General features: G+C 71.7%; 56 protein-coding genes and 1 riboswitch (2 of these 57 running past the window's edge). Of the genes, 33 read left to right on the top strand and 23 right to left on the bottom strand.

What is annotated here, in order from left to right; genetic code table 11:
• Together MRBLWH3_RS02400 and MRBLWH3_RS02395 are read right to left on the bottom strand one after the other, a co-directional pair.
• Positions 1-798 carry the 5' portion of a flotillin family protein gene (locus MRBLWH3_RS02400; protein ID WP_363428343.1) on the bottom strand. Its footprint begins 717 nt before the window's first position, so only the first 798 of its 1,515 coding nucleotides appear in the window; it begins with the start codon at positions 796-798; its stop codon lies beyond the left edge, outside the window.
• 60 nt (positions 799-858) lie between these two features.
• Complete coding sequence (locus MRBLWH3_RS02395; protein ID WP_159841222.1) at positions 859-1,326, bottom strand: NfeD family protein; 468 nt, start codon at positions 1,324-1,326, stop codon at positions 859-861.
• Positions 1,327-1,560: 234 nt separating this feature from the next.
• Here MRBLWH3_RS02395 and MRBLWH3_RS02390 point away from each other — a divergent pair, with 234 nt between their 5' ends.
• Together MRBLWH3_RS02390 and MRBLWH3_RS02385 are read left to right on the top strand one after the other, a co-directional pair.
• On the top strand, positions 1,561-2,577 hold the full coding sequence (locus MRBLWH3_RS02390) for an ATP-binding cassette domain-containing protein (RefSeq protein WP_363428341.1): 1,017 nt from the start codon (positions 1,561-1,563) through the stop codon (positions 2,575-2,577).
• Positions 2,574-3,395 carry an ABC transporter permease gene (locus MRBLWH3_RS02385; RefSeq protein ID WP_363428339.1) on the top strand — a complete coding sequence of 274 codons (822 nt, stop codon included), beginning with the start codon at positions 2,574-2,576 and terminating at the stop codon, positions 3,393-3,395. The genes MRBLWH3_RS02390 and MRBLWH3_RS02385 overlap by 4 nt, the downstream gene beginning before the upstream one ends.
• A gap of 230 nt (positions 3,396-3,625) precedes the next feature.
• Here the strand turns inward: MRBLWH3_RS02385 and MRBLWH3_RS02380 are convergent, their stop codons facing one another.
• Genes MRBLWH3_RS02380 through MRBLWH3_RS02370 form a run of 3 tightly spaced genes read right to left on the bottom strand, consistent with a single transcriptional unit; the run spans position 3,626 to position 7,673 of the window.
• A complete protein-coding gene (locus MRBLWH3_RS02380) occupies positions 3,626-6,625 on the bottom strand; it encodes an ATP-binding protein (RefSeq protein WP_363428337.1) in 3,000 nt (999 codons plus the stop codon).
• A gap of 44 nt (positions 6,626-6,669) precedes the next feature.
• Complete coding sequence (locus MRBLWH3_RS02375) at positions 6,670-7,092, bottom strand: DUF1801 domain-containing protein (RefSeq protein ID WP_363428335.1); 423 nt, start codon at positions 7,090-7,092, stop codon at positions 6,670-6,672.
• Positions 7,093-7,106: 14 nt separating this feature from the next.
• The gene (locus tag MRBLWH3_RS02370; protein WP_363428333.1) at positions 7,107-7,673 is read right to left on the bottom strand and encodes an HhH-GPD-type base excision DNA repair protein; all 567 of its coding nucleotides are present in this window, start codon (positions 7,671-7,673) and stop codon (positions 7,107-7,109) included.
• A gap of 52 nt (positions 7,674-7,725) precedes the next feature.
• Here MRBLWH3_RS02370 and MRBLWH3_RS02365 point away from each other — a divergent pair, with 52 nt between their 5' ends.
• From MRBLWH3_RS02365 to MRBLWH3_RS02335, 7 genes are all read left to right on the top strand, one after another.
• Positions 7,726-9,216 (top strand): protoporphyrinogen/coproporphyrinogen oxidase, encoded by a 1,491-nt coding sequence (locus MRBLWH3_RS02365; protein WP_363428331.1) that lies wholly within the window; start codon positions 7,726-7,728, stop codon positions 9,214-9,216.
• 99 nt (positions 9,217-9,315) lie between these two features.
• Positions 9,316-9,705, top strand: coding sequence for a hypothetical protein (locus MRBLWH3_RS02360; protein WP_363428329.1), 390 nt, complete (start codon positions 9,316-9,318; stop codon positions 9,703-9,705).
• Between the two features lie 4 nt (positions 9,706-9,709).
• Positions 9,710-10,111, top strand: a complete 402-nt coding sequence (locus tag MRBLWH3_RS02355; protein WP_363428327.1) for a phage holin family protein — start codon at positions 9,710-9,712, stop codon at positions 10,109-10,111.
• Positions 10,101-10,400, top strand: coding sequence for a hypothetical protein (locus MRBLWH3_RS02350; protein ID WP_341996073.1), 300 nt, complete (start codon positions 10,101-10,103; stop codon positions 10,398-10,400). Before MRBLWH3_RS02355 ends, MRBLWH3_RS02350 begins: the two co-directional genes overlap by 11 nt.
• A 182-nt stretch (positions 10,401-10,582) precedes the next feature.
• Positions 10,583-11,431 (top strand): uroporphyrinogen-III synthase, encoded by an 849-nt coding sequence (locus MRBLWH3_RS02345; RefSeq protein WP_363428325.1) that lies wholly within the window; start codon positions 10,583-10,585, stop codon positions 11,429-11,431.
• A gap of 7 nt (positions 11,432-11,438) precedes the next feature.
• Complete coding sequence (gene cofD, locus MRBLWH3_RS02340; protein WP_363428323.1) at positions 11,439-12,422, top strand: 2-phospho-L-lactate transferase; 984 nt, start codon at positions 11,439-11,441, stop codon at positions 12,420-12,422.
• A gap of 2 nt (positions 12,423-12,424) precedes the next feature.
• Entirely contained in the window at positions 12,425-13,168 is a 744-nt protein-coding gene (locus tag MRBLWH3_RS02335; RefSeq protein WP_363428321.1) for a sulfite exporter TauE/SafE family protein, read from the top strand.
• A gap of 204 nt (positions 13,169-13,372) precedes the next feature.
• On the opposite strand, the gene cofC is transcribed toward MRBLWH3_RS02335, so the two are convergent.
• The 4 genes from cofC to cofG are packed head-to-tail and all read right to left on the bottom strand — an operon-like array spanning position 13,373 to position 18,985.
• Positions 13,373-14,107, bottom strand: coding sequence for a 2-phospho-L-lactate guanylyltransferase (gene cofC, locus MRBLWH3_RS02330; RefSeq protein WP_363428319.1), 735 nt, complete (start codon positions 14,105-14,107; stop codon positions 13,373-13,375).
• Positions 14,104-15,114: a glucose-6-phosphate dehydrogenase (coenzyme-F420) gene (gene fgd, locus MRBLWH3_RS02325; RefSeq protein WP_363428317.1), complete on the bottom strand. Its 1,011-nt coding sequence runs from the start codon at positions 15,112-15,114 to the stop codon at positions 14,104-14,106. The genes cofC and fgd overlap by 4 nt, the downstream gene beginning before the upstream one ends.
• Positions 15,111-16,580 carry a flavin-containing monooxygenase gene (locus MRBLWH3_RS02320; protein ID WP_363428315.1) on the bottom strand — a complete coding sequence of 490 codons (1,470 nt, stop codon included), beginning with the start codon at positions 16,578-16,580 and terminating at the stop codon, positions 15,111-15,113. Before MRBLWH3_RS02320 ends, fgd begins: the two co-directional genes overlap by 4 nt.
• Entirely contained in the window at positions 16,577-18,985 is a 2,409-nt protein-coding gene (cofG, locus tag MRBLWH3_RS02315; RefSeq protein WP_363428313.1) for a 7,8-didemethyl-8-hydroxy-5-deazariboflavin synthase CofG, read from the bottom strand. Before cofG ends, MRBLWH3_RS02320 begins: the two co-directional genes overlap by 4 nt.
• Positions 18,986-19,089: 104 nt before the next feature.
• Between cofG and MRBLWH3_RS02310 the strand changes: the two genes are divergently transcribed.
• On the top strand, positions 19,090-19,554 hold the full coding sequence (locus MRBLWH3_RS02310; RefSeq protein WP_363428311.1) for a hypothetical protein: 465 nt from the start codon (positions 19,090-19,092) through the stop codon (positions 19,552-19,554).
• A gap of 24 nt (positions 19,555-19,578) precedes the next feature.
• Here MRBLWH3_RS02310 and MRBLWH3_RS02305 read toward each other — a convergent pair whose 3' ends face one another.
• Together MRBLWH3_RS02305 and MRBLWH3_RS02300 are read right to left on the bottom strand one after the other, a co-directional pair.
• Complete coding sequence (locus MRBLWH3_RS02305) at positions 19,579-20,397, bottom strand: ABC transporter permease (protein WP_363428309.1); 819 nt, start codon at positions 20,395-20,397, stop codon at positions 19,579-19,581.
• Entirely contained in the window at positions 20,394-22,220 is a 1,827-nt protein-coding gene (locus MRBLWH3_RS02300) for an ATP-binding cassette domain-containing protein (RefSeq protein ID WP_363428307.1), read from the bottom strand. The genes MRBLWH3_RS02305 and MRBLWH3_RS02300 overlap by 4 nt, the downstream gene beginning before the upstream one ends.
• 148 nt (positions 22,221-22,368) lie before the next feature.
• Between MRBLWH3_RS02300 and MRBLWH3_RS02295 the strand changes: the two genes are divergently transcribed.
• The 4 genes from MRBLWH3_RS02295 to MRBLWH3_RS02280 all read left to right on the top strand — a co-directional run bounded on the left by MRBLWH3_RS02295 (position 22,369) and on the right by MRBLWH3_RS02280 (position 25,849).
• A complete protein-coding gene (locus tag MRBLWH3_RS02295; RefSeq protein ID WP_363428305.1) occupies positions 22,369-23,442 on the top strand; it encodes an enoyl-CoA hydratase/isomerase family protein in 1,074 nt (357 codons plus the stop codon).
• Positions 23,443-23,468: 26 nt separating this feature from the next.
• Complete coding sequence (locus MRBLWH3_RS02290) at positions 23,469-24,314, top strand: LssY C-terminal domain-containing protein (RefSeq protein ID WP_414685259.1); 846 nt, start codon at positions 23,469-23,471, stop codon at positions 24,312-24,314.
• Positions 24,311-24,835 carry a hypothetical protein gene (locus tag MRBLWH3_RS02285; RefSeq protein ID WP_363428303.1) on the top strand — a complete coding sequence of 175 codons (525 nt, stop codon included), beginning with the start codon at positions 24,311-24,313 and terminating at the stop codon, positions 24,833-24,835. The genes MRBLWH3_RS02290 and MRBLWH3_RS02285 overlap by 4 nt, the downstream gene beginning before the upstream one ends.
• An 87-nt stretch (positions 24,836-24,922) precedes the next feature.
• Complete coding sequence (locus MRBLWH3_RS02280) at positions 24,923-25,849, top strand: J domain-containing protein (protein ID WP_363428301.1); 927 nt, start codon at positions 24,923-24,925, stop codon at positions 25,847-25,849.
• Between the two features lie 20 nt (positions 25,850-25,869).
• Here the strand turns inward: MRBLWH3_RS02280 and MRBLWH3_RS02275 are convergent, their stop codons facing one another.
• A complete protein-coding gene (locus tag MRBLWH3_RS02275) occupies positions 25,870-26,547 on the bottom strand; it encodes a FadR/GntR family transcriptional regulator (protein WP_363428299.1) in 678 nt (225 codons plus the stop codon).
• 75 nt (positions 26,548-26,622) lie between these two features.
• Between MRBLWH3_RS02275 and MRBLWH3_RS02270 the strand changes: the two genes are divergently transcribed.
• Entirely contained in the window at positions 26,623-27,471 is an 849-nt protein-coding gene (locus MRBLWH3_RS02270; protein WP_363428297.1) for an amidohydrolase family protein, read from the top strand.
• A gap of 4 nt (positions 27,472-27,475) precedes the next feature.
• Here the strand turns inward: MRBLWH3_RS02270 and MRBLWH3_RS02265 are convergent, their stop codons facing one another.
• Entirely contained in the window at positions 27,476-28,237 is a 762-nt protein-coding gene (locus MRBLWH3_RS02265; protein ID WP_363428295.1) for an SDR family NAD(P)-dependent oxidoreductase, read from the bottom strand.
• Positions 28,234-29,094 (bottom strand): fumarylacetoacetate hydrolase family protein, encoded by an 861-nt coding sequence (locus MRBLWH3_RS02260; protein ID WP_363428293.1) that lies wholly within the window; start codon positions 29,092-29,094, stop codon positions 28,234-28,236. Before MRBLWH3_RS02260 ends, MRBLWH3_RS02265 begins: the two co-directional genes overlap by 4 nt.
• Before the next feature lie 134 nt (positions 29,095-29,228).
• Here MRBLWH3_RS02260 and MRBLWH3_RS02255 point away from each other — a divergent pair, with 134 nt between their 5' ends.
• Genes MRBLWH3_RS02255 through MRBLWH3_RS02245 form a run of 3 tightly spaced genes read left to right on the top strand, consistent with a single transcriptional unit; the run spans position 29,229 to position 31,915 of the window.
• Positions 29,229-30,524, top strand: coding sequence for an L-fuconate dehydratase (locus MRBLWH3_RS02255; RefSeq protein ID WP_363428291.1), 1,296 nt, complete (start codon positions 29,229-29,231; stop codon positions 30,522-30,524).
• A complete protein-coding gene (locus MRBLWH3_RS02250; RefSeq protein WP_363428289.1) occupies positions 30,511-31,488 on the top strand; it encodes an aldo/keto reductase in 978 nt (325 codons plus the stop codon). Before MRBLWH3_RS02255 ends, MRBLWH3_RS02250 begins: the two co-directional genes overlap by 14 nt.
• Before the next feature lie 13 nt (positions 31,489-31,501).
• The gene (locus MRBLWH3_RS02245) at positions 31,502-31,915 is read left to right on the top strand and encodes an RbsD/FucU family protein (protein ID WP_363428287.1); all 414 of its coding nucleotides are present in this window, start codon (positions 31,502-31,504) and stop codon (positions 31,913-31,915) included.
• An 18-nt stretch (positions 31,916-31,933) separates the two neighbouring features.
• Here the strand turns inward: MRBLWH3_RS02245 and MRBLWH3_RS02240 are convergent, their stop codons facing one another.
• Positions 31,934-33,583, bottom strand: a complete 1,650-nt coding sequence (locus tag MRBLWH3_RS02240) for a D-alanyl-D-alanine carboxypeptidase family protein (protein ID WP_363428285.1) — start codon at positions 33,581-33,583, stop codon at positions 31,934-31,936.
• 37 nt (positions 33,584-33,620) lie between these two features.
• A riboswitch (TPP riboswitch) is annotated at positions 33,621-33,730 on the top strand.
• On the opposite strand from MRBLWH3_RS02240, the gene MRBLWH3_RS02235 reads away from it, so the two are divergent.
• The 3 genes from MRBLWH3_RS02235 to MRBLWH3_RS02225 all read left to right on the top strand — a co-directional run bounded on the left by MRBLWH3_RS02235 (position 33,723) and on the right by MRBLWH3_RS02225 (position 36,641).
• A complete protein-coding gene (locus MRBLWH3_RS02235) occupies positions 33,723-34,367 on the top strand; it encodes an ECF transporter S component (protein ID WP_363428283.1) in 645 nt (214 codons plus the stop codon). It overlaps the preceding riboswitch by 8 nt.
• A 1-nt stretch (position 34,368) precedes the next feature.
• Positions 34,369-35,844, top strand: a complete 1,476-nt coding sequence (locus MRBLWH3_RS02230) for an ABC transporter ATP-binding protein (protein ID WP_363428281.1) — start codon at positions 34,369-34,371, stop codon at positions 35,842-35,844.
• 5 nt (positions 35,845-35,849) lie between these two features.
• Positions 35,850-36,641 carry an energy-coupling factor transporter transmembrane component T family protein gene (locus MRBLWH3_RS02225; protein ID WP_414685392.1) on the top strand — a complete coding sequence of 264 codons (792 nt, stop codon included), beginning with the start codon at positions 35,850-35,852 and terminating at the stop codon, positions 36,639-36,641.
• A 47-nt stretch (positions 36,642-36,688) separates the two neighbouring features.
• Here the strand turns inward: MRBLWH3_RS02225 and MRBLWH3_RS02220 are convergent, their stop codons facing one another.
• Positions 36,689-37,195 (bottom strand): SRPBCC domain-containing protein, encoded by a 507-nt coding sequence (locus MRBLWH3_RS02220; RefSeq protein WP_363428277.1) that lies wholly within the window; start codon positions 37,193-37,195, stop codon positions 36,689-36,691.
• A complete protein-coding gene (locus MRBLWH3_RS02215; RefSeq protein WP_363428275.1) occupies positions 37,192-37,917 on the bottom strand; it encodes an aminoglycoside 3'-phosphotransferase in 726 nt (241 codons plus the stop codon). Before MRBLWH3_RS02215 ends, MRBLWH3_RS02220 begins: the two co-directional genes overlap by 4 nt.
• Before the next feature lie 208 nt (positions 37,918-38,125).
• Here MRBLWH3_RS02215 and MRBLWH3_RS02210 point away from each other — a divergent pair, with 208 nt between their 5' ends.
• From MRBLWH3_RS02210 to MRBLWH3_RS02190, 5 genes are all read left to right on the top strand, one after another.
• Complete coding sequence (locus MRBLWH3_RS02210; protein WP_363428273.1) at positions 38,126-38,641, top strand: hypothetical protein; 516 nt, start codon at positions 38,126-38,128, stop codon at positions 38,639-38,641.
• A 117-nt stretch (positions 38,642-38,758) separates the two neighbouring features.
• Positions 38,759-39,535, top strand: coding sequence for an SDR family NAD(P)-dependent oxidoreductase (locus MRBLWH3_RS02205; RefSeq protein WP_363428271.1), 777 nt, complete (start codon positions 38,759-38,761; stop codon positions 39,533-39,535).
• Positions 39,536-39,543: 8 nt separating this feature from the next.
• A complete protein-coding gene (locus MRBLWH3_RS02200; RefSeq protein WP_363428269.1) occupies positions 39,544-40,320 on the top strand; it encodes an enoyl-CoA hydratase/isomerase family protein in 777 nt (258 codons plus the stop codon).
• 28 nt (positions 40,321-40,348) lie between these two features.
• Complete coding sequence (locus MRBLWH3_RS02195; RefSeq protein WP_363428267.1) at positions 40,349-41,188, top strand: SDR family oxidoreductase; 840 nt, start codon at positions 40,349-40,351, stop codon at positions 41,186-41,188.
• Between the two features lie 137 nt (positions 41,189-41,325).
• The gene (locus MRBLWH3_RS02190) at positions 41,326-41,712 is read left to right on the top strand and encodes a VOC family protein (protein ID WP_363428265.1); all 387 of its coding nucleotides are present in this window, start codon (positions 41,326-41,328) and stop codon (positions 41,710-41,712) included.
• 22 nt (positions 41,713-41,734) lie between these two features.
• On the opposite strand, the gene MRBLWH3_RS02185 is transcribed toward MRBLWH3_RS02190, so the two are convergent.
• On the bottom strand, positions 41,735-42,616 hold the full coding sequence (locus MRBLWH3_RS02185; protein WP_363428263.1) for an HAD family hydrolase: 882 nt from the start codon (positions 42,614-42,616) through the stop codon (positions 41,735-41,737).
• Positions 42,616-43,254 carry a LysE family translocator gene (locus tag MRBLWH3_RS02180; protein ID WP_363428261.1) on the bottom strand — a complete coding sequence of 213 codons (639 nt, stop codon included), beginning with the start codon at positions 43,252-43,254 and terminating at the stop codon, positions 42,616-42,618. The genes MRBLWH3_RS02185 and MRBLWH3_RS02180 overlap by 1 nt, the downstream gene beginning before the upstream one ends.
• A 65-nt stretch (positions 43,255-43,319) precedes the next feature.
• On the opposite strand from MRBLWH3_RS02180, the gene rlmN reads away from it, so the two are divergent.
• The 6 genes from rlmN to MRBLWH3_RS02150 all read left to right on the top strand — a co-directional run bounded on the left by rlmN (position 43,320) and on the right by MRBLWH3_RS02150 (position 51,370).
• Entirely contained in the window at positions 43,320-44,561 is a 1,242-nt protein-coding gene (gene rlmN / locus MRBLWH3_RS02175; RefSeq protein ID WP_363428259.1) for a 23S rRNA (adenine(2503)-C(2))-methyltransferase RlmN, read from the top strand.
• Between the two features lie 105 nt (positions 44,562-44,666).
• Positions 44,667-46,286 carry a DUF4407 domain-containing protein gene (locus tag MRBLWH3_RS02170; protein ID WP_363428257.1) on the top strand — a complete coding sequence of 540 codons (1,620 nt, stop codon included), beginning with the start codon at positions 44,667-44,669 and terminating at the stop codon, positions 46,284-46,286.
• A 273-nt stretch (positions 46,287-46,559) separates the two neighbouring features.
• Positions 46,560-48,293 (top strand): ABC transporter ATP-binding protein, encoded by a 1,734-nt coding sequence (locus MRBLWH3_RS02165; protein ID WP_363428255.1) that lies wholly within the window; start codon positions 46,560-46,562, stop codon positions 48,291-48,293.
• Positions 48,290-50,416 (top strand): ABC transporter ATP-binding protein, encoded by a 2,127-nt coding sequence (locus MRBLWH3_RS02160; RefSeq protein ID WP_363428253.1) that lies wholly within the window; start codon positions 48,290-48,292, stop codon positions 50,414-50,416. The genes MRBLWH3_RS02165 and MRBLWH3_RS02160 overlap by 4 nt, the downstream gene beginning before the upstream one ends.
• Before the next feature lie 43 nt (positions 50,417-50,459).
• Positions 50,460-50,936 carry an NUDIX domain-containing protein gene (locus tag MRBLWH3_RS02155; RefSeq protein ID WP_363428251.1) on the top strand — a complete coding sequence of 159 codons (477 nt, stop codon included), beginning with the start codon at positions 50,460-50,462 and terminating at the stop codon, positions 50,934-50,936.
• Positions 50,937-51,007: 71 nt separating this feature from the next.
• Positions 51,008-51,370 carry a VOC family protein gene (locus MRBLWH3_RS02150; RefSeq protein ID WP_363428249.1) on the top strand — a complete coding sequence of 121 codons (363 nt, stop codon included), beginning with the start codon at positions 51,008-51,010 and terminating at the stop codon, positions 51,368-51,370.
• Between the two features lie 52 nt (positions 51,371-51,422).
• On the opposite strand, the gene MRBLWH3_RS02145 is transcribed toward MRBLWH3_RS02150, so the two are convergent.
• A complete protein-coding gene (locus tag MRBLWH3_RS02145; protein ID WP_363428247.1) occupies positions 51,423-51,809 on the bottom strand; it encodes a hypothetical protein in 387 nt (128 codons plus the stop codon).
• A gap of 52 nt (positions 51,810-51,861) precedes the next feature.
• On the opposite strand from MRBLWH3_RS02145, the gene MRBLWH3_RS02140 reads away from it, so the two are divergent.
• Positions 51,862-53,295: a PLP-dependent aminotransferase family protein gene (locus MRBLWH3_RS02140; protein WP_363428245.1), complete on the top strand. Its 1,434-nt coding sequence runs from the start codon at positions 51,862-51,864 to the stop codon at positions 53,293-53,295.
• A 3-nt stretch (positions 53,296-53,298) separates the two neighbouring features.
• Here MRBLWH3_RS02140 and MRBLWH3_RS02135 read toward each other — a convergent pair whose 3' ends face one another.
• The 3 genes in view from MRBLWH3_RS02135 to MRBLWH3_RS02125 are tightly spaced (at most 10 nt apart) and all read right to left on the bottom strand, a layout consistent with a single transcriptional unit that may run on beyond the window.
• The gene (locus tag MRBLWH3_RS02135; protein WP_363428243.1) at positions 53,299-53,829 is read right to left on the bottom strand and encodes a ribonuclease H family protein; all 531 of its coding nucleotides are present in this window, start codon (positions 53,827-53,829) and stop codon (positions 53,299-53,301) included.
• 10 nt (positions 53,830-53,839) lie between these two features.
• The gene (locus tag MRBLWH3_RS02130) at positions 53,840-54,355 is read right to left on the bottom strand and encodes a GbsR/MarR family transcriptional regulator (protein ID WP_363428241.1); all 516 of its coding nucleotides are present in this window, start codon (positions 54,353-54,355) and stop codon (positions 53,840-53,842) included.
• 8 nt (positions 54,356-54,363) lie between these two features.
• On the bottom strand, positions 54,364-55,448 hold the 3' portion of the coding sequence (locus MRBLWH3_RS02125; RefSeq protein ID WP_363428239.1) for an ABC transporter permease. 535 nt of this gene lie beyond the right edge of the window; the window shows 1,085 of its 1,620 coding nt (coding positions 536-1,620); the start codon falls outside the window, past its right edge; the stop codon is at positions 54,364-54,366.

The following is a 55,448-nucleotide window of genomic DNA, read 5'->3' as shown; positions in this document are numbered from 1 at the left end:
GGCGGTGGCCAGCTGGCCCGCGGCCTGCGCCTCGGCGTTCGCCCGGTCGGTCTCGGCCTTGATCGTGGCCTGCTTGAGGGCGAGGGCCTTCTGCCGCTCGGCGATCTGCTCCGACGCCTCGATGCGTGCGAACTCGCTGGCTCGCGACGCCTCGGCCTCGCTGATCTCGGCGACCTGGCGCGCGCGGGCGGCCTCGGCGCGGCCGAGGTTCGCGAGGTAGTCGCTGCCCGGCGTCGAGATGTCGCTGATGTTGAGCAGGTCGACCTGCAGGCCCTGTTCGACGAGGTCGGCCTTGGTCTCGGCGACGACGCGGTCGGAGAGGCTCTTGCGGTCAGAGATGATCTGCTCGATCGTCATGTCGCCGACGATCGAGCGCAGCGACCCCTCGAGCGACTCCTTGATGATCTCGGTCAGGAGATCCTGCTGCGACAGGAAGCGCTGGGCCGCGCGCCGCACACCGTCCTCCGTGCCCGAGACCTTGAAGTTGATCGACGCCTTGATCGCGATCTTGATGCGGTTCTTGTCGACCCCCTCGACGGTGATCCCGATCTGGCGCTGCTCGAGCGAGATCGAGAAGCCCTGCTGCAGGATCGGCCACACGAAGGTGCGGCCGCCGATCACGACGCGCTGGCCGCTGCCGGTCTCGCCGGGCGCCGGGCGTCCGGCCCCGCGGCCGACGATGACGAGCGCCTCGTTCGGGGGGACGCGGCGGATGCGCCGCGCGATGAACGTGATGAGCCCGAGCACCGCGACGACGAGCGCGACGGCGGCGATCACTTGGATGAGTTCGTTCGTCATGGACGACCTTTCTCGTGGGATGCCGCGACCCGGGGCTCCCGGCCCGGACCGCGGGGGGATCTATTCCGCGACGACCTTGACGCGGGTGCCGGAGTGCTCGATGACGCGGATGCGCGCGCCCTCGGCGATGGTCTCGTCGGAGTATGCGAGGCGTCGCTCCACCTCGTGGGGGCCGTCGAGGCTCACCTCGCCGCCCGCCGGGGAGACCGTGGAGCGTGTGACACCCGACAGACCGAGCGCCGAGGCGGGCACCCCGTCCGAGCTCTTCGTGAGCCGCTTCACGAAGACCACCGCGATGACGTACGCGAGCACCGCCAGCACAGCGGCGAGGACGTACGCCCAGACGGTGTCGAGTCCGTTCGTGGTCGTGAGGGCGCCGGATGCCCCGAACACGACGGCCGCGATGCCCAGTGCGGTGCCCGAGATGGCGCCGTCGCCGATGTCGAAGTGATCGAAGATGTCGCCGACGATCAGCGAGATCAGGAGGACCGCGAGGCCGACGCCTCCGACGATGAGGAACGGCAGCATGATCTGTCTCCAGGCGAGGGGGCGGGCCGGCGGGTCCTCCCACCCTAGCCAGGCGTTGGGACCCGGTGTCCAATTCTGTTGCCGGATGTGGAGAACGCGCGGTCTCGGGCGTGCCGTCGCCGCATCCGTCCCGTTCGAGGGCGCCATGACAGCGCCGTGACAGCGGCACCGTCGCCGTGACAGGGCGGTGACAGCACGCGCGGCGCACTCTGGGTGACGTCGAAAGGCGAATCCATGACCAACACCAGTTCCGCATCCCTCACCCCCGCGGTCCGCGCCGAAGGGCTCGTGAAGAGCTTCGGCGCCAACCGCGCGGTCGACGGCGTCGATCTGACCGTCGAGGCCGGCACCGTCTACGGCGTGCTCGGCCCCAACGGCGCGGGCAAGACCACCACCATCAGCATGCTGGCCACCCTGCTGCGTCCCGACGCCGGACGGGCCGAGATCTTCGGCTACGACGTCGTGCGCGAGCCGCAGATCGTGCGCCAGCTCATCGGCCTCACGGGCCAGTTCGCGTCCGTCGACGAGACGCTCTCCGCTACCGAGAACCTCGTGATCTTCGGCCGGCTCCTCGGGCTGTCGCGTATCGAGGCGAAGCGCAAGGCCGGCGAGCTCCTCGAAGAGTTCTCGCTGACCGAGGCCGCCACGCGGCCCCTGGCGAAGTTCTCCGGCGGTATGCGCCGCCGCCTCGACCTCGCGGCATCCCTCATCGCCCAGCCTCCGCTGATCTTCCTCGACGAGCCGACCACCGGCCTCGACCCGCGCACGCGCGGGCAGATGTGGGACACGATCCGCCGGCTCGTCGCGACGGGTTCGACGGTGCTGCTCACGACGCAGTACCTCGACGAGGCCGACCAGCTCGCCGACCGCATCGCCGTCATCGACCGCGGCACCGTGGTCGCCGAAGGTACGGCGCTGGAGCTCAAGGCGTCGGTCGGACAGTCGTCGCTGCTGCTGCGGCTGCGCGCCGGATCCGACGTCGTCGAGGCGCAGCGCGAGATCTCGCGCGTGCTCGGCGTGACCGCGATCGTCTCGCCCGAGGCCGCGCGTCTCACCGTGCCGATGAGCGACCCCGATGCCGTCGCCGACCTGCTCGTGGCGTTCCGCGAGGCCGACCTGCACCTCGAGGAGCTCAGCGTGCAGCAGCCGTCGCTCGACGAGGTCTTCCTGACCCTGACCGGCAAGGGCGTGCCGGAAGACGATGAGGCCGCCCACGCGACGGCTGACGAACTCGAAGGAGCCCGCGCATGACCGCCATCGCGACCCCCATCATCCCGGTCGCCGATCGCGACCTCTCGAACCGCTCGACGCTCGGCCTGACCGTGCGCAACACGCTCACCATGGCGTGGCGCGGCATCCTGAAGATCCGCCGCACCCCTGAGCAGCTCATCGACGTGACCGTGCAGCCGATCATCTTCACGCTGATGTTCACGTACATCTTCGGCGGCGCGATCGCCGGCGACGTGCAGAACTATCTGCCGATCATCATCCCGGGCATCCTCGTGCAGACCGTGATCACGACCTCCGTCGTCACCGGAGTGCAGCTGCGCGAAGACATGGACAAGGGCGTGTTCGACCGCTTCCGCTCGCTCCCGATCGCACGCATCGCGCCGTTGTCGGGCGCACTGCTGGCCGACACCCTGCGCTACACGATCGCGGCGACGCTCACCTTCACGATGGGCTTCATCATGGGCTTCCGCCCAGGCGGCGGGCTCGCGGGGGTCGTCGCGGCCGGACTCCTCGTGATCGCCTGCTCGTGGGCGATGAGCTGGATCTTCGCCTTCTTCGGCGTCATCGCGCGCACCGCCTCGAGCGTGCAGGGAATCTCGATGCTCATCCTGTTCCCGCTGACGTTCCTCTCGAACGCGTTCGTCCCCGCCGACACCATGCCCGACTGGCTGCAGTGGTTCGTCGAGATGAACCCCGTCTCGCACCTGGTGACCGCCGTACGCGCGCTCGTCAACGACGGCACGGTGACCGCCGACGTCCTCACCGCACTGCTGGGCGCGGCCGTGATCGTGGCGGTGTTCGCACCCCTCACGGTGCGGGCGTACATGCGGAAGGCGTGAGTGGATGCTGCGGCCCGCGGTTGACGTCGGGCCGAGGTCTGCTGACGGGCCCGGGTGGCGGAAGCCGCCCCGGCCCTCCGGCTGTGGCTGGAGCGCGACGAGCAGGGCGCGGTCGTCGGCAGCACGGGCTACGAGATCAGCGCCGGCCCCTGCAACGGTCGGCCGCGCGCTTCATGTGCTCTCAACGGATGCCCGGGCCGGCGTCACTGCGTCCGCGGGACTGGTCGGCGTCAGCCGAGGAGCGCGATGAGAGCGGCGATGTCATCGTCGCCGCCCGATTCAGCCCGCGCGGTCGGCGCTGTGGCATCCGGCAGCAGCACGTCGTTCCCGAGCCGCTCGCGCATCACGCGCAGGAATGGGTCGGACGCGTCCACGCCGCCGCGCAACCGCGCCGCGGCGACGAGCGCGCGGCGGGCGTCGGTATCCCGTCCTGTCGTCGCCAGCCAGCCGGCGATCGAGACCGCGACGTCCGCGACGATGGGATGGTCGCCGCTGCGAGCAGCAGCCAGGAGCGCCTCGGCGAGGGCGGCGTGCGCCCCATCAGACCGGCCTACCAGGAGGAGGGCCTGCGCACGGCGCGATCGCGACCAGGCGATCAACTGATCCGGGAACGAGGGCAGCATCTCCGCCGCGACGATATCGAGGTGGCGCAGAGCAGCCGCCCCGTCGCCGACGGCGATCTCGATGGCGGCCGCGTCCATGTCGGTCTGCGCGATCGCACGCGGCGAGTCCTTCGCCCGCGCGAGCTCCTGCGATTCGCGCAGTCGCGCCCGTGCCTCGTCGAGACGGCCGAGCCGCAGCAGCAGGCCGATGCTCTGCGACCGCTGCTGTACGAGGTCGGTGACCGACGTGAGGCCGAGGAGGCCGGCCGACGACGCGTCGGCGACGGCGAGCGCCTCCTCGAGCCGACCCGCCAACTGAAGCCACTCCGACCGCATCTGGCTCGCGAACGCGCTGCCCCAGACGTCGCCGAGCTCGCGGAACATCGACACCGCCTTCTCGCTCTCGACGCCCAGGGTCTGGTTGTCGCCGCGGTTCTGCGCGATCGCCGATCGGAGCATGCTGATCAGGGCGCGTGTCCAGGCGGGGGCGTCCTCGATTCCTTCGTCGCCGATGACGACGTTCCGAGACCACGGAGCGCCAGGACGGTGGTCCCGCGCGGCGACGAGGATGGCCCGCAACAGCGGCCCGAGGGCTGTCGAGAGCTCGCTGCGGTGCGCGGCGGCGGCCTCGATCACGGCCGGCACCTCACGCTCGAAGCGGGCCATGCCTCGGGCCGTCGGCTCGCCGGGCCGCACGTCGGTGCTCGCCGCCGCGGAGGCGTCGGCCTCGGCCGGTGCGGCCGCCGCGTCGAGCCGCGCGGGACCCTCGACCGCGTCCTCGATCTCCACTGCGAATGCGGTGCCGAGCAGAGCGATCGCGCGCACCACCACGGCGGCTTCCGAGTCGAGGCTCGCGGCGGCCTCGCCGAACCGCATCACGCCGGACTGCAGCTCCTCGAAGCGCTCGCGCATCAGCCACGTCCACAGACACGCGCGCACGAGGCGTACGCCCACGTCCTCCAGCCCGGGCCGTTCGGCGCAGGCGCGCAGCGCCGCGCCCAGGTTCTCTTCGTCGGCGTCGAACCACGCGAGCGCTTCGCGCACCTCGGGTCCGCGCAGGCGCGCATCCTCGCGCGCGGCCAGCCCGGCCATCGCCCGTGCCTGCACCGCGCGGAACTCGGCTTCGCGGCCCTCGGTCCGCAGGCGGTCGATGCCGTACTCCCGCACGGTCTCGAGCATCCGCAGTCGCCGTTCCGACCGGCGCAGCAACGACTTGTCGACGAGTCCGTCGAAGGCAGCGGCATCCACGTCGAAGGCGTCGCCGATCGCCGCCACATCGCGCACGTCCACGCCGTCGGGGAAGACCGCAGCGGCGCGCAGGGCGGTGCGCTCGGCATCCGTGAGCGTCTCCCAGCTCCAGTCGATGAGCGCCCGGAGCGTCTGGTGCCTCGCCTCGATCGCCTTCGGACCCCTCGCCAGCAGCGCGAAGCGGTCGTCGAGACCGCTGTCGATCTCGGCGATCGTGAGCGTCCGCGATTTCGCCGCCGCGAGCTCGAGTGCCAGCGGCAGGCCGTCGAGGCGGGTCACGATGCGCTCGACGGCGGAATCCTCGTCGGGCGTCGGCGCAGAGCCGCGCGCGGCGCGCACGCGGCGGGAGAACAGTTCGCGGGCATCCCGGTCGGGGAGGGGGCCGAGGTCGACGAACGCCTCACCCGCGAGTCCCAGCGGTTCGCGGCTGGTCGCGAGGATCCGCGAGCCGGGAGCGCTGCGCAGCACGTCGATGGCGACCGCCGCGGCCTCCGCCGAGACGTGCTCGCAGTTGTCGAGCACGATGAGCACGGTGCGTCCGGCCAGGGCCTCCGCGACGCGGTCGCGCGCCGTCGTCGAGACGAGTTCGCCGACTCGGATGCTGCGCCCCACGGCTCCCGCGACGGCCGCCCACACCTCGCTCGGTGCCGCCGGCGCGAGCTCGACGACGATCGAACCTGGCTGGCGCCGGGCGGTCTCGAACGCGAGGGTCGTCTTGCCCGCTCCACCGGGACCGATCAGGGTCACGAGCCGCTCCTCACGGAGCTGGTCGTCGATGAGCTCCAGCTCGCGCTGCCGACCGATCAGCGGGGTCAGCGCCGCGGGCACGGCTGCCTCCGGCGCCGGCGTCGGGGAGCCTCCGCCTGCGTCTCCCGGAGGCGGCGCAGCATCCGTCCCGGCCGCCGCGAGGATGCGCTCGGCGTGGGCGCGATCCTCGAGAAGGTCGCGCACGACCCAGTCGAAGCCGTCGCCCGGAGTCCAGGGGTCGCCGCGCCAGAGGTCCAGAGCCGCGCGCGCGTCGCTCGCCGCCGCGGCGGGATCGACCGTGCGCCGAGCACGAGCCACGAGGTCTTGGAACTTCGCGAGGTCGACGTCGTCGCGCGGGATGGCGAGCCGGTACCCGCCGGGCACGGCCTCGAGCGTTCCCGCGGGCAGACCGCGGCGCAGGCGCGAGGCGAGGGATTGCAGCGAAGCGCGGGGATCTTCGGGAAGGTCGTCGGGCCAGACGTCCTCGGCGAGCGAGCGATACGCAACCGTCGTGCCGGCGTCGAGCGCGAGGCGGAAGAGCAGGGCCCCCTGGCCGCGCCCGCGGATCTCCAGCGGAGCGCCGTCCGCCTCCGCGTCGAGCCCTCCGAAGAACCTCAGCCGCACGTCGTCCACCTTAGGACTCGCGACCCGGATGGCCGGGGAGGCCGTTCGAGCGGTCAGTCCGTGACGGTGTACGTCGTGTCGCCGGTCTCGCCGGCCAGCACGCGGCGGTAGTCCTCGGCGAGGATCTCGCGGAGCACCCCGGCGTCGACCTGGTCCAGGTCCTTGAGGTACAGGCAGCTCACGCCCGTCGCGTGGGGTCCGAGTCTTGCGAGGCGCTCGCCGTGCGCGGCGGTGCGCAGCGTGTACACCGTGGTGGACTCGCGCCGCGGGGAGAACGCCGCGATCGGGGCGTCGCCCTCGCTGCCGGCCGCGGAGCGGTAATGGCATGATCCGAAGCCGATGATCGTGCCCCAGAGCTCGGGTTCGCGACCCGTGACGTCGCGCAGGAGGTCGATCATCGCGACGGCATCGCGCTGGCGCTTCGCCGGCCGCACCCCAGCGACGAACTCGTCGACGTCGCCTCCGGTCTTCTTCACCGCCCGCCTCCGCGTCAGCCCTTGGCCGCGGCCTTCATCGCCCGCTTGTGCTCGCGCACCTTCGTCAGCGACTCCGGCGAGACGATGTCGGCGACGCTGCGGAACGACCCCTCGTCGCCGTACGAGCCTGCCGCCTCGCGCCAGCCGGCGCCGGTGAAGCCGTACTGCTTGCCCAGGAGGGCCAGGAAGATCTTCGCCTTCTGCTCGCCGAAGCCCGGCAGCGCCTTGAGGCGGTTCAGCACGGTCGCCCCGTCGGGCTCATCGCGCGTCCAGATCGCCGACGCGTCACCGCCCCAGTCCTGCTCGATCGCTGCGCACAGCGCCTGCACGCGCGCCGCCATCGACCCGGGGAAGCGATGCACGGCGGGAGTGGCCTTGAAGAGCTCGGTGAACGCCTCGGGATCGAAGCTCGCGATGGCCGCGGCATCGAGCGTCCCCGCCCGCTCCGAGATCTTCAGCGGCCCTGCGAAGGCCGTCTCCATGGCGACCTGCTGGTCGAGGAGCATGCCGATCAGCAGGGCGAGCGGGTCATCGGTCAGCAGGCGATCGGCCGCGTCGTCGCCCGTGATGTGGAGGCTCATGCGCCCAGTCTCCCACCGGCCGCCCCGGCCGGCACAGTTCGCGGATGGGAGGATGGATGCCGTGACCGACGCCGAACCGTTCCACGAACTCGTCGACCACGTCCGCCAGACGCGGGTGGTCGTGATCGGCGGCGGCATCGCCGGACTCGTCGCGGCCTGGGAGTGCGCCAAGGTCGGTATGGCGGTGACGCTCGTGGAGGCATCCGATCGCCTCGGCGGCACCATCGGGTCCGTCCGCATCGCAGGACTCGACCTCGAGACGGGCGTCACCTGCTGGTCCACGAGGGGAGGCGCGGTGCGCGCACTCGTGGACGAGGTGCTGCCGGACGCTGCGATCGTGCGCCCGCGCGACGAGCGCGAATGGATCGCTGGCCTCCCGAAGGGCGCCGCTGCGCCGCTGCCCGCCGAGCAGGTGCTCGGCATCCCGGCCAATCCGTGGGACGAGAGCGTCCGCCGGGTCATCGGCTGGGGCGGCGCATGGCGCGCGTACGTCGACCGCCTCCGCCCGCCGCTCACGATCGGCGCTCAGCGCAGTCTCGGCCGTCTCGTGCACGGCCGGATGGGCGACAGAGTCCTCGAGCGCCTCGTGGCGCCGCTGACCATCGACCGCTTCGGCCTCGACCCCGTCGACGTCGACGTCGAGATCGCGGCACCCGGACTCAGCAACGCGCTCACCCGCACAGGGTGGCTGGGCGGCGCCGTCGCCGACGTGCGCGTCGACGCAGCCGCCTCCTCGATCGAGGGATTGGACGGTGGGATGCCGCAGCTCACGGCCGCGCTCGCCGACAGGCTCGCCGAGCGGGAGGTGGCCGTCCACACCGGAGCGCTGGCGACGGGTCTGGTCCGCAGCGACGGGAGGTGGGCGGTGGAAGTCGCGACGATCGCCCCCGAGGGTGCGGCCGCCGCACCGGACCGGCTGCACGCCGACGCGGTGATCGTCGCGACCGACGAGACCGCGGCGCGCACGCTCCTGGCACCCGCCCTCGGCATCCCCGAGTTCGCGGATGTCTCCGCCGCGGGCATCGCCCGCGAGGTCGTGACGCTCGTGGTGGACGCCCCCGAGCTCGATACGGCGCCGCGCGGCGCCCACGTCCACGCCGTCCCCGGCGCGCTGCGCGCCACGGGTCTCGTCCACGAGACCGCGCGCTGGGAGTGGCTCGGGCGGGAGGCGGGCGCCGGGCGCCACGTCCTGCGCGTCGCCTTCGGCGCCCCCGGGATCGCTCCCGCGACCGAGCGGCTGTCCGACGCCGATGCGGCGATCGTGGCCACGGCCGAGGCATCCGTCCTCCTCGGTGTGGAGCTCGACGAGGCCCGGATCGGCGGCGCGCGTCGTGACGCGTACACCCTCGTGCCTCCGGCGTCGGCCCTCGGCCGGCGCGAGCGCACCGACGCCGCCCGCGCCGCGATCGCCCGCGCGCCCGCCCTCGCCGCTGTCGGTGCATGGCTGTCGGGGAGCGGCCTCGCGCAGGTCGTCGCCGACGCGCAGGAAGAGGCGGACCGACTGCGTCACCGCGCGCTGTGGGGTGCCGCGGCGGCGGAGTGAACCCTCCTGTTGCACGCCCTGTCAAGAGTGGATGCCGGAATCGGCATACAGGGCTACCCTGGGAGGGTCGTCAGGTCACACCGAGCGTGAGGAGACCTCATGAAGGGCAAGGCTGGACTCGTCATCGGACTCGCGATCGGGTATGTGCTCGGTACGCGCGCGGGTCGTGAGCGCTACGAGCAGATCAAGACGCAGTGGCTGAAGGTGTGGAACACCGAGCCCGTGCAGACGCAGGTCGGCAAGGTGAAGGACTTCGCGAAGTCCCAGGCGATGGCGCTGCCATCGACGCTCTGGGAGTCCGCGGTGAAGGTCACGCAGGCCGCCGGCTCGAAGGGGACCCCCGGGCAGAAGCTCGACGCGGCCCTCAAAGTCGGGAAGGACTCGGCCGACGACGTCGGAAAGGCGGCGCAGACCTCGGCGCAGGCCGTGAAGGACGCCGTCGACGAAGCCGTGGACGACGCCTCCGAGAACGGTCGCGGCGGGGCCTGACGTGATGACCACCCCCCGCGGCTTCCGTGACCGCGCGGACGACAGCCTGCTCACCCTGCTCGGTGAGATCCCGGAGCTGATCCGCAACCTCGTCATCGCGGAGATCGATGCTGCGAAGGCCTGGCTCGCCAAGACCGCGAAGGACGGCGGATGGGGAGCGCTCTGGGTGTTCGCCGCGCTGTTCGTGCTGTTCTGGTCGGTGCCCGTCTTCGGCACATTCGTCATCGCGGGGCTGTCGTCGTGGTGGCCGGTGTGGCTGTCGGCGCTCGTCGTGTTCTTCGCGATGCTGATCGTCACCGCGGTCTTCGGGGTCATCGGCGTGCTCTACTTTCGCCGGATCGGCGAACGCCGCAACCCGGTCCAATCGATCGCCCTGGACGTGAAGGAGGTGCGCGATGAGCTCTGACGCGCCCGTTCCGCTGTCGAAGAACTCCGTCGCGCTGCCCCGCACCGCCGTGCCGCTCGGGATCACCGATCCCGTCGAGCAGGCGAGGACCGAGCTGAAGGCGGCGCTCGCCGCCATCGAGGCGAAGGCGAACGTCCCGCGCCGGGTCGAGCGGGCGCTCGACGTGAACATCGAACGCGCCCGGGCGTTCAATCGCCGCAATCCCGCCCTCACCGCGGTGGCCGTGATCGCGGGCGCCGCGGCCGTCGGCGCTGCGGTCTGGGGCTTCGTGCGCCTCTATACGCGCTGATCCGGCCCCTCTCGCGTCCCGCGGTCGCCGAGGTCGCGCCATCAGCGATCGGGGGTATGCTCGGGAGGCAAGGCAGTGCAATGGTGCGTTAGCTGCCGATCGCGCGAACCCGATTCGAATCGCGCATCGGCTGTCTCGAGCTTCTTGGGCGGCCGACTGAGCATCATCGAGAGTCGACCCCTATGAACACCGCCGCAGCACAGCACCAGTCCGTCAAGCCACTGACCGGCTGGCGCGTCCTCGTGCCGCGCGGCGGACCCTGGGGCGACGGCGTCGCCGCGACCCTGCGCCGCCAGGGCGCGATCCCCGTGATCGCGCCGCTCATCAACTTCGCCCCGACGAACGACCAGGCGTCCCTCGACCAGGCACTCGCCGACCTCGCCGCCGGCAGGTTCGAGTGGCTGACGGTCACGAGCGCGACGACGGTCGACGTCCTCTACGCATATCGCGCGGTCGTCCCGGCGACGACGAAGGTCGCCGCCGTGGGTGAGACGACGGCGGCGGCGCTGCTCGCCGTCGGCTATCGCGTCGACCTCGTGCCCGAGCGCGACAACTCCGCGGCCGGCATGGCCGAGCAGCTCATCGCCCTCGAGCCCGAGCCCCGCGACATCCTCACCCTGCGCAGTGAGATCGCGAAGCCGGTCCTCACCCGCATGCTCACCGAGGCGGGGCATCGCGTCCGCAGCGTCGTCGCCTACCGCACCGTCGGCGTGCCGGTCACCGAGCGCATCGCCGAGGACGTTCGATCCGGCCGCATCAACGCCATCCTGGTGACGAGCGGCTCGGTCGCGCAGCAGGTGCACGAGCAGTTCCCCGAGATCCCCGAGACCACGCTCATCGCCGCGATCGGTCCCCGCACCGCGAAGGATGCCCGCCGCGCCGGCCTCGACGTGGATGTCGTGGCCGACGCGCAGACCGTCGACGCCCTGATCGACGCGGTCGCCAAGTTCTCCCTCCCGCACGCGGCCGACGAGTTCGCCCCCAAGACCGGCATGATCCCGCGTCTCGGCGGCATCGACACCCGGAACTGACGCGCCTGTGACCGGCACGCCCCGAATCGTCGTGCTCGCGGGCGGAGTCGGCGGCTCGCGCTTCGTCCTCGGCGTCCGCGGCGCGCTGCGCGCGCGCGGTGTCGACGACACCGCCGCGGCGCTCACCGTCGTCGTCAACACCGGCGACGACATCTGGCTGTCGGGCGTGCGGCTGCAGCCCGATGTCGACTCGATCACCTACGCCCTCGCCGGCGTCAACGACGCCGAGCGCGGCTGGGGTCGCCGGGGCGACAGCGAGCGCGTCAACCACGAGTTGCAGGAGTGGGGCGCCGGCTGGCCCTGGTTCACCCTCGGCGACCTCGACCTCGGCACGCACCTCGCCCGCACCGGCTGGCTGCGCGAGGGCCTCACACCCACCGACGTGCTCGCGCGCATGTCGCACCGCTGGGACCTCGGCGCGCGGTTGCTGCCGATGACCGACACCGAGGTCGACACCGTCGTCGTGCTCGACGACGGCACGCGCCTGCACTTCCAGGAGTGGTGGACGCGCCACCGCGCGACCCTCGCGCCCGCGCGGTTCGAGAACCCCGGCATCGAGGCGGCCGTCGCAGCCCCCGGCGTCGCCGAGGCGATCGGCGCGGCCGACGTCGTGCTGGTCGCCCCCTCCAACCCGGTCGTGTCCATCGGCCCGATCCTGGCCGTGCCGGGCGTCCGCGAGGCGCTGCACGCGACCGCCGCTCCCGTCGTCGGCGTCTCGCCGATCATCGGCGGCAAAGTGGTGCGCGGCATGGCCGACGTGTGCCTCAGTGCGATCGGCGTCGAGACCTCCGCGACGGCCGTCGCAGGTCTGTACGGTGCCCGCGAGACCGGTGGGCTGCTCGACGCGTGGCTCCTCGCCGAAGAGGACGAGGCTGCCGCCCGCGAGGTCGCCGGGCTCGGCATCCGTCCGCTCGTCCGTCCGCTCTGGATGACGGATGCCGCGCGCCGGAGTGCCCTCGGCGAGGCTGCGCTCACGGCCGCCGGGGTCTGAGAGTGCCCGAACTCGCGTGGTGGGCATGGGCCCTGCTCGGCGTCGGAGCCGTCGTCGTCGGCCTGTCGAAGACGGCGGTGCCCGGCGCGGGCACGATCGCCGTCGCGATCTTCGCCGCCGTGCTCCCCGCGAAGCAGTCGACCGGCGTCCTGCTCCTGCTGCTGATCGTCGCGGACATCTTCGCCGTCACCATGTATCGCCGGCACGCGGACTGGCGCACCCTGCTCCGACTCGCACCCGCGGTGGTGGTGGGCGTGCTGCTCGGCGTGGTGTTCCTGTGGTTCGCCGACGACGTGTGGGTGAAGAAGTCGATAGGCGTGATCCTGCTGGCGGTCATCGCCATCACGCTGCTCCGACGACGCTTCATCTCGAGCGTCGAGGCCGCCCGACCCCACCCCGTCGCCGCGGCGACGTACGGCAGTCTCGGCGGCTTCACCACGATGGTCGCGAACGCGGCCGGACCCGTGATGTCGATGTACTTCCTGGCGGCCCGATTCGAGGTGAAGGCGTTCCTCGGCACGGCGGCGTGGTTCTTCGCGATCGTCAACCTGTTCAAAGTGCCGTTCTCGATCGGCATCGGCATCATCACGGTGCCGGGTCTTCTCATCGACCTCGTTCTCGTGCCGCTGGTCGTCGTCGCCGCGTTCGGAGGCCGGTGGCTCGCCGTCCGCATGCCGCAGTCGGTCTTCGAGAAGCTCGTGATCGCCTTCACGATCGTCGGCGCGGTGTACCTGCTGATCGTCTGACGCGGACCCTCACTCCCGGGGCTGTCGGGCGTCGCGCGCCACGTGCGCCAGACCCCTGCCCGACGCGAACGACGGTGCCCGCCGACGTCGACGGTGTCGTCGTCGAGGCCCATCTGCCCCTGACCCGTGAACCCCGCCGTGGTGCGCCCGCCACTCGTCGAGCCCGCCGATCTCCCGCACCGGGTAGTCGCCCATCGGCGCAGGCTATCCGTGGGCGGAGGCGACGAGGACCGCCGTGCGCGGGCCCAGGCCCAGCGCGCGAGCGGTGTCGAGCTGGTCGGCGGTGTCGACGTCGCGGCGGAGGGTCGAGGCATCCGGAATCCCGATCACCGTGCACCCGAGCGCGACGTGCCGTGCGAACGAGCCGTCGCCGAACGACGACGCCCAGGCGGTCCCCGGGCCCGCCGTGACGAGCGTCGATCCCGTGCCTTCCGCGTCGGGAACGACGCCGCGGGGGACGGATGCTGCGGCCCGCAGCGCGTCGGCGAGATCGGCGGGTCGCAGCGCCGGAAGGTCGCCCAGGAGCGCGGCGCGCGGCATCCGTCCGTTCGGATCGATCGCCGCGACGCCCGCCGCCACCGCGGCGTCGAGCCCGTGCGCGTCGCCTTCGGGGACGAACCGCAGCGCCGGGATCATCGCCGCTTCGCGCGCGAGGGCGGCGTCGTCGGTCACCACGACGACCTGCGCGACGAGCTCGCACGCGCTCGCCGCCGCCAGCGTGTCGAGGGCGATGGCGCGGGCGAGGTCGCCGCGGCCGACGCCGGCGACCTCGAGGCGCGACTTCGCGCGCGCGGAGGGCTTGACCGGCACCACCACGACCCACCGGGATCGGCGAGACTCCACGGATCCGTCGACCTCGGCGCCCCGGGAGGCGGAATCGGAGCGGTCGGCGTCGGAATCCGCGGAGTTCTGCCTGCGTCGGCCGAACAGCGCGGTCACGCGTACTTCGCGCGCAGGCGCGGCAGGATCTCTTCGCCGTACATCCGCAGGAACGCGCCCTGGTCGTGGCCCGGGTCGTGGAAGACGAGGTGGCGGAAGCCGAGGCCGAGGTACCAGCCGATGCGCTCGACGTGCTCGTCGGGATCGTCCGAGACGATGAACCGCGACGCCGCGCGCTCGATCGGCAGCGCCTCGCCGAGCCGCTGCATCTCGATCGGGTCGTCGACGCCCATCTTCTCCTCGGGGGTGAGGGCGAGCGGTGCCCAGAACCGGGTCTTCTCCCGCGCGGCCTCGATGGTCTCGTCGAGTGAGACCTTGATCTCCATCAGCGTGTCGATCGCGTCGGCCGGGCGGCCGGCCTTCTCGAGCCCCTCGTGCAGCGCGGGCAACAGGGTGTCGGTGTAGAGCTCCCGCTTCTTGCCCGACGTCGTGATGAAGCCGTCCGCGATGCGGCCGGCGAGGCGCGTCGCGGCGGGACCGGCGGCACCGATGTAGATCGGGACGGGCTCGGGCAGCTTGTCGTAGATCGTGATGTTGCGGGCCGTGTAGTACGTGCCGTCGAAGTTGACGCGATCCTCCGACCACAGCCGGCGGATGAGGCCGATGGCCTCCTTGAGCCGCTGGAACCGCTCCGGCGGATCGGGCCAGGTGATCCCGAGATTCGCCTCGTTGAGCGCCTCGCCCGTGCCGACGCCGAGGATCACGCGCCCCGGGTACATCACTCCGAGCGTCGCGAAGTCCTGCGCGACGACCGTCGGGTTGTAGCGGAAGGTCGGCGTCAGCACCGAGGTTCCGATCAGCACCCGCGAGGTCTTGGCGCCGAGCGCGCCGAGCCAGGGGACGGATGCCGGGGCGTGCCCGCCGTCGTGCAGCCACGGTTGCAGGTGGTCCGAGATGAACACCGAGTCGAACCCGGCGTCCTCGGCCTGAATCGCATAGTCGAGCAGCTCGGCGGGACCGAACTGCTCGGCGGAGGCCTTGTAGCCGAAGCGCAGGGGGACGGTCATCGGGTGCTCCCTTCGAGAGCGGGTTCGGGGAGGAACTCGGAACCGTCGGCCCGGCCGAGTCGCTCGCGGAAGGCGTCGACCGTGCCGGGCCACAGCAGGGCGAGCCGGCCGGAGCGCTCGTCGACGTACCAGTTGCGGCATCCGCCCGTCATCCAGCGGGTGGATGCCGCGGCCTGCGCGATCTCCTCGGTGTAGGCGCGCTCGGCCTCGGGGTCGACACGCAGCACGCGGCCGGCGCGGGCGTCGAGGGCACGGGTGACGTAGCCCGCCTGCTCCTCGATCATGAGCACGGACGACGAGTGGCCGAGAGACGCGTTCGGGCCGTTCAGCACGAAGAGATTCGGGAAGCCCGAGACGACGGTCGAGGCGAACGCCGTCATGCCGCCCGACCAGTGCTCGGCGAGCGTCACGCCGTCCTCGCCGGTGACGAGCTCGGCGTAGGGCTGGCGGGTCGAGGCGAACCCCGTCGCCAGGACGAGCGCGTCGACCTCGCGGCGGGTGCCGTCGGAGGCGACGAGCGCCGACCCCTCCACCTCCGCCAGCGCGGAGGACACGAGCGAGACGGCGTCGGACGCGACGGCGGGATAGAAGTCGTCCGACAGCAGCACGCGCTTGCAGCCGAACGCGTAGTCGGGGGTGAGCGCGGCGCGCAGCGCGGGGTCGGCGACCTGTCGTTCGAGGTGCGCGAGCGCGACGGCCTCGGCCTGGGCGGCCGCCGCGGAATCGCCCGAACGCGACGCGAACCGCGCCTCCCCCTCGGCGTAGAGCTCGGCACGGAGGGCTTCCAGCGCCTGCGGGGTCGCGGCGAAGCGGGCCCGATCGGCGTCGGAGTACGCGTCGCCGCCCCGCGGCACGATCCACGCGGGCGTTCGCTGGAAGAGTGTCACGTGCGCCGCGGTGCGGGCGAGCTCCGGCACGATCTGCACGGCGCTGGCCCCGGTGCCGACCACGCCTACGCGCGCGCCGACGAGATCGGCGGAGTGGTCCCACCGCGCCGAGTGGAAGAGCGGTCCCGGGAACTGTTCGAGCCCGGGGATCCGGGGGATGGTCGGCTCGGTGAGGCGTCCGCACGCGAGCACGAGCGCGTCGGCCACGATGACACCGCCGGACGTGGTGAGGCGCCACACCCGGTGCGCGGCATCCCATTCGGCCGATCGCATCGGGGTGCGAAGGCGGAGACGGTCGCCCAGGCCCTCGGCGTCGACGACGTGCTCGAGGTACGCGTGGATCTCCGCCCCCTTCGCGTACGTGCCCGACCACGCCGGATTCGGGTGCGCAGCGAAGCCGTACAGGTGCGAGGGCACGTCGCACGCGATGCCCGGGTACGTGTTGTCGCGCCACGTCCCGCCGACGGAGCCCCCGCGCTCCAGCACGACGAAGTCATCGCGGCCCGCCCGGCGCAGCGCCGAGGCCACGCCGATGCCGGCGAATCCGGCACCGACGATCGCGACCTCCACGCGGGTCATCGGGCGACCTGGCCGTAGGTGGTGGTGCGGAGGCGGAACGGCCGGAACAGGCGCGACACCATGGCCGAGGCGTCCGTCACGGGCAGTTCGAGCCCGTGCTCGATGCCGGCCTCGGGCTTCACGCGGCCGTCGAGCAGGGTGCCGCCGAGGTCGTCGCCGCCGGACTGCAGCAGGACGACGGACGCCGCGCGCCCGACGCGCGTCCAGGGGATCTGGATGTGCGGGATGCTGCCCGACAGCAGCAGCCGGGAGACGGCGACCATGGCGCGGTGCTCGTCGAGCGCCGCGCGGCCGGGGACGAGCGGGACACCGCCGGCGGGTCCGGGCAGCGGGATCGGCACGAACTCGCTGAAGCCGCGGGTGTCGTCCTGGATCGCGCGCAGCTGTCGCAGGTGTGCGATGCGCTCGGCGGCGGTCTCGACGTGACCGTAGAAGATCACGCTCGTCGAGCGGAACCCGGCACGGTGCGCGGCCGTGATCCCTTCGATCCACGGGTCGATCTCGAGGTCCGTCGGCGCGACGAGCCCGCGGACGCGTTCACTCAGCACCTTGACGCCCGTCCCCGGGACGGTGTCGACGCCCGCGCCGCGCATCGCGGCGAGGGCCTCGTCGAGCGTCAGGCCGGAGCGGTCGGCGAGGTCGCGCACATCCTGAGGGCGGTACGCATGGAGATGAATGCGCGGGGCCGCGGCCTTCACCCTGCGCGCGATCTCGAGGTAACCCGATGGGTCTTCCGACGCGGCGAGGAGCCCCTGCACGCAGAGCTCGGTGGCCCCGAGACCCCATGCGTCGGCCGCGATCGCGCCGACGTCGTCGAGGGTGAACGTCGCGGGGTCGTCGGTCCCGCTCGCGCGGAGGCCGGTGGAGGTGAGGTTGCGGTTCACCACGAGGGTGACCGCTTCGCCCACCGTGTAGCGTCGCACGTCGTCGGCGGTCGCCGCGAGCACCTCCAGCTCGTCGCCGGTGGCTTCGAGGAGCGCGACCCACTCGGCGTCGTCGAGCGCGAGGGGATCGGCTGCCGCGGCCTCGGCGAGACGCCGGATGTCTGCGCGACCTGGCTCGTCGCCGCGCTGCGGGCGTTTGGACGCTGCGTTTCGACTCGCAAGCTCGCTCAACGACCGCCTTCCTCGCTCGCTCGACGATCGATGGGCAAGGCCCGTCGCGGGATCCGCCAGCGCGGCTACCGCCGGGCGCAGCGCGGGGTCGATCCACGTCTGGGCGGCCAGCACGAACTCGGGCTGCGCGGTCAGGCGCTCGCGCAGCTCGAACCCCAGCTCCGCCGTCATACGCGCGAGGTCGTCGAGGTGCGGCCACGGGCGCTCGGGATTCACGTGGTCGGCGGTGAGGGGCGAGACCCCGCCCCAGTCGTCGGCGCCGGCGCGCACCAGCAGGCCGAACTCCGTGGCGTCCGACAGGTTGGGCGGCACCTGGATCCGCATCCGAGGGCCCATCACCAGCCGGGCCACCGCGACGGCGGCGACGTACCCGAGCAGATCTGCGTCGGGTGCGCCCTGCATCGCGGTGCGGGGCTTCGCGCGGAAGTTCTGCACGATCACCTCCTGCACGTGGCCCTGCCCGTCGACCTGATGCCGTTCGTGAGCCTGGCGGATCGCGACGAGCGACTCGGCGCGGTCGCGCACGGTCTCGCCGATGCCGACGAGGATCCCGGTGGTGAACGGCACCCGCTCACGCCCCGCGGCCTCGATCACCTCGAGCCTCACCGTCGGGTCCTTGTCGGGCGAGCCGAAGTGCACCTGCCCGGGCTCCTCGAACAGCCGACGCGAGGTCGTCTCGAGCATCATGCCCATCGACGGCGCGGTGGGACGCAGCATCCGCAGCTCGTCCACGCTCATGACGCCGGGGTTGGCGTGTGCGAGCAGACCGGTTTCGGCGGTCACCAGGCGCGCGATGTGCGCGACGTACTCGATCGTCGAGGCGAACCCGTGCTCATCCAGCCACGCGCGGGCCTCGGGCCACCGCTGCTCGGGACGATCGCCGAGGGTCAGGAGCACCTCCTTGCAGCCCGACGCCTGCCCCTGGCGCACGACGGAGAGGACCTGCTCGGGCGACATGTACGCGGGCCTGTGCTTCTTGAGGAGCTGCCCGGGGGTGTCGACGAACACGCAGTAGTGGCAGCGGTCGCGGCACAGCGTCGTGAGCGGCACGAACACCTTGCGTGAATACGTGATCACGCCGGGACGACCGGATGCCGCGAGCCCGGCGTCGCGCAGATCGCCGGCGATCTCGAGCAGGCGCTCGAACTGCTCGCCGGTCGCGACCAGCAGTGTCTCGGCGTCGGCCGCGTCCAGACGCTCGCCGGCTGCGGCGCGCGCGAGCGCGGCGTCGACGGCCGCGGGGGAGGCGGTCCGGGACGACGCGGTGACGGAGGGGGACACGACGGTCACCGACCCAGTCTTGCACCGCCTACGGGTACCGGGGCCGAAGGATCGTTGCCCTCCCGTAAGCAAATGAGTCCGGTTCCGTGCGCCCGCGCTGGCAGACTGGGCACATGGTGACGCTGCTGCTCGACTCGACGCAGCTCGAAGTCGTGCTGTCGGTGTCCGAGCGCGCCCTGTCATTCCGCAAGGGGAATGTCGTCATCGAACGCTCGACCATCACCAAGGTGCAGCTCACCGACGACGCGTGGACGTGGCTGCGCGGCATCCCGAGCCCCGGCACCCACGTGCGCGGCATCATCGCGGCCGGCACCTGGCGCTCCGCGGGCGGGGACGATTTCGCGATCATCCGCCGGCGCCGTCCGAGCGTCGTGATCGACCTCGAGGGGCACCCCGAGTTCCAGCGGGTGATCCTCACCACGCGTCACGGTCTCGCGCTCGTGCAGGCCCTGCGGGTCGAGGTCGCGGCCGAGCCGACCGACGTCGTCGACATCGCGGCCGAGACGGGGACCATCCCGGTCGTTCCCGAGCGCAAGCCGCGGGGGCGCAAGACGCCGGCACCGGCTCCCGCCGTCTGACGGTTCGACGGACTCGCAGGCGGGTCAGCTGACGTCGCGGCGCCAGCTCACCAGGTGGCCGAGCACGACGAACACGATCGCGTAGCCGAGCAGGACGAGTCCGCCTACCCACCACTCGAGCGGGTCCGCCGAGCCCTGCGGGATCGTCGCCGCGTACACGCTCGCACCGACCAGCGCATCGCTTGCGGCTCCCGGCAGGAAGCGCGTGACGTCCGACAGACCCTCCACGAACGCGGCCGCGGTGCGTCCGATCGGCTCGATGAACTGCGTGAACACGAGCACGCCGACGATCGCGCCCACCTGATTGCGCACGAGGGCGCCGACACCGACGCCGATGAGCGTCCAGAGGACGTACGCGAGCAGCATCCGTCCGAGCATCGCCCACGTGGCGGGCGAGGTGATGTCCGTCGCGAGCCCGAACCCGGCGAGGAACGCCGCCGAGGTGCCGACCGCCGCGACGATGCCGATGACCCCGAGCACGACGCCGATCAGCACGCCCACGGCGAGCTTCGCGACGAGCACGCGGCCGCGGCGGGGCGTTGCGAGGAACGTGGGCGTCAAGGTCTTGTGGCGGAACTCCGCGGTCACCATGAGCGTGCCCACCAGCAGCGGGAAGACGTAGCCGACGGTGGTCGCCGTGCTGTACAGCGTCGCGGCGAGGCCCTCCTCGGGCAGCGGCGGCGCGTTGCCGGGGAGCGAGCCCGTCGCGGCCGCCGCGTAGACGAAGCCGAGCGCCGCTGCCGTGAACGCGACGTACGCGAACAGGACGATCGCGAGGATCCACCAGATACTCGTCGAGAACAGCTTCGTGCTCTCGGCGCGGGTCGCGGCGGTGAGGCTCATCGGTCGCCCCCTTCCTCGTCGGCGGGTGCGGTGACGGCATCCGCCGCCGGTTCGTCGTCGGACGGGGCAACGGATGCCTCGTCCCCCGGCTCGTGCGCGGATCCGGCGTCGGCCGCGGGCGCGGTGCGGATGACGGCGTCCTCGAAGGCCTCGGCTTCGGGCGGCACCCAGGCTTCGGGCTCGAGCTCGGGTTCGAGTTCGCCCTCGAGGTCGGGCTCGGGCTCGGCGTCGGGTTCGGGTTCGGGTTCGCCCTGGGGGCCGGGCTCGGGTTGCCCGTTCGGGGCGGTGTGGTCGAAGGCGGCGAAGAACGCGTCGGCCTCGATGTCGGAGTCGGTCTTGACGTAGTGCTCCCACGGGCGGTCGTCGCCGCCGTCGGGCGGCTCGAGGGTCGAGAGCTCGTCGTCGATCTCGCCGATGGCGTCGACATCGGGATTCGCGTCTTCGGGAGCCCAGGGGTCTGCGGGCGCGGGCTCGGGAACGGGTGACGGTTGCGGCTCGGGTGCAGGTCCGGGTTCGGCCTCGACCTCGGGATCGGCGTCCTCGGGGGGAGTCGAAGGCACGATGTCGATCACGCCGGTGCTCGCCACCGAATACGCGACGGGGGCGGGAGCCGGACGAACATCGGGCTCGGTGTCTGCGCCGTGCGGGGGGCGCTTCGACTCTGCGTTTCGACTCGCGAGCTCGCTCGGCGAGAGGTCGGGCTCGATGTCCGCGTCGGGCTTGTCGCGGTCATGCTCCGCCGCCCAGGCGGCGCCGGCGGCGGCCGCCAGCGCGGATGCCGCGCCGGGCGCTGCGGTCGCCTCGGCGTCGAGCCCCGCCGCCGTGAGCGCCGACTCGGCGGCCCGCTCGGAATCGGGAGGCGTCGCGACAGGCGGTGCGGGGGGCGCAGCATCCGCGCTCCCGCCATATCCGGCCGCGCTACGGTGCACCCGCGTGCCGTTCACCAGGTCGAGGAAGACCTCTTCCAGCGCCGGGCCGCGACGGTGCAGCGACGACAGCGCGACACCGCCCGCGGCGGCCGCCGCGCCGACCTCGGTCGGGTCGACGCCGCGCACGGTGAGTCCCGAGCGCAGCACCTCGAACGGCACCCCCGCGGCCTTCAGCGCCGCGCTCAGCGCCGCCCGGTCGGGGGAGTCGACGACGGTGGCGTACTCGCGCGGGTCGGTGAGCTCGTCGACCCCGCCTTGGAACACCAGGCGTCCGCGCGAGATGATCACCAGCGCGTCGACGGTCTGCTGCACCTCGGCGAGCAGGTGCGATGAGACGAGCACGGTGCGGCCCTCGCCGGCGAGCTGCCGGAGGAACCCGCGCATCCAGCGGATGCCCTCGGGATCCAGTCCGTTCGCGGGCTCGTCGAGCACGAGCACGCCCGGGTCGCCGAGCAGCGCGTACGCGAGGCCGAGGCGCTGGCGCATGCCCAGCGAGTATCCGCCGACCTTGCGGTTCGCCGCATCCGTCAATCCCACGAGGTCCAGCACTTCGCCCACCCGTGACTTGGCGATGCCGGCGGCCTGCGCGTAGATCGTGAGGTGTGCGGCGGCGGTGCGGCCGGGATGGAAGCTGGATGCCTCGAGCACAGCGCCCACGGTCTGCAGCGGTTCGTCGAGCTCGGCGTAGCGCCTGCCGCCGATCGTGGCCTGGCCTTCCGTCGGCTTCTCGAGGCCGAGGAGCACGCGGAGCGTGGTGGTCTTGCCGGCGCCGTTCGGGCCGAGGAATCCGGTGACCATTCCCGGTTCGACCCGGGCCGTGAGGGCCGCGACCGCCGTGACGGCGCCGAAGCGCTTGGTGACACCTGAGAACTCCAGCGACTGGCCTTCGGGCATGCCGAACCCTCTCGTTGGTCGTGGGCGGCTCCCCGGGGGCAATCTACGGGGCCGCGCCATTGCGGACTCAATGCAGAACTGCGTCCCATCCTGGCGGAAATCCGGTCTCAGCGTGGGAGAAGTTGGCGCGGCCGGTAACGTTGCGCTCGTGACCGACCTCGCTGAGACCGCCGCCGAGCCCACCGTCCTCGTGAGCACGAGCGGCGGCCTCGGACGCCTCACCCTGAACAGGCCTCGCGCGATCAACGCCCTCAACCTGGGGATGGTCGAGCAGCTGCACGCGGCGCTGGACGCCTGGGAGCACGATACCGAGGTCGACATGGTGCTGCTGGACGGCGCCGGCGAACGTGGACTGTGCGCCGGCGGCGACGTGCGCGGGCTCGCCGAGCAGGTCACGAGCGGCCGCGCCGAGGACGCGGCGGTGTTCTTCCGCGCCGAGTACGCGACCAACGCGCGTATCGCCGAGTACCCGAAGCCGTTCGTCGCGTTCGCGGACGGCATCACGATGGGCGGCGGCATCGGCGTCGCCGGTCATGCCGCGATCCGCATCGTGACCGACCGCTCGCAGCTGGCGATGCCGGAGACCCGCATCGGCTTCACCCCCGACGTCGGCGGCACGTGGCTGCTCGCCCACGCACCGGGCCGCCTCGGCGAGTATCTGGGGCTCACGGGCGCGGTGATGGATGCCGCGGACGCGATCTACGCCGGATTCGCCGACCACTACGTGCCGCACGAGAACCTCGACGCGGTGCGAGACGCGCTCGAGACGCGGGCCGACCCGTCCAGCCCGACCGAGCTCGTCCTGCTGTTCGACGAGACCCCCGCCCCGTCCAAGCTGATCCGGGCCCGGGAGTGGATCGACGACGCGTTCGCGGCCGACACCGTCGCCGAGATCGTCGAGCGCCTGCGGGCGTGCCCCGAGCCCGCGGCATCCGCCACCGCCGACCTGCTCGGCGAACTGTCGCCGACCGGTCTCGCCGTGACGCTCGCCGCGATCCGCCGCGCCCGGGAGCTTCCCGGGCTGCGCGAAGCCCTCGATCAGGAGTACGGCCTGGTGATGTGGTTCGCGACCTCCCAGCCCGACCTGCCGGAGGGCATCAGGGCGCAGGTCATCGACAAGGACCGCGCGCCGCGGTGGCAGCCGGCGACGCTCGCCGACCTGCCGGACGACCTGGCCGAGACCGCGCTCGCCCACCGACCCGACGTCCCCCTCTGGCACTGACGCCGGCATCGGCGACGAGGAGGATCGTGAGCACCCGGCACCGGAGGAGCTACTCGATCGGCGTCGCGATCGATTGGTTCTTCTTCGTCTTCGCCGGACTCGCAGCGCTGTGGCTCGCCTACCTCAGCCTCACCGAGACGTTCCACGTCGGGTGGTGGGGCATCCCGTTCTTCCTCGCATTCTGGGTGCTCCTCGCATATCTCGTGCTGCCGCGGCTGCACCGGATCCTCACCACGATCTACGTGCCGGACTACTTCATCGGGCGCACCCGCACGAGTGACGGGTTGCTCGGCGACCCGGTGAACCTCGCGTTCCAGGGCGGCGGTGAGCAGATCCGGGCCGCTCTCGAGGCGGCGGGCTGGACGCAGGCGGATCCGGTGACGCTCGGCTCGTCGTGGCGCATCATCACGTCGACGCTCACCCGGCGCAGCTACGACGAGGCGCCGGTGAGTCCGCTCTTCCTCTTCGGCCGCCAGCAGGACTTCGCCTACCAGCAGGAGGTCGACGGCAACCCCGCCCAGCGCCACCACGTGCGGTTCTGGCGCTGCCCCGACGACTGGCTGCTGCCCGGCGGCCGCCGCGTCGACTGGCTCGCGGCCGGAACCTTCGACACCAGCGTCGGGCTGTCGCTGTTCACACTGCAGGTCACCCACCGCATCGACGCCGACACCGACGTCGAGCGCGACCACATCGTCTCGTCGATCTGCGGTGCCGACCCCCGCGTCACCGTGGACGTCATCGCCGACTTCGCCACCGGATACCACGCCCGCAACGGCGGCGGCGACAGCATCCGCACCGACGGCGACCTGCCCATCGTGGACGTGCGGGCCGTCGCGCCGCGCGTCGAGAGTGCGGGGGAGGTGCCGGCATGAGCGCCGGAATGCCGGCGCCGCACAAGCGGCCTGCGTACGAACCGGCAGGGCGACTGCTCAAGCCGCCGCGCTTCGACCCGGAGATGAAGCGCCCGATCTCGACCGTGGCGGGCGTCCTGCTCATCGCGCTGAGGGTGATCGCCGGCGTCGTGGTGCTCGTCAGCATCGCGACGGGGTGGGACGCGATCCTGTCCGACCCCGACTCCGTGCTCGAAGGATTCGACCCCACGCCGGAGGGGAAGCAGGCGGCGCTGTGGCTGGTGATCGGCACCGGCGCGACGGTCCTCCTCATCGATCTCGCGCTGGCGTTCTTCGTGTACCGGGGCGTCAACGGGGCCCGCGTGGTCGTCATGCTCATCGCGGTGCTGTCGATCAGCACCTCGTTCACAGCGTGGTGGGCGCAGGGGCAGGAGATCGAGATCGCGGGGACCTTCCTGTCGCTGAGCATCGACATCCTGCTCCTCCTCGCCCTCTCGAGCCGCAGCGCCGCCGCCTACGCGCGCCGCAACGAGAACCGCTGAGCCCGGACGCGACCGCGTGACGTAACCTGAGTCCCGCCGCAGACAGCGGCGCGCAGCATCCGTCATCGCAGTCCCGGGGGAGGGCACGTGTTCGACAGTCCGCTCTCGGCGTCCGCCTACGAGGTGCTCGCGGTCGGCCCCGAGGTCGACGAGGAGACCCTTCGCAAGGCGTACCGCCTGCGCCTCAGGCAGACGCACCCCGACACCGGCGGCGATGCGGCCGTGTTCATCCAGGTGCAGCGGGCATGGGAGCTCGTCGGCACGCCGGAGGCGCGCGCGGCGTACGACCGCGGGCACGGCTTCGGCGAGTCGGCGGCGCCCGAGTGGTCGGGCTGGCGGCCGCCCGCGGCGCGCACCGACACCCGTCCGCGTGCCCGGTCCTACGGACACCCCGGTGGCTGGCGCCGCGAGCGCTACCTCACGCTGATCCGGGAGTGGGCCGGCCGAGGCGTCACCCTCGACGACCCGTACGACCCCGCGCTCGTGCGCTCGGCGCCGGTGGCGCTGCGGCGCCTGCTCGCCGACGCGCTCGCCGAGGAGGCGACCGCCCGGATCGTGGCCGACCTCGGCATGGGGTACACGGTGTGGCACGACGTGGCTGCGGCGGGGCGGGACGCGGACCCCGACGCGAAGATCGACCACATCGTGCTCGGCCCGAGCGGCCTGTACGGCGTGCTGTCGGAGGACTTCGGCGGTCCGGCTCGGATCCGCCGCGGCGAGTTCGTCGGTGACGGCGTGCCCGGCGCTCCGCTCGCCGAGCTGCTCTCGCGCATGCGAGTGATCTCGCGCGCCGCCGGCGTGCGGTTCAGCGGCGCGATCGTGGTGCTCCCGGACGAGGACGTGCTCACCCCCATCGACGAGATCGGCCGCGTGCGCGGCGTGCGGGTCGCGGTCGTCTCGCGCAGCGCGTTGGCCACGGTGCTGCGCCGGGGCATCACCGGCGCGCGCGACGTCGGCGGCAACGAGGTCTTCGACTACCGCACGCGCCTGCAGCAGACCGTGCGCTTCGCGTAGAGGCGGATGTGCACCCGGGCTCAGGCGTCGCGGGCCTGGCGCAGCCAGCGCTCGATGCCCGAGATGTGCAACTGCGCGGCCGCGGTCGCAAGCCCGATGTCGCGGTCGGCGATCGCGTCGAGGATCGCCCGGTGCTCGTGAAGCGTGCGCTCGACGGCGCCGGCCTGGGTGAGCCCTCGCCACACGCGGGCCCGCACGGTCTGGCTGGTCAGGCTCTCAAGCAGGCTCGCGAGGTAGTCGTTGCCCGCGAGTCGTGCGATCGCGCTGTGGAAGCGCACGTCGTGCTCGACGAGGGACTCGATGTCGGTGTCGATCGCGACGCCGCTGATCTCGGCATCCAATCCGGCCACGTCGTCGTCGTCCGCGCGCTGCGCCGCCAGCCCCGTCGCGTGGGACTCGAGGATGCGGCGCACCGCGAAGATCTCGAGCAGGGAGTCGTCGTCGTGCAGGTCGACGACGAACGAGACCGCCTCGAGCAGCAGCTTCGGCTCGAGGCTCGTGACGTATGTGCCGTCGCCGCGCCGCACATCGAGCACGCGGATGACCTCGAGCGCCTTCACGGCCTCGCGCATCGAGTTGCGAGAGAGGCCCAGGCGTTCGGCGAGGTCCTTCTCGGGAGGCAGGCGCGACCCGGGAGCGAGCTCGCCGCGGACGATCATGTCCTTGATCTTCTCGATCGCTTCGTCGGTGACGGCCACGCGCCCATCATAGACATCCGATGTCAGGGCGAAACAGATGCCGCCGTCACCGCGCGGCGACGGCATGATGGTGACATGCGAGTCGTGGACGGACACCTCCATCTCTGGGACCCCGAGGCCCTCACCTACGAGTGGCTGGAAGGAGCTCTGCTCCGATCTTTCGGTCCGGATGAGCTCGACGTCGCCTTGCAGGACGCCCCCGACGCGGACTGCGGCTTCGTGTTCGTGCAGGCGGAATGCGCGCCCGAGCAGGCGATCGCCGAGACGGACTGGGTCGCGTCACTGACCTCGCGCGTGCCCGTGCGGGGGATCGTGGCCCGCGCGCCGCTCGAAGACCCCGCCGCGACCGACGCGCATCTCGCGGCCTTCGCGGAGCGGCCGCTCGTCATCGGGGTGCGACGCCTGCTGCAGTCCGAGCCCGACGGCTTCTGCCTGCGGCCGGGCTTCCTCCGCTCGGCCGAGGCGGTCGCCGCGGCCGGACTCACGTTCGACGCGTGCGTGCGCTGGGAGCAGCTGCCCGACGTGGTGGCGCTCGCGGACGCCCTGCCCGACCTCGCCATCGTGCTGGACCACCTGGGCAAGCCCGAGGTGGGTTCGCCGGATGACGCGGACCCCGCCGACGGCACGCCGTGGGCGGAGTCGCTGCGCGACCTCGCGCAGCGTCCGAACGTCGTGTGCAAGCTCTCGGGCCTGCCGGCGGAGTCGGCCGGCGAATGGACCGACGCCCAGGTGAGGCCTTTCCTCGACGTGGCCCTGGACGCCTTCGGCCCCGACCGCCTGATGTTCGGCAGCGACTGGCCGGTCTCGGGTCCTTACGGACGATGGCTCGACACGGTGTCCTCGTGGCTGGCCGACCGCGTCGGCGAGCACCGCCGGAGAGCGGTGCTCGCCGAGAACGCCGAGCGGTTCTACCGCTTGGGCTGACGGGTCAGGAGCCGGCCGGGCGGAGGCGCAGCGGCGACATCCCGCCGTCGACCTCGATGTAGGTGCCGGTCGTGGAGCCCGACGACGGGCTCACGAGATAGAGCACCGCGCCGGCGACCTCGGCGGCCGACACGAGACGTCCGTGCGGCTGTCGCGCCTCGAGCGCGGCGCGCTCGGCAACGGGATCGGGGGCGCTCGCGAGCAGGCGGCCGATCCACGGGGTGTCGGCGGTGCCCGGATTGACGGCGTTGACGCGGATGCCTTCGCGCAGGTGGTCGGCGGCCATCGCGCGCGTCAGCGAGAGCACGGCGCCCTTCGACGCGCTGTAGAGCGCGCGCTGCGGCAGTCCCGCCGTGGCCGCGATCGAGGACATGTTGCAGATCGCGGCGGCCGGGGAGCGCCGCAGCCACGGCAGCGCCGCCGACGTGACGCGCGCGATGCCCGTGACGTTGATCGAGAACACGCGCGCCCACTCGTCGTCGTCGTTCGCGGCGATGTCGCCCTGTGCGCCGATGCCGGCGTTGTTGACGAGGATGTCGATGCGCCCGAACCGCTCACCGACCGCGGCGACGGCCCGGTCGACCGCGGCCCGGTCCGACACGTCCGCGGCGAACGCGACGAAGCGCGGGTCGGCGCCCGAGGGATCGAGGTCGAGCACCGCGACCTCGGCCCCCTCGTCCGCGAGTGCGGTCGCGATCGCCGCGCCGATGCCCGACGCCCCGCCCGTCACAACGGCGACGAGGCCGTCCAGCGGCCGGCCGCTCATCGGATCGCCTTCCACGCCACGAACTCCTGGCGCTGCGCGCCGAGCCCCTCGATGTCGATGTCGACCACGTCGCCCGGCTTCAGGTACGGGAACTTGCCGCCGAACGCCACGCCCTGCGGCGTGCCGGTGAGGATGAGGTCGCCGGGCTCGAGGGTGACGAACTGCGAGAGGTGGTGCACGATGGCGCGCACGTCGAAGATCATGTCGCTCGTGTTCGAGTCCTGACGGGGCTCGCCGTTGACGAAGCTCTTCAGGCGGAGATTCTGGGCGTCGACCTCGTCCGCCGTGACCAGCCACGGACCGGTCGGGTTGAAGCCGTGCGCGATCTTGCCCTTCGACCACTGCCCGCCCGAGACCTCGATCTGGAACGTGCGCTCCGACACGTCGTTGGCGACGACGTAGCCGGCGATGTGGGCGTCGGCTTCGTCGGGACTGTCGAGGTATGCGGCACGGCGGCCGATCACGACGCCGAGCTCGACCTCCCAGTCCGTCTTCTCGCTTCCGCGCGGGATCGTCACGGTGTCGTTCGGACCGACGACGGTGTTCGGGGTCTTGAGGAACAGGATCGGCACGGTCGGCGGTTCCGCACCCGACTCCCGAGCGTGCGCGGCGTAGTTCTGGCCGATGCAGATGACGGCGCTCGGCCGGGCGATGGGCGCGCCGATGCGCAGCTCGGCCGCGCCCACGAGCTCGGGGAGGAGCCCTTCGGCGATGGCGTCCGACGTCCGGCGGACGGGGTCGTCGGCGAGGAATCCGCCGTCGACATCGGATGTGAGCGGGCGCAGATCGAGGTATCGGTCTGCGTCGACGACGACGGGGATCTCACTGCCGGACTCGCCGAGGCGCGCGAACTTCATGGTTCTCCTGGATTTCTCGATGCGGGGTGGCGTCGATGCCGCCGCGTCCCGCGGGCGTGATTGACAGTATAGACATCCGATGTTTACACTTCGAGGGGTTCGACTCCACGAACCGCGAACCTGGAGAACGCCCCGTGAGCCGCATCGTCGCCTTCGAGACGACAGACATCCGATTCCCCACGTCCCTGAGCCTCGACGGCTCCGATGCGATGAACCTCGACCCCGACTACTCGGCCGCCTATCTCCGTATCGTGACGGACGCTTCGGACCGCGTTTCGGGACACGCCTTCGTGTTCACGATCGGGCGCGGAAACGACGTGCAGGTCGCTGCGCTCGATGCCCTCGCCGGACACCTCATCGGCCGCGAGATCGAGCCGCTCCTCGACGACATGGGCGCGATCAACCGGGAGCTCATCGGCGACTCGCAGCTGCGCTGGCTCGGCCCCGAGAAGGGCGTCATGCACATGGCGATCGGGGCGGTCGTCAACGCGCTGTGGGATATCAAGGCCAAGCGCGCCGGACTTCCGCTGTGGCAGCTGCTGTCGCGGATGAGCCCCGAGGAGCTCGTCGCCCTCGTCGACTTCCGCTACCTCACGAACGCCCTCACCCCCGACGACGCGCTCGCGATCCTCCGGGCCGCCGAGCCCGGTCGCGCCGAGCGCGAGCGCGTCCTTCTCGCCACCGGCTACCCGGCGTACACGACCAGCCCCGGCTGGCTCGGCTACTCCGACGAGAAGCTCGCGCGCCTGTGCCGCGAGGCGATCGCCGACGGCTTCGGTCAGATCAAGCTCAAGGTGGGTGCCGACCTCGACGACGACATCCGCCGGCTCCGCGTCGCCCGCGAGGTGTGCGGCCCCGACTTCCCGATCGCGATCGACGCGAACCAGCGGTGGGAGGTCTCGGAGGCCATCGAGTGGGTGAACGCTCTCGCCGAGTTCGACCCCGCGTGGATCGAGGAGCCCACGAGTCCCGACGACGTGCTCGGCCACGCCGAGATCGCGCGCGCCATCGCGCCGATGCGGGTCGCGACGGGCGAGCACGCCCAGAACCGGGTGATCTTCAAGCAGCTGCTGCAGGCCGGCGCGATCTCGGTGATGCAGATCGACGCGGCCCGCGTCGGCGGGGTCAACGAGAACATCGCGAACCTCCTGCTGGCTGCCAAGTACGGCGTGCCGGTGTGCCCTCACGCGGGCGGCGTCGGGCTCTGCGAGGCCGTGCAGCACCTGTCGATGTTCGACTTCGTGGCCGTCACCGGCACCCGCGAGGGCCGCATGATCGAGTACGTCGACCACCTGCACGAGCACTTCGTCGTGCCGACCGAGGTGCGCGGCGGCGTGTATGTGGCGCCGACCGCACCCGGCACCGGCATGGAGATGAAGGCGGCCAGCTGCGCCGAGTACGAGTACGGGACGACGGATGCTGCGGCCTGAGCGCGCCGCCCTCCAGAACCCCGCCCTGACCCGTCTCGGGTACGGTGCGGCGAACGTCGGCAACCTCTTCCGCGAACTCAGCGACGACCAGGCCTGGGCGATCCTGGACGCGGCGTGGGAGAGCGGCATCCGTTATTTCGACACCGCCCCGCACTACGGCCTCGGGCTGTCGGAGCAGCGCCTCGGCGCGTTCCTCAGGACCAAGCCACGCGATGAGTTCGTGATCTCGACGAAGGCGGGGCGTCTGCTGCGCCCCAACCCCGACGACGACGGCGGACTCGATCTCGCCGCCGACTTCCACGTGCCGACGACGCTGCGCCGCGAGTGGGACTTCTCCGAGGCGGGCGTGCGCGCGAGCCTCGAGGAATCGCAGGAGCGCCTCGGACTCGACCGCATCGACGTGCTCTACCTGCACGACCCGGAGCGGCACGACCTCGACCTGGCGCTGCGCGAGGCGTTCCCCGCGCTCGAGCAGCTGCGCGCCGAGGGCGCCGTCGACGCGATCGGGATCGGCTCGATGGTGAGCGAGGCGCTCGCCGCCGCCGTCGAGAGCGCCGATCTCGATCTCATCATGATCGCCGGCCGCTACACGCTGCTCGAGCAGCCGGCCGCCGATGCCGTGCTGCCGGCGTGTCACGAGCGCGGGACCGGGGTGGTCGCGGCATCCGTCTTCAACTCCGGACTGCTCGCGAAGGACGAGCCGTCCCGCGACGACCGGTACGAGTACGGGCGGATGCCGGAGCCGCTGTGGGAGCGCCTGCAGTCGATCCTCGCCGTGTGCCGCGCGCACGACGTGCCGCTGCCCGCCGCGGCCGTGCAGTTCCCGCTCCGCGACGCATCCGTGCGCTCGGTCGTCGTCGGCGGCAGCCGACCCGAGCAGTTGCGCCGGAACGCCGAGCTCATGGCGGTCGACATCCCCGCCGCCCTGTGGGACGACCTGGCCGCCGCGGGCCTCATCCGCTGACGAAGGGATCCTCATGCTCGAGGGCATCAACCCGCTGCTCACGGGGGAGTTGCTGCTCCACCTGGATCGCATGGGTCATTCCGACGCGGTCGTGATCGCCGACGCGCACTTCCCGGCGTGGGCGATCGGCGTGCGCGTCGTCGACCTTCCCGGCACGACGACCCCCGACGTGCTGGCGGCCGTGCGGAGCGTCGTGCCGCTCGACGACGCGCCCGCGCTCGACCTGATGACGTCGGCCGACGGAGAGGTGCTCGACGTGCAGCGCGAGCTCGCTGCCGCGGCAGGCGTCGACCTCCCGCGCTACATCGACAGGTTCGAGTACTACGAGGTCGCGAAGGCCGCGTACCTCGTCGTGCGCACGGGGGAGACCCGCACCTACGGGAATGCGCTGCTGCGCAAGGGCGTGGTCGGGCACCCGTCCGCCTGAGGGGGTCGCGGCCCCGCCTCAGCCGTTGAGGCCGAAGAGGTCCATCGGGTGCGTGAGGCGCCACCACGGCGACGGCTCGGTGATCTCGGCCGCGAGGGTCAGGTCGACGGTGGCCGCGTCGAGCGGTCCGGTCACGCTGAGCGAGCCGACGACTTCGCCGGCGTCGCGGCTGTCGCCCAGGTGGTAGGTGGTCGTGACGGTGCCGCTGCCACCGTTCCACAGGATCACCGACGCGTCGCCCGACGTGACGATGTCGACCTTGTCGCCCCACAGCGTCTCGACCTGACCGGCGACCGTGCTCGTTGTCACCGAGGGCTTGAGCTGCAGTTCCGACTCCATCTGCGCGTACAGCGCTCGGGACGCGGCGAGGCGTGCCTCGTCGTCGGACTGACCCAGCACCGATGCGTACAGGCGCACGGTCTTGTCGCCGATCATGACGTCCTTGGCCGAGAGCAGGTTCCAGGCGTCGAGCGTTCCGGTCTTGATGCCGACGACGCCCGGATCGGCGAGGAGACCGTTCGTGTTCTCGACCTTCCCCGCGCCCGGAAGATCCACGGACTGCTTCGCGACGATCTCGGCGATCACGGGGTGCGCCAGGGCCTTCTGCGCAAGCGTCACGAGGGCCTGGGGACTGGCCTCGTTACGCGGGTCCATGCCGGTGGGCTCGCGGACGGTGACGCCCGCAACGCCGTGGGCCGTGAGCCACGCGTTGGCGGCGGAGGCGTACACCGCGTCGGAGGGCCAGATGCCCTGGGCCAGGCGGTCGGCGTAGTTGTTCGCGGAGCCGACGAGCATGCCCTCGAGCATCTGGTACTCGGTGAGCGACCCCCCGACCGGGACGTCGAGCGCGGACTCGCCGCCCGAGCGGTACTGCCAGTAGCGCGAGCGGTCGGCCGACGAGAAGCGGTATTCCGGGCCCTGCTCGCCGACGGCGAGCGGCATCTCCTCCAGCACGACGAGCGCGGTCACCACCTTGGTGATGCTGGCGATCGCGGCGGGGTCGGCGGTCGAGGCGAGTGTTCCCGGGATGCCGGCGACGGCCTCCGCCGCGCTCCCCTCGGCGGGCCACGCGGGCGCGGCGGCGGGCGCCGCGATCGGCTGCACCTGGATCGCGGTCACCGTGGGGGCGACGGCGTGCAGAGGCCACAGCAGCATCGTCGCCGCGTACGCGCCGACGACGGCCGCGATCGCGAGCGTCGGCACGACGACGGCGGCCCGCAGGGGCGAGCGCCGGGGGGCGTCGGCGAGGAGATCGGCGTCGACCGTCACGTACGGCGTCGCCGCCGCGGTCAGGTCGACGGGCGCCGCGACGCGTTCGACGACGGTCTCGTCGACCCAGGCGAGCGCCGTGCGACCGTTCGGGGCGCCGGCTGCCGTCGTGGCGGTGGTGACGGTCGGGAGCGAGAGGCCGGAGGGGTCGACAACCTCCGTCGGGTTCCATGTCGCGACCGAGGGCACATCGGCGACGGGCACGGTCGCGATCGTCGGAGCGACCGGGGTCACATCGACCGGAGCCGTGCTCGTGGGCGGGGACACGGCATCCGTCTCACCCGTCTGCATCGTGAGGACGCCGACCTCAGGGACCTCTTCGGGACCCGGCGTCGGAACGGCACCGGTCTGCACGCGGCGCGCGCGACGCGTGGGCGCAGGGGTGTCGTCCGATGTCACCCACCCAAAATACCTGCTGAACCGGCGGTATACTCGTCGCCACAACCACGGGAGTCCGGTGAGTCGGGCTGAGAGGAAGCGACCCACGCTTCGACCGTCGAACCTGATCCGGATCATGCCGGCGCAGGGAGGAGATCACATGCACGCGTCCACGTCCGCATCCACCCCCGTTGCGGGCCGTTCGCAGGGCCCGCGCAGCCTGCGCTGGCGGGTCGTCGACATCGTCGTCGCCGCGGTGCTCGGTGTCGCGATCGGCCTCGTCTTCTGGGCCTGGAACACCGTCGGCTACGCCTGGTTCATCGCGATGGACGGCCTCACGCCGGGTCTCGGCGGCATCGCGGTCGGCATCTGGCTCATCGGCGGCGTCATCGGCGGCCTCGTCATCCGCAAGCCCGGCGCGGCGCTCCTGGTCGAGGTGATCGCCGCGATCGTGTCGATGCTCATCGGCAACGTGTGGGGTGTGTCGACTCTGCTGTCGGGACTGGTTCAGGGCCTCGGCGCCGAGCTGATCTTCGCGATCTTCCTGTACCGCCGCTTCACTCTTCCCGTCGCGATGCTCGCCGGTGCGGGCGCCGCTGTCGGCGCGTGGGTGTTCGAGCTCTTCTACGGCAGCTCGCCCAACATCCTGAAGACCCTCGAGTTCAACGTCATCTATCTGGTGTCGCTGGTCGTGTCGGGGGCACTGCTCGCGGGCGTCGTCGGCTGGTTCGCCGTGCGCGGGCTCGCGGCGACCGGAGCGCTGGGCCGTTTCGCCGTCGGACGCGAAGCGCGCCGCGAGGTCTGACGTGTCGGCGACCCGCCCGGCTCGCATCACGGCGGCGGGCTGGGGCTGGCGGTACGGCGGACGGCGGGCTCCCGCCGTCCGCGATGTCTCGTTCGCGATCGAGCCCGGCCAGCGCGTGCTCCTGCTGGGCGCGTCGGGCGCGGGCAAGTCCACGCTCCTCGCCGGGATGGCCGGCCTCCTCGGCGGCGCCGACGAGGGCGAAGAGACCGGCACGCTCCTCATCGACGGCGAGCGCGCGGAGACCCACCGTGGCCGCGTCGGGCTCGTGCTGCAAGACCCCGACTCGGGCGTCGTACTGTCGAAGGTCGGCGATGACGTGGCCTTCGGCTGCGAGAACCTCGGCGTGCCGGCATCCGAGATCCCTTCCCGCGTGGCCGAAGCGCTCGACGCCGTCGGGCTCGACGTGCCCGTCGTCCGCGCGACGAAGGCGCTCTCGGGCGGGCAGAAGCAGCGACTCGCCCTCGCCGGCGTCCTGGCGATGCGGCCCGGCGTGCTGCTGCTCGACGAGCCCACCGCCAATCTCGATCCGGACGGTGTCCGCGAGGTGCGCGACGCCGTCGAGCGCGCGGTGCGCGAGACCGGCGCCACCCTCGTCGTGATCGAGCACCGGACCGCCGTGTGGGCCGACCTGATGGACCGCGTCATCGTGGTCGGCGCTGACGGCGGGCTCCTCGCCGACGGCACGCCGGCCGAGGTGTTCGCGCGCCACGGTGCCACGCTCGCCGCCGCGGGGGTGTGGGTGCCGGGCCATCCGGTCGATCTGCCCGTGCTCGCCGCAGCCCCGGCGGAGGCGCCGACGGCGGTGGCAGCATCCGCTCTCTCGATCTCCCGTGACGGCCGCACGATCGTGCGCGCGGGGCTCGACCTCGCCGTCCCGCGGGCCGCGGCGACGGTGATCACCGGGCCGAACGGCGCCGGAAAGTCGACGCTCGCGCTGACGCTCGCGGGGCTGCTGCCCGAGGCGGCGGGTCGCGTCGAGTGCGCACCCGAGCTGGCAGGACGCTCTGGGCGACGCCCCTCGAGATGGACGTCGCGCGAGCTGCTCACGCGCATCGGCACCGTGTTCCAGGAACCCGAGCACCAGTTCCTCGCCCCGACCGTGCGCGACGAGCTCGCGATCGGACCGCGATCGCGGGGCGTCGATGCGGCCGCGGTCGACGAGATCGTCGGAGAGCTCCTCGAACGGCTGCACCTCGCGCCCCTCGCCGCCGCGAACCCGTTCACGCTGTCGGGTGGCCAGAAGCGCCGGCTGTCGGTGGCGACCGTGCTCGCCGACGCGCCACCGGTCATCGTGCTCGACGAGCCGACCTTCGGACAGGACCGTCGCGGGTGGATCGAGCTCGTGCAGCTGCTGCAGTCCGAGATCGCGGCGGGCACGACGGTCGTCGCCGTCACCCACGACGAGGACGTGCTGCGTCATCTCGGTGGCCACCGCATCGAGCTCGGCGCTCCCGTGCATGCGGGGGCGCCATCGTGACCGCCATCGACACGCGCGCCGTCGAGGCCCCGGCGCCTTCCCCCGCCTGGCTCGACGGGGTGAACCCCGTCACCAAGATCGTGCTCGCGCTGCTGCTGTCGGTGCCCCTCTTCGCCTCGATCGACGCCACCAGCGCCCTCGTGGCGATCGTGCTCCAGCTCGCCTGCATCCCGCTGACCGGCTTGGCGGCCGTGACGGTGCTGAAACGGATGCTGCCGATCCTGGTCTTCGCGCCGGTCGCGGGTGTGAGCATGCTGCTGTACGCGGAACCGGGCGGCACCGTGTACTGGTCGTTCTGGTACGCGACGATCAGCGACGACTCGATCGCGCTGGCCGTCGCGGTGTGCCTGCGAGTGCTCGCGCTCGCACTGCCGACGATCCTGCTCTTCGGTCGCACCGATCCCACCGAACTCGCCGAGGCGCTCGCACAGGTCGCGAAGCTGCCCTCGCGGTTCGTGCTCGGCGTGCTCGCGGGCACCCGCACGCTGGGGCTCTTCCTCGACGACTGGCGCAGCATGAGCCTCGCGCGTCGCGCGCGCGGCGTCGGCGACTCGGGCGCCATCCGCCGGTTCTTCTCGATGGCGTTCGTGCTGCTCGTGTTCGCGGTGCGTCGCGGCACCAAGCTCGCGATGGCGATGGAGGCGCGCGGCTTCGGCTCCGGCATCCCGCGCACGTGGGCGCGCCCGTCGCGCCTGCACCCGCGCGACGCGGTGGCGCTGCTCGGCGGCACCGTGATCATGGCGTTGGCGATCGGCGCCGCGGTGGCCGCGGGCACCTTCCGCTTCGTCTGGTCGTGAGCCTCCCGGCGACCGAAGTCGCGCGGGCGTGATCCCAGGGCCCGAGGTCAGCCGCCGGCCACCAGCCGCTCGTAGCCGGGCTGGAGCGCGGGGAAGTAATCGTCCCACTTGACCGTTGCGACCTCGACGCCGGCCTGGGCGGCCACCAGTCGATCGAGGTAGTACTCCCAGCCCGGCCCGATCGAGCCGACCTCGTCCTCAGGGTTGAGTCGCTGGCCGAAGGTGAGCACCGTGTCTCCGTGCTCGTCCGAGGCGAGCTCGAACCAGAGGTGCCACGCACCCGACCCGGCCGAGGTGTCGCCGGCGAAGCGCCGGGGGCGGTCGCACTCGAGGATCGTGTACTCCTCGGCCGCGGCATCCGGATCCTCCGCCGTCATGTAGAACGTGACGTGCCCGCTCGCTGGATCGCCCTCCCAGCGGCCGATCCAGCGCTCGAGCCGCGCCGAGTCGGTGAGCTCGCGCCACACCTCGTCGGCCGTCGCGCGGAAGCGTCGCAGGATCACGAGGTTGGGCTTGCCGTCGATGTCGCAGACGTTGCCGGTGATGTCGGTCATGTCGCGTTCCAGAGCTCCCGGTAGTACGACAGGCGCTCGCGATCGGGTTCGACCCCGTACGCCTCGATGAGGGCGTCCTCCCATCCCTCGCCATAGTTCCACGCCGTCGACATCGACGCCACGGCGATGTCGGCCCAGCGGTCGCCGACGCCCAGAGCCCCGAGGTCGACGTGCCCGCTCCACCGGCCGTCGCGGCCGATCAGGGTGTTGGGGCAGCAGGCGTCGCCATGGCACACGACGAGCCGGTCGATCGGCGGCGCGTCGCGCAACGCCTCGGGAAGACGGATGCCGCGTCCCGCCGCGTTCGCGATCCGCGCGGGCACGCGCCAGTCGAACGGGCAGTCATCGACCGGCAGCGCGTCGTGCAGGGCGCGCAGACCCTGGCCGACGACGCGGACGGCGGTGGCGGCATCCGCGATCCATCGCGGATCGACCGCCGACAGCCCGGGGAGGGCCGCCGTGACCAGCCATTCGTGGCCCTCGTCGCCCCCGGCTTCGAGAACCTGCGGCACGGGGGTGTAGGCCGCCGCCCACCGCAGGCGCTCGGCCTCGCCGTCGAACGACGTCTCGTCGTTGCGCGGACCGTACTTGACGTAGCGGCCGTCGGCGGTGCGGAACGTCATGCCGCCGAGCTCGTTGACCCACACCGGGGTGAGCTGCGCGCCGCGCGCGAGCCGCGCGACGGTCTCGGGGACCTCGACGTCTTCGAGCGGAATCGTCACCTGCCCATCCTCTCGTGAACTCCGGGCCGGGGTCAGGATTCGAGGGCCTCGCGGAGGAGGACAGCGTGGTCGCGGGTGTGGTCGTGGACCGGGTGCAGCAGTACCACGCCCGGGGCGGGCCCGTCGTACACGCGCGTGAGGCGGATCTCCCTGCGCCCATCCGACCCGGCGGCCCGCCCGCGCGCCGCCGGCATGGTGGGATGGAGACATGGACACCGCACGCGTCACCCGGCGCCGAGGCCCCCTGAGCGCGCTGGAGGGCCCGTCGCCCGCGATCGCGATCGGCGACGTCGCCGCCCGGCATGTGAGGCTCATGCCCGATGGCCTGGCCCGGCACATCGGCGAGCGGGCGTCGGAGTTCGTGATGTGGGCGCAGGTGCACACCGTCACGGTGGATCCGCCGTCGACCCGCTTTCCGTACCCGGCGCTCGGCGACACGGCCGTGGCGCTCCTGGGCGGGTCGCTCGGCGGCCTCGAGATGGGTGAGACGGCAGAGACCCCGACCTTCGTCGTCGCCGTCGCGACCCTCGACGGCGAGCGGCGCGAGTGGCGCGCCACGCAGCACTATCTCTCGGGCTACCGACGCGCGGACGCGCAGGCGACCACGCGGCTCGTCGAGTATCTCGTCGCGCGCGGGGAGGCACGCCTGCTGCTCGGCCGGCCCGCCGAGCTGCTCGACCGCGTCGCCGCGCTCCTGCGCCCCGCCCCGAGGATCGGGCCGTGACGGCCGAAACCCCGGCCGGTTAGCCTGGGGCACGCATACCGCGCGGTGCGCGGTGGGACTGAGTCCCGCGTATGCTGATACGCGGTTCCGCAGAATCCGGACTTCGAAGGAGAATCCATGGACGTCACGGGCACCTCCGCTCTCGTCACCGGTGGTGCGAGCGGACTCGGCCTGGCCACGGCCCGGCGACTCGCCGCCGCGGGCGCGACCGTCACGATCCTCGACCTGCCGAGCTCGGCGGGCGCCGAGGTCGCTGCAGAGCTCGGGGGATCGTTCGCGCCGGCGGACGTCACGAGCCCGGAACAGGTGGCAGCCGCGGTCGCGACGGCCGCAGCATCCGGCCCTCTGCGCGTCGTCGTGAACTGCGCCGGCATCGCCCCGCCGGCCAAGGTGCTCGATCGCCAGGGCAACCCGTCGCCGCTCGAGGGCTTCGAGCGGATCATCCGCGTGAACCTCATCGGCACGTACAACGTCATCTCGCAGGCCTCGGCGGCCATCGCGAAGACCGAGCCCACCGCCGACGGCGACGGTGCGTCCGGCGAGAGGGGCGTCATCGTGAACACCGCGAGCGTCGCCGCCTTCGACGGCCAGATCGGGCAGCCCGCGTATTCGGCGTCGAAGGGCGGCGTGCACGCCATGACCCTGCCGATCGCCCGCGAGCTCGCGCGGTACGGCATCCGCGTCGTGACGATCGCCCCGGGCATCATGGAGACCCCCATGCTGATGGGCCTGCCGCAGGCCGCACAGGACTCCCTCGGCGAGCAGGTGCCGTACCCGCAGCGCCTCGGCAAGCCCGACGAGTACGCACGCCTGGTGATGTCCATCGTCGACAACGGCTACCTCAACGGCGAGACCATCCGCCTCGACGGCGCCATCCGCATGGCGCCGAAGTAAGGAGAAACGTGAGCGACTCGATCCTCGTCACCCGCGACGGCGCCCTGGCGCGCGTGACCTTCAACCGGCCGGCGTTCCTGAACGCGATGGGCTTCGAGATGGGCGCCCGCTGGCGTGCCGTCGCCCACGAGCTCACCGCCGACTCGTCCGTGGGGGCCATCATCCTGGATGCCGCGGGCCCGGCCTTCTGCGCCGGCGGCGACGTGCACGAGATGGCGACGTCCGGGGCGTCGGGTGCGGAGGTCACCGGCGCCGCGCACACGATCCACGACGGCATCCGGACGTTCGTCGAGTCGGACAAGCCCATCGTCGCCGCGGTCCAGGGCGCGGTCGCGGGCGGCGGGCTGGGTCTCATGCTCACCGCCGACTACGTCGTCGCGTCGGAGCAGTCCAAGTTCGTGAGCAAGTACGCCAACATCGGGCTCACGCCCGACCTCGGCGTCTCGACGCTTCTGCCCGCGGCCGTCGGCCAGCGCCGAGCGCTGCAGCTGCTCCTGCAGGACCTCACGATCGACGCCCCCACAGCACTCGACTGGGGCCTGGTGACCGAAGTCGTGCCCGCGGCCGACGTCGCCGCGCGCGCCGAGGCGGTGGCGCGGTTCTGGCTCGACAACGCCACCGGCGCTTTCGGGCAGGCCAAGCGCCTCGTCCGCACGGGCGCCGGGCGCCCGTTCGCCGAGAACCTCGACGACGAGGCCCGCTCGATCGGCGCGCGCTTCGACACCGACGAGGCCAAGACACGCGTCGCGGCCTTCGCCGCAGCATCCGCCAAGTCCCGATCCTGACCCGATCCTGACCCGAGGAGACCCCGAGATGAGCGACAAGCCCCTCGCCGGCAAGACGATCCTGATGTCGGGCGGCAGCCGCGGCATCGGCCTCGCGATCGCGCTGCGCGCGGCGCGCGACGGCGCCAACATCGCACTGCTGGCCAAGACCGACACCCCGCACCCCAAGCTCGAGGGGACCGTGCACTCGGCGGCCGAAGAGATCCGCGCCGCCGGAGGACACGCGCTGCCGATCGTCGGCGACGTGCGCAACGACGACGACGTCACCGAGGCCGTGCTCAAGACGCAGGGCGAGTTCGGCGGCATCGACATCGTGGTGAACAACGCGTCCGTCATCGACCTGTCGCGCTCGCTCGACCTCGACGCCAAGAAGTACGACCTCATGCAGGACGTCAACGTGCGCGGGACGTTCATGCTCTCGCGCGCGGCGGTGCCGATCCTGAGGGAGGCGGCGAACCCGCACATCCTCTCGCTCTCGCCGCCGCTCAACCTCTCGCCGAAGTGGCTCGGCGGACACACGGGGTACACGCTCGCGAAGTACGGAATGACGATGGCGACGCTGGGGATCGCGGCGGAGTTCGCCGACGCCGGCATCGCCGCGAACACGCTGTGGCCGCGCACCACCATCGCGACCGCCGCCGTGCAGTTCGCCCTCGGCGGCGACCGCATGATGAAGGTCAGCCGCACGCCCGAGATCTACGCCGACGCCGCCCACGAGATCTTCACCAAGCCGTCGCGCGAGTACACCGGGCAGACCCTCATCGTCGAGGACGTGCTCGAGGCCGCGGGCGTGACCGACTTCTCGGGCTACGCCGCTGTGCCGGGCACGCCGGACGAGGCGCTGTTCCCCGACATCTTCCTGGACTGAGCTCGCCCGCGGACCTCCGGCCTCGCCGAGACCGGGGATCCGCCGCGAAGCCGGCGACGTCGTCCTCGGTCTCGGCGAGATCCCCTTGTCTCGCCGCGGCACTACCTCGTCCGGGCGCGCGGACGTAGGGTGGGCGCATGGCGGTGCGGAGCCTGTTCCCCATCCTGCTGGCGCGCGAACTCCCCGAGCTCGTGCGTTTCTACGAGCGGGCGCTCGGCGGGGTCGTCGACTACCGGTTCCCCGACGAGCACGGCGCCGACGCCTACGTGTCGCTCAAGATCGACGGGGTGTCCCTCGGCATCGGCCGCGACGACGACGCGCTGCCGCCCGGTGCGGGCGAACGGGTCGGCCTCTGGTTCTACGTCGACGACGTCGACCGCACGTTCTCGGCCTGGGTGGCCGCCGGCGGCCACCCGATCCAAGCGCCTGCCGACATGCCCTGGGGCGAGCGCATCGCCCAGGTGCGCGACCCCGCCGGCAACCTCGTGAACCTCGGCGCGGAGGCATCCGCCGCCCGGAGCTGACGCGGCGGCTGAGGCGGCCGCCTCAGGTCAGGCCGAGGCGGCGGAACGCGTTCGCGATCCCGTCGTCGAGCACGTCGGTCGTGACGAAGTCGGCGAGCTCCTTGAGCTCCGGCTGCGCGTTGCCCATCGCGACCGAGACGCCGCACACCTGGAACATCTCGATGTCGTTCCAGCTGTCGCCCACCGCGATCGCATCGGCCGCGTCCATGCCGAGATGGGTGAGCAGCAGCTCGATGGCCGACCCCTTCGTGGTCTCGCGCTGGCTGATCTCGCCGTTCGAGCCACCGGGCAGCGGCATGCTGCCCGGCACGATGAGGAACTCGTCGCCGAGGTCGGCGCGCAGCTCCTCGAGGCCCTCCGGGTGGTCGCTGACGAAGACGGCCTTGTCGATGCGCGTCAGGTCGGCCTCGTCGGCGCTCGGGAAGACGCGCTGGGCGAGCCCCACCAGCGAGTCCTCGGGCCGCACCTTCTGGCCCGACGCCTCACGCGCCGCGAGCGCCGCCGCATAGTCGCGCATCAGCTCGGCCATGCCGTCCGAGGCGTAGACGGCATCGCGCGTCTGCAGGAAGTAGCGGATGCCCCGGCTCCTCAGCGCCGTGAGCATCCGGTCCGTCGCGGCCGGCGACAGGGGGCGGTCGACGACCACCTCTCCGTCTGAGACGACGAGCGCACCGGAGTTGGTCACGGCGCCGTCGAAGCCGATCTCTGCGACGTCGGGGTGGATGTCGGAGGCCGACCGCCCGGTGCTCAGATATACGAGGTGCCCGGCTTCGCGCACCGCGCGGATGGCCGGACCCGTCGAGGCAGACACGTGCGAGCCGTGCTCGAGGAGCGTGCCGTCGACGTCGAGGAAGATGATGCGCCGGCGGGAGGAGAGGGCCGAGGTCTCGGCATCGGTGTTCATCAGTGCTTGTTCCCGGTGAAGAGGAGGATGCCGCCTAAGCCGATCATGAGCCCGCCGCCGGTGGCCGAGAGAGTCGAGATGCGCTTCGGGGAGCGCCCGAACCACTCGCGCGCGCCCGCCGCGATGAGCGCCCAGATGCCGTCGGAGACGAGCGCGATGACGAAGAAGACGAGTCCGAGCTCGATCATCTGCAGCGGCACCATTCCGGCGTTCAGATCGACGAACTGGGGGAGCACCGCCACGAAGAACGCGATCGTCTTCGGGTTCGTGATGCCGACGACGAACCCCTCGCCGAGCTGGCGCCACGCCGAGCGCGGCAGCGCGCCGCCGTTCGCCGCCGCGGCGGCGCGACGACGGTGGCGGATCGCCTGCACGCCGAGGTACACGAGGTACAGCGCACCGGCGACCTTGACGATGGTGAACAGCACGACCGACTGCGCGACGACGCCGCCGACGCCGACCGCGACGAGACCGATGATCGGCAGCAGTCCGAGCGCGTTGCCGAGCACGCTCAGCAGCCCGCCGATGCGGCCGAGGGCGAGCGCGCGCCCGATCGTGAAGAGCACGCTCGGACCCGGGATCACGATCAGGACGAGCGCGGCGAGTGTGAAGGCGAGAAGATTCGGGGCGGGCACCACAGGGCGAGCCTAGTCGGGGGCCGGGATCGGCATCCGTCCAGGAGTGTCCGCGTACCCTTGATCGCATGACCGACTCGCCCGTGCGCACGACCAAGCCCCGCCAGGTGCGTCCGGCGACCGAAGGTTGGACGCAGAAGAAGGATGCCGAGGGCCGGCCCCTCCTCCAGTTCGCAAGTCCGAAGCGTGGCAAGCCGCCCGCGCACCTGGCGGACTTCACCCCCGAGCAGCGCGTCGAGAAGGTGAAGGAGCTCGGACTCCCCGGTTTCCGCGCGAAGCAGCTCGAGAAGCACTACTTCCAGCACTGGACCCACAACCCCGCCGACATGACGGACCTCCCGGCCGACGGCCGCGAGGAGTTCGTGCACGGCATGCTGCCGGCGCTCCTCACCGAGGTGCGCCGCCTCGAGACCGACCGCGGCGACACCATCAAGTTCCTCTGGAAGCTGCACGACGGCGCACTCGTCGAGTCGGTGCTCATGCGCTACCCCGGCCGCATCACGCTGTGCGTCTCGTCGCAGGCGGGCTGCGGCATGAACTGCCCGTTCTGCGCGACCGGCCAGGCCGGCCTCACGCGCAACATGTCGGCCGCCGAGATCGTCGAGCAGGTCGTGCGCGCCAACCGCCTCATCGCCGACGGCGGCCTCGGCGGCAAGAAGAAGGACGACCACTCGGCCGAGCGCGTCTCGAACATCGTCTTCATGGGCATGGGCGAGCCGCTCGCCAACTACGCGCGCGTGATGCAGGCGGTGCGCGTGATGACAGACAAGCAGCACGGCCTCGGCATGAGCGCGCGCGGCATCACGGTCTCCACCGTCGGCCTCGTACCCGCGATCACCAAGCTCGCCGCCGAGGACATCCCGGTCACCTTCGCGCTGTCCCTGCACGCCCCCGACGACAAGCTGCGCGACGAGCTCATCCCGGTGAACTCGCGGTGGAAGGTCGACGAGGCTCTGGATGCCGCCCGGGCCTACTTCGACAAGACGGGTCGCCGCGTCTCGATCGAGTACGCCCTCATCAAGGACATGAACGACCACGGCTGGCGCGCCGATCTCCTCGCCGAGAAGCTCAACGCCCGCGGGCGCGGCTGGGTGCACGTCAACCCCATCCCGCTGAACCCGACGCCCGGCTCGATCTGGACCGCGTCCGAGGTGTCGGTGCAGAACGAGTTCGTGCGCCGCCTCAACGACGCCGGCATTCCGACGACCCTCCGCGACACGCGCGGCAAGGAGATCGACGGCGCCTGCGGCCAGCTCGTCGCCACGGAGGAGGACGAGGCGGTCGCCGCCGTCACCCCGCTCGAGGACTGATCCCCGGTCGTCGAGCGAGGCTGCGAGTCGAAACGCCGCGGCATCCGGGATCTCACGCTGCTCTAATACACCTGGTGCACAGGTTGCCCCCTCTAGGGTGTGCGGATGTCTTCTTACTCTGCACACCGGCCGGGCCGGTTCGGCTCCGACGGCCGGATCGAGTTCGAGACAGACGGGGAACAGACGGAGGATCTGTACCTCGACGACGTGCGCGCTCAGCAGGCCGCCGGTGAGCCCGTGCGCGAGCCTCGGGACGCCGACGGTCCCGAGGATCCGTTCCCCGAGACCCGCGATCTGCTCGAGGACGCGCTGGCGATGAACCCGACGCAGCCGGTCGCCGTGAGCGAGCCGGTCGTGGCCGAGCAGCCGGCGACGATCGGCGAGTGGGGCGCTGTCGACGAGCCGCGGGGGGACGAACCCGTCGCCGACGGGCGGGTGGCGGACGAGCCGGTGGTCGATGGCGAGCAGGAGGTGGCAGCATCCGTCCCTCCTGCCCGTGCGAAGCGTCCGCGTCGCGAGCGGACCTCCGGCTGGCGCAAGCTCGCGATCCTCGGCGGCGCCGACGGATCGGTGCTCGACGAGGTGCCGACCGAGACGCCGCGCTTCGTGCAGATGTTCTTCGTGATCGCCGGCACCGCGCTGATCTCGGCGATCTCGATGTACTTCGCGCTGACCACCGGCGTGCGGATCGTCGCGTGGGGCGCGCTGCCGCTCGCGATCGTGTGGGCCCTCATCATCTTCAACCTCGACCGCTTCCTCACCTCGACGATGCGTTCCTCGCAGAGCATCGGGCGGCTGATCGCGCTCGCGATCCCGCGCGTCATCATGGCCGCCGTCATCGGCATCGTCGTTGCCGAGCCGCTCGTGCTCCAGATCTTCCACAACGACATCGCGCGCGAGGTCAACGCGACGAACATCACGCAGGCGCAGTCGGATCAGGACGCCGTCACCGCCGGGCCCGAGAAACAGGCGCTGGATGCCGCGAGCGAACGCGTCGCGGCGCTCGAGAGCCAGGCGGCCAGCGGCGTCGTCGCGGGCGCGGACACCACGTCGGCGTCGACGGCGTCGGCGCAACAGACCGTGGACGACCTCACCGCCAAGCTCGGCGCGCAGCAGCAGGTGATCGACCAGGCGCGTGCGATCTACCAGTGCGAGCTCACCGGGCAAGGGGCGGGCGAGGTGCCCGGCTGCAGTGGCGTCGCGGGCGAGGGTGCGAGCTCCGATGCTGCACAAGCGCAGCTCGCGGCCGCCCAGGCGGCGTACGACGACCTGAACTCGCAGCTGACCGCTGCGCAGGCCGATCTCGCCGCAGCGCAGGCGGCCGGCACGGCCGACGCCGGAGCATCGGAGGCGACGAACAAGCAGCAGGCGAAGGACGAGCTGCCCGGCGCGCGCGAGCAGTACCAGGCGGCGCTCGCCGCCTACGACGCCCGTGCGACGGAGATCGCGAGCGGCAACTCCGGTGCGGTGGGTCTGCTGAGTCAGATCAGCGGGCTCGAACGGCTGTCGCAGCGCGAGCCCACACTCGCGTGGGCGCACTGGTTGATCGCGGTGCTGTTCTTCATGATCGAGCTGCTGCCGGTGCTCGTGAAGGTGCTCACGAGCTACGGCGAGCCCTCGCTCTACGAGAAGGCCGACGGGTTGCGCCGCCAGGTGGCGCTCGACCGCGTCACGGCGCGCAGCTGGCGCGAGCGGGCCGACATCGCGCAGGGCGGGCAGGCCTAGCGGGTTTCACCACGGACGAAGACGGATGCCTCGGGCAGAGGCACCCGTCTTCGTCCGCTGGCGGCGGCGCAGGGGTGGGAGCGGTCTCGCGCCTCGCGATATATCGTGTTAGAGTGACCGCGGGTCGCCGCTGGGAGGCGCCCACGCCCCCGGTTCCGCCCTCGGTGAACGGGACTGCCGCGATGTCGGCGACCCGTGCGAAGGTGGGTCGGCACCCTCACATCCGCAGAGGCGGAGCCTTGCCATGGCTTCGCCGCGTCCGGGAGAACCCTCGTGCTGGCAAAACTCCTCGTCCGATACCTCAAGCCGTACGGCTGGCTCCAGCTCGGCGTGCTGCTGTTCCAGTCGGCCTCCGCCGTCGCCTCGCTGTACCTGCCCAGCCTGAACGCCGACATCATCGACAACGGCGTCTCGAAGGGCGACACCGACTACATCTGGCGCACCGGCATCGTCATGCTGACCGTTTCGCTGGGGCAGATCGTCGCCTCGATCATCGCGACCTACTTCGCGGCGCGCGCCGCGATGAGCCTCGGCCGTGACATCCGCGACGACATCTTCGAGCGCGTGTCGGGCTTCTCCGAGCGGGAGGTGACCGGCTTCGGCGCGGGCTCGCTCATCACCCGCAACACGAACGACGTGCAGCAGGTGCAGATGCTCGCGATGATGGGGGCGACGTTCCTCGTCACGGCGCCCCTGCTCGCGATCGGCGGGATCGTCCTCGCGATCGAGCAGGCGGCGAGCCTCGCGTGGATCCTGGCCGTCGCCGTGCCGGTGCTCCTCCTCGTGGCGGGACTCCTCATCGCCCGCATGGTGCCGCTGTTCCGCAGCTACCAGGGCAAGCTCGACGGCGTGAATCGCGTCATGCGCGAGCAGCTCACCGGCATCCGCGTCATCCGCGCCTTCGTCCGCGAGCCCATCGAAGAGGAGCGCTTCCGCGAGGCCAACACCGACATCATGGTCGTCGGCCGCAAGGTCGGTTCGCTGTTCGTCGTGCTGTTCCCCGCGGTCATGCTGATCCTCAACGTCACGGTGATCGGCGTGATCTGGTTCGGCGGCATGCAGGTCGACAGCGGTGAGATCCAGATCGGCACCCTCTTCGCCTTCATGCAGTACGCGATGATCATCCTCTCGGGTGTGTTGATGGCGAGCTTCATGACCCTGATGATCCCGCGCGCCGCCGTGTCGGCCGAGCGCGTCGGCGAGGTGCTGGACACCCACTCGTCGCTGGAGCGTCCGTCCGACGCGGTCGGCGCGTTCCCGGCGCCCGGCACCGTCGCCTTCCGCGACGTCGCATTCACCTATCCAGGTGCCGAGCACCCGATCCTGTCGGGCATCACGTTCCGCGCCGAACCGGGTGAGACGGTCGCCGTCGTCGGTTCGACCGGCGCCGGCAAGACCACGCTCGTGTCGCTGATCCCGCGCCTGTTCGACGTCACCGACGGCATCGTCGAGGTGGGCGGCGTCGACGTGCGGCGTGCCGACCTCGATGCACTGTGGAGCACGATCGGGCTCGTTCCGCAGCGCCCGTTCCTGTTCTCGGGCACGATCGCGTCGAACCTGCGGTTCGGCCGCGAGGACGCGACGGATGCCGAGCTCTGGCGCGCGCTCGAGATCGCCCAGGCGAGCGACTTCGTGAGCCAGATGGACGCCGGACTCGACTCCCCGATCGCGCAGGGCGGCACCAACGTGTCGGGCGGGCAGCGGCAGCGGCTCGCGATCGCGCGGGCCATCGTCCACCAGCCGCGGGTGCTCGTGTTCGACGACTCGTTCTCGGCGCTCGACCTCACGACCGATGCGCGACTGAGGCAGGCGCTGTGGCGGGAGCTGCCCGACGTCACGAAGATCGTCGTGGCCCAGCGCGTCTCGACGATCACCGACGCCGACCGCATCGTCGTCCTCGACGACGGCGGCATCGTGGGGATCGGCACGCACGAGCAGCTGCTCGAGACGAGCCAGACCTACCGCGAGATCGTGGAATCCCAGCTCGGAGCGGAGGTCGCCCGATGAGCGACGAGAAGAACACCGAGAAGACCTCCCGCCGCCGCGTGCGCCAGGCCGTGGCGGAGCTGAGCGCCGAGGAGAAGGCTGAGATCGAGCTCGGCGAGCAGGCCCGCATCGCGGCCGACGACTGGAGCGGCGCCGTCGCCCCGGGCAAGGCCGCGCACTTCTGGCCCGCCTTCCGCCGGCTGATCGGGCTGCTGCGCCCGAATGCCTGGGCGTTCGTGTTCGTGTCGATCCTCGGCTCGATCGGCGTCGTGCTCGCGGTGCTGTCGCCCAAGGTGCTCGGCGAGGCGACCAACATCCTCTTCGAGGGCGTGGTGTCGTCGATGGCACCCGCCGGCATGACCAAGGAGCAGGTAGTCGCGGGGTTGGAGGCCTCGGGACAGCAGGACCTCGCCAACATCGTCTCGGCGATGGAGCACTTCGTCCCCGGTGCCGGCGTCGACTTCATGGCGCTCAGCCGCGTGCTGCTCATCGTGCTCGGACTGTACTTCGCGTCGTCGCTGCTGATGTGGCTGCAGGGCTACGTCATCAACGTGATCATGGTGCGCGTCATGTGGCGCCTGCGCGAACAGGTCGAGGCCAAGATCAATCGCCTGCCGCTGCGCTACTTCGACCGCGTGCAGCGCGGCGAGCTGATCTCGCGGGTGACGAACGACATCGACAACATCACCCAGATGATGCAGCAGTCGCTGTCGCAGGCGCTCACGAGCGTGCTCACGGTGCTCGGCGTGCTCATCATGATGCTGACCATCTCGTGGCAGCTGACGCTCGTGGTGCTGGTCAGCTTCCCGCTCATGGGCATCCTGTTCGGCGTCATCGGGCCCCGCTCGCAGAAGGCGTTCGGCATCCAGTGGCGCAAGGTCGGCCGCCTCAACGCCCGCGTCGAGGAGTCGTTCTCGGGCCACGCCCTGGTCAAGGTCTTCGGCCGCGAGCAGGCGTCGCGCGAGGCATTCCGCGAGGAGAACGAGGAGCTCTACCAGGCCTCGTTCACAGCGCAGTTCCTGTCGAACATCATGATGCCGGCGATGATGTTCATCGGGAACCTCACCTACGTGGGCATCGCGGTCTTCGGTGCGCTGATGGTCGCGAGCGGCCAGCTGCGACTCGGCGACGTGCAGGCGTTCATCCAGTACTCGCAGCAGTTCACGCAGCCGCTCGCGGAGCTCGGGGGCATGGCCGCGGTCGTGCAGTCGGGCACCGCCTCCGCCGAGCGCGTGTTCGAGTTGCTGGACGAGCCCGAGCAGGAGCCCGACGCCGAAGACGCGCCCACGCTGGTCGAGGGTGACGGCACGATCGAGTTCCAGGACGTCGCGTTCTCGTACTCACCCGACCGACCGCTCATCCACGACCTGTCGTTCCGGGTCGAGCCCGGCCAGACGGTCGCGATCGTGGGTCCGACCGGTGCCGGCAAGACCACGCTGGTGAACCTGCTGATGCGCTTCTACGAGCTCGACGGCGGCCGCATCCTGCTCAACGGGCAGAACATCGCCGAGCTCACGCGCCGCGACATCCGCGCCGAGACGGGCATGGTGCTGCAGGACCCGTGGCTGTTCGCCGGCACGATCCGCGAGAACATCCGCTACGGCCGCGCCGACGCCACCGACGACGAGATCCTCGCCGCCGCGCGGGCGACCTACGTCGACCGGTTCGTTCACTCGCTGCCCGACGGGTACGACACGCTCCTCGACGAGGACGCGTCGAACATCTCGGCGGGAGAGAAGCAGCTCATCACGATCGCGCGCGCCTTCGTGGCGCACCCCTCGGTGCTGATCCTCGACGAGGCGACGAGCTCGGTCGACACCCGCACCGAGCTGCTGCTGCAGCACGCGATGGCCGCTCTCCGGGAGGGACGCACGTCGTTCGTGATCGCGCACCGCCTGTCGACCATCCGCGACGCCGACCTCATCCTCGTGATGGAGAACGGCGGGATCGTCGAGAAGGGCACGCACGACGAGCTCATCGCGGCCAAAGGGGCGTACTTCCGCCTGTACAACTCGCAGTTCGAGCAGGCCGCGTCCGATCTCGACGAGGAGGCCCGTGCCCTCGCCGTCGATGCGGAGGCCGGCGAGCGCGCCGAGGCCGCGGAGGACGACGCGATCGAGGGCGAGACCGCACCCGTCGTGTGACGACACCTACACGGTCTCGCCCAAGACCCGTATCGTCTGACGAGTGATCACGAGCGCCGGCATCCTGCTCTACCGGATCGCGCCCGAACCCCAGGTGCTCATCGCGCACATGGGCGGGCCGTTCTGGGCGAGCAAGGATGCCGGCGCGTGGTCTGTCCCCAAGGGCGAGTTCGCCGAGGGGGAGGAGAGCGCGTTGGATGCCGCGCGCCGGGAGTTCCGCGAAGAGCTCGGCATCGACCCGCCTGAGCCGCCCTACGCCGAGCTCGGCACCTTCGCGTATTCGTCGGGGAAGCGTGTGACCGTGTTCGTCGCCGACGGCGCCGCGTTCTCGCTCGACGACCTCGAGTTCGGCGAGTTCGAGCTGGAGTGGCCGCCGCGCTCCGGGAGGACCGCGAGCTTCCCCGAGATCGACCGCGTGGAGTGGACCGGCCTCGATGCCGCACGCGAACGGCTGGTGAAGGGTCAGCGTCCGGCGGTCGACGCGCTCGAGAAGCATCTCGCCGAGGCCGCCGCGGGATGAGCCGAGGGGCTTGTGGGGGCGTGGCGGGCGGCGGAGACTGACCGGGTCCGACCCGAACGAGAGGAAGACCCATGGCGCACGGCGACATCACGCACATCGACATCCCGGTCAGCGACCTCGGCGACGCGACCGAGTTCTACTCCGGCCTCTTCGGCTGGCAGATCGCCGAGATGCCGGGCTTCGAGGGCTATCCCATGTGGCAGGCCCCGAACGGTATCTCCGGCGGCGGACTGGGTCTGCGCGAAGAGGGCTTCACCAACACGCGGTCGTACGTCGAGGTGGACTCCATCGACGACACCGTCGCCAAGGCCAGGGAGGCCGGCGGGAGCCTCGTGCGAGAGAAGCAGGAGATCACCCCGACGAGCTGGTGGGCGGTCATCGCCGACCCCGACGGCAACCAGATCGGCCTCTTCGAAGGCCCGATGCAGGGCTGATCCTGCCCGGACGCTCCCGCAGGCGAACGCATCCGGGCCGATGCGAGCGGGCTCAGCTGACGCCGGCCAGCGGCCGGTGGACGGATGCTGCGCCCCGCACGTCCGCGCCGGGTTCGCGGTCGCCCGACGGGCGGCCGCCCGTGCTCCGGGGTGTCCGTTCGACGAGGTCCCCGATGCGGAGGTCGCGCAGCGCGGGTTCCTCGCGAAGCCGTGCGGCGATGGCGCGGATGAAGGGCGCGGGCGACGTCGGCACGATGACGACGGCGCCCCCGCCCGCGCGCCGCTGGAGTGCGGCATCGATTGCGGCGAGTACGCCGACGAGTGCCGTGTCGTGGCACCGGGAGTCGTCCTCGCCGATCCACTCCAGAAGATCCTGACTGGTCCAATCGGCGAGAACTGGACTGCTGGTGCGGGCAAATGTGGTGGTAGTGCGGAACATTGGACCAGAATGCGATGCTATGACGACCGCTGACAGGGCCAATGAGCGGCTAGTGGACCAGAGGATGGCCCTCGGTGGCACCGTCGAGGCATCCCGCCTCGCCGGACGCCTGGGCAGGTGGGCGCACGGCGACGGCACCCTGACGGTGCGCCTGGCCCAGGCGATCGCCTCCCTCATCGAGGGCGGCGAGCTGCGTCCCGGCGACCGGCTGCCGGCCGAGCGCGCCCTCGCCGGTGCGATCGCCGTCTCGCGCGGGACGGTGGTCGCCGCCTACGGGCTGCTCAGCGACGACGAACTCGTGGAACGACGGCAGGGGAGCGGCACACGCGTCGCCGGACCCATCGGGGCCGCAGCACCCGCCCGCGAGCGGACGGCCCGCGGCGAAGGCCTGTTCTCGGCCTCACCCTCGGGGATCGACCTGCTGCGCGCCGTGCCCGCGATGCCCCGGCTCGTGATCGATCTCGTGCGCGCGCACACGCCCACGCTCGATCCGGTCACCCTGGCCGAGACCGATCCGGCGGGCCTGCCTGTGCTGCGCGCCCGGCTCGCCGCGCTGTTCGAGGAGGAGGGCACGCCGGCGACGCCGGCGCAGATCCTCGTGACCCACGGCGCCCAGCAGGCGATCAGCCTCGTCGTGGACGAGCTCGTCTCACCCGGCGACGTCGTGCTCACCGAATCGGTGACGTGGCCCGGCCTCGCCGACTCGGTGCGGCGGCGCGGCGGGCGCGTGCACGGTGTGACCATCGGTCCCGAAGGGATCGACGTGGAGGAACTCGAAGCCGCGATCGTCGCGCTGCGGCCGGTGCTCATCGCCGTCAACCCGCACCACCACAATCCGACCGGCACGCGGCTGCCAGCCGCATCCCGGCAGCGCCTCGCCGACCTGTCGGCCGAGTACGGCGTGCCGACTCTCGAAGACCGCGTGCTCGCCCACGTCTCCTTCGACGGGGTGGTGCCGGCGACCCTCGCGGCGCTTCGTCCCGACGCGCCGGTGATCGTCGTCGACTCGCTGTCGAAGTGGTCGTGGTCGGGCCTGCGGATCGGATGGGTGCGTGCGGATCCGGTGCTCGTGCGGCGCCTGCGGGGCGTCCGCCAGCTCGTCGACCAGTCGACGAGCGTGCCGGCTCAGCTTCTCGCTCTCGACCTCGTCGACGAGGCCCGCACACTGCGGCTCGCCACGTCGCAGACGCACGCCGTGGCGTCCGCGCACCTGCTCGCGGCGATGGCAGAGCACCTCCCCGACTGGGACGTGATCCCGCCGCGCGGCGGTCTCGCCTTCTGGGCGCGGCTGCCGGTGGGGTCGGCGACCGCCCTTGCGCGCGTCGCCGCGATGCGCGGCGTCGCGGTCGCGGGCGGCACCGAGTTCACCGCATCCGTCGTCTACGACGATCACATCCGCGTGCCGTACACCGCCCCGGAAGCCGTGCTGCAGGAGGGCGTGCGGCGCCTCGGCGAGGCGTGGCGCGACTACCGCGCGCAGCTGTAGCGGTCAGCGCCCGTTCTTCGGGCGGGTCGAGACGTCGATGCGGTCCTGTGCCCCGAGCGACGACCATGCGCTCGCGGTGCCCTTGGCGGCGTGCTCCGAGGCGCGCACCGCGCGCTCGTCGGCCCAGGCGTTGAGCACGTGGCCGGAGTGGCCACGCACGTGCTCGAGCTCGACGTCGGGGAGTCCGGCGGCCCGGCGTGCGTCCCGTGCGGCGATGAGCTGCTCGAGGATGTCGACGTTCTTCGTCGGCGCGCCCGTCGAGGTCTTCCAGCCGCGGCGGCGGTGGCCGTCCATCCACTTCGTGTAGGTGTCGATCGCGTACTTCGAGTCGGCCTGCACGACGAGGTCGGCGACGTCGGCGTGATCCTCGATGGCCTTGAGCAGTCCGGTCAGCTCGCCGATGTTGTTCGTGCCGGAGGGGATCGATCCCGCTGCCCAGTGTCCGTCCTCGCCGACCCACGCCCACCCCGTCGGTCCCGGGTTGCCCTTGCAGGCTCCGTCGGTGGCAACGATGTAGCGGCGCGAGTCATTCACTCGGGCAAGGCTACCCGGCCGCGGCGCTCTCGCTGCCCGCCGCGGGCCCAGCGGCCGCGTCACCGGGCGCGTCGCGGCCTGCCCGCCACTCCGCCGCGATCTGCGGCATCCGTTCCGCGAGATACCGGAGGAAGTCGGCGATCTCGTGCGCCCGCGCGGCCGAGGCCGGCGCCGTGGGATTCTCTTCGGCGATGCGATCGAGCGACGCCGCCAGGGTGCCGTACAGCGGTGCGTTCGCCGCGATCATGCCCGACCACGAGTCCTCGGCGAGGTCGTAGCGGTCGCGGCGGTCGCCCGGGCGCGAGAGCCGGTGGATGAGCCGCATCGAGACGAGGTAGCGCACCGCCCCCGACACCGCCGCGGCGGAGACGCCGAGGCGGTCGGCGAGGTCGGCGGCGGTGTAGCCCTCGTCGGGCGAGCCGGCGAGGGCCATCATGACGCGCGCCGGCATGCGCGGCATGCCCACGGCAGCGAGCATGGCGGCCGCCTGCTCGGCCGCCTCGGATCCTGGATGCTCCACCGTCACGTCGCCCCTCATCCGGCCGAGGCCAGCTCGCGGCGGCGCATCAGCACGAGGGAGGCCGCCGCCCCGGCTCCGACGGTGAGGACGAGCCACCACATCCCGCGGACGTCCACCTCGTTACCGCTCGGCACCGGCGCAACGGAGAACGGAGACAGGTTCGTCACCCACTCCGGAAGGCCGAGGAGCGGGCCGAAGAGGCCGAAGACGATCGCGGCGGTGACGAGGGTCCAGCCGAGCGGGATCGTCCACCGCGGCGCGATCGTGAAGACGAGGGCTGTCAGGACGAGGAATACGGATGCTGCGATCACCTGCCCCCACGCGGCCACGAACGCATCGCCGGTCAAGGCGGCGCCGTTGTCGAGGCTCGCGGCGCCGGCCCACGCCCCGGCGTACGCCGCGGCGCAGGTCAGGACGATGGCGATGAAACCGATGACCACGAAGTCGGCGAGCCACCGCACGCGCTGCACGGGGGTTGCGAGGACGGGCTCGGCGGTCCCGTGCGCCTCCTCCTGACGGGCGCGCGCGACCGTCTGCACGCCCGCGCAGGCGGCGAGAAGGCCGACCATGGTGAAGAAGACGACGATGACCGCCTGCTCGAGGTCCGCTTCGGCCGAGAGGGCTTTCAGCATCTCGGCGACGGCCGGGTTGTCCGCACCCATCTCATCGACCACCGATCCGAGCGAGGTCGACAGAGCGCCTGCAAAGAACGCACCCGCCATCCAGCCGACCGTCGAGCCCGCGGCAAGCCGCGTGACGAGCGCCGTCGGCGTCGACAGCGTCGCGCGAGCGGCGGCGCGGCCCTGGCGCTCGGGGATGATGCTCGCGTCGAGGTCGCGCACAGTCTGAAGGGCCAGCGCCGCCCCCGCCAGCACGATGAAGGCGCCGAGGCACAGGAATGCGGGCCACCACAGGTTCTCGTCGAACGCGCGGGTGTTCTCGGCCCATCCGAACGGCGAGAGCCACGTCAGCCACGAGCTCTCCATGTGGGTGAGGTCGTCGCTCGGCGTGCCGACGGCATTGCCGATGCCGGCGATGAAGTAGGTCACGACGAGCACCCACACCGCGAGAGAGTTCGCGCCGCGCGAGGTGCGCATGA

This window comes from Microbacterium sp. LWH3-1.2 (assembly GCF_040675855.1).
Lineage (GTDB): Bacteria > Actinomycetota > Actinomycetes > Actinomycetales > Microbacteriaceae > Microbacterium.
Note: the sequence above shows the minus strand (reverse complement) of the source record. Positions and strands in the feature narration are given on the sequence as shown.

What these genes read in the sequence shown, in the direction of transcription:
- MRBLWH3_RS02395 (WP_159841222.1), bottom strand. Translation starts at nt 1,326, where the DNA reads ATGCTGCCGTTCCTCATCGTCGGAGGCGTCGGCCTCGCGGTCCTCCTG.
- MRBLWH3_RS02390 (WP_363428341.1), top strand. Translation starts at nt 1,561, where the DNA reads ATGACCAACACCAGTTCCGCATCCCTCACCCCCGCGGTCCGCGCCGAA.
- MRBLWH3_RS02385 (WP_363428339.1), top strand. Translation starts at nt 2,574, where the DNA reads ATGACCGCCATCGCGACCCCCATCATCCCGGTCGCCGATCGCGACCTC.
- MRBLWH3_RS02370 (WP_363428333.1), bottom strand. Translation starts at nt 7,673, where the DNA reads ATGAGCCTCCACATCACGGGCGACGACGCGGCCGATCGCCTGCTGACC.
- MRBLWH3_RS02365 (WP_363428331.1), top strand. Translation starts at nt 7,726, where the DNA reads ATGGATGCCGTGACCGACGCCGAACCGTTCCACGAACTCGTCGACCAC.
- MRBLWH3_RS02360 (WP_363428329.1), top strand. Translation starts at nt 9,316, where the DNA reads ATGAAGGGCAAGGCTGGACTCGTCATCGGACTCGCGATCGGGTATGTG.
- MRBLWH3_RS02355 (WP_363428327.1), top strand. Translation starts at nt 9,710, where the DNA reads ATGACCACCCCCCGCGGCTTCCGTGACCGCGCGGACGACAGCCTGCTC.
- MRBLWH3_RS02350 (WP_341996073.1), top strand. Translation starts at nt 10,101, where the DNA reads ATGAGCTCTGACGCGCCCGTTCCGCTGTCGAAGAACTCCGTCGCGCTG.
- MRBLWH3_RS02345 (WP_363428325.1), top strand. Translation starts at nt 10,583, where the DNA reads ATGAACACCGCCGCAGCACAGCACCAGTCCGTCAAGCCACTGACCGGC.
- fgd (WP_363428317.1), bottom strand. Translation starts at nt 15,114, where the DNA reads ATGACCGTCCCCCTGCGCTTCGGCTACAAGGCCTCCGCCGAGCAGTTC.
- MRBLWH3_RS02320 (WP_363428315.1), bottom strand. Translation starts at nt 16,580, where the DNA reads ATGACCCGCGTGGAGGTCGCGATCGTCGGTGCCGGATTCGCCGGCATC.
- MRBLWH3_RS02310 (WP_363428311.1), top strand. Translation starts at nt 19,090, where the DNA reads ATGGTGACGCTGCTGCTCGACTCGACGCAGCTCGAAGTCGTGCTGTCG.
- MRBLWH3_RS02305 (WP_363428309.1), bottom strand. Translation starts at nt 20,397, where the DNA reads ATGAGCCTCACCGCCGCGACCCGCGCCGAGAGCACGAAGCTGTTCTCG.
- MRBLWH3_RS02300 (WP_363428307.1), bottom strand. Translation starts at nt 22,220, where the DNA reads ATGCCCGAAGGCCAGTCGCTGGAGTTCTCAGGTGTCACCAAGCGCTTC.
- MRBLWH3_RS02285 (WP_363428303.1), top strand. Translation starts at nt 24,311, where the DNA reads ATGAGCGCCGGAATGCCGGCGCCGCACAAGCGGCCTGCGTACGAACCG.
- MRBLWH3_RS02270 (WP_363428297.1), top strand. Translation starts at nt 26,623, where the DNA reads ATGCGAGTCGTGGACGGACACCTCCATCTCTGGGACCCCGAGGCCCTC.
- MRBLWH3_RS02265 (WP_363428295.1), bottom strand. Translation starts at nt 28,237, where the DNA reads ATGAGCGGCCGGCCGCTGGACGGCCTCGTCGCCGTTGTGACGGGCGGG.
- MRBLWH3_RS02260 (WP_363428293.1), bottom strand. Translation starts at nt 29,094, where the DNA reads ATGAAGTTCGCGCGCCTCGGCGAGTCCGGCAGTGAGATCCCCGTCGTC.
- MRBLWH3_RS02250 (WP_363428289.1), top strand. Translation starts at nt 30,511, where the DNA reads ATGCTGCGGCCTGAGCGCGCCGCCCTCCAGAACCCCGCCCTGACCCGT.
- MRBLWH3_RS02245 (WP_363428287.1), top strand. Translation starts at nt 31,502, where the DNA reads ATGCTCGAGGGCATCAACCCGCTGCTCACGGGGGAGTTGCTGCTCCAC.
- MRBLWH3_RS02235 (WP_363428283.1), top strand. Translation starts at nt 33,723, where the DNA reads ATGCACGCGTCCACGTCCGCATCCACCCCCGTTGCGGGCCGTTCGCAG.
- MRBLWH3_RS02220 (WP_363428277.1), bottom strand. Translation starts at nt 37,195, where the DNA reads ATGACCGACATCACCGGCAACGTCTGCGACATCGACGGCAAGCCCAAC.
- MRBLWH3_RS02210 (WP_363428273.1), top strand. Translation starts at nt 38,126, where the DNA reads ATGGACACCGCACGCGTCACCCGGCGCCGAGGCCCCCTGAGCGCGCTG.
- MRBLWH3_RS02205 (WP_363428271.1), top strand. Translation starts at nt 38,759, where the DNA reads ATGGACGTCACGGGCACCTCCGCTCTCGTCACCGGTGGTGCGAGCGGA.
- MRBLWH3_RS02195 (WP_363428267.1), top strand. Translation starts at nt 40,349, where the DNA reads ATGAGCGACAAGCCCCTCGCCGGCAAGACGATCCTGATGTCGGGCGGC.
- MRBLWH3_RS02190 (WP_363428265.1), top strand. Translation starts at nt 41,326, where the DNA reads ATGGCGGTGCGGAGCCTGTTCCCCATCCTGCTGGCGCGCGAACTCCCC.
- MRBLWH3_RS02185 (WP_363428263.1), bottom strand. Translation starts at nt 42,616, where the DNA reads ATGAACACCGATGCCGAGACCTCGGCCCTCTCCTCCCGCCGGCGCATC.
- rlmN (WP_363428259.1), top strand. Translation starts at nt 43,320, where the DNA reads ATGACCGACTCGCCCGTGCGCACGACCAAGCCCCGCCAGGTGCGTCCG.
- MRBLWH3_RS02170 (WP_363428257.1), top strand. Translation starts at nt 44,667, where the DNA reads ATGTCTTCTTACTCTGCACACCGGCCGGGCCGGTTCGGCTCCGACGGC.
- MRBLWH3_RS02160 (WP_363428253.1), top strand. Translation starts at nt 48,290, where the DNA reads ATGAGCGACGAGAAGAACACCGAGAAGACCTCCCGCCGCCGCGTGCGC.
- MRBLWH3_RS02150 (WP_363428249.1), top strand. Translation starts at nt 51,008, where the DNA reads ATGGCGCACGGCGACATCACGCACATCGACATCCCGGTCAGCGACCTC.
- MRBLWH3_RS02145 (WP_363428247.1), bottom strand. Translation starts at nt 51,809, where the DNA reads ATGTTCCGCACTACCACCACATTTGCCCGCACCAGCAGTCCAGTTCTC.